This window comes from Curtobacterium sp. MCLR17_040 (assembly GCF_003234735.1).
GTDB lineage: Bacteria > Actinomycetota > Actinomycetes > Actinomycetales > Microbacteriaceae > Curtobacterium > Curtobacterium flaccumfaciens.
In genome coordinates, this window is record NZ_QKTE01000009.1 from 1 (window position 1) to 54,864 (window position 54,864).

Consider the following 54,864-nt stretch of genomic DNA (forward strand, 5'->3'; position numbering starts at 1 on the left):
CCGCCCACCCGGGGCAACGCGGCCGCCGCGGCGCCCCTGACCGACGGTGAGTGGCACCGCCTGCACCCGCTCACCCCGCTGCTCAAGGGCGGGATCTTCCTCATCGTCATCCTCGGCTACGTGCTGAACAGCCTGCGGGACCAGCTCGTCGAGTTCTTCATCCCGGGCGAGCAGCAGGAGGACGGTGACCCCGTCCGGTACGTGTACGAGCACGGCGTCGTCGGCTGGGTCCTGCTCGGCATCGTGGTGCTGCTCGTGGTGCTGATCGGGCTGTTCTACCTGTCCTGGCGCATGCACGAGTTCCGCGTCACCGGCGAGATCGTCGAGGTGCGCTCGGGCGTGCTGTTCCGGAACCACCGCAAGGCCCGGCTCGACCGGATCCAGGGCATCAACATCCAGCGGCCGCTCGTGCCCCGGGTGTTCGGCACCGCCAAGCTCGAGATCGCGCAGGCCGGCAACGACGCCAACGTGCAGCTCGCCTACCTCGGGGCCCGCGCCGCCGACGATCTGCGGCAGCGGATCCTGGTGCTCGCGTCCGGCGCGAAGGACGACGACGGCCACGGCGGTCCGTCGCGGCAGTCGCACGGGGCACTGCAGGACCGCGTCGACGAGATGTTCTCGCCGGAGCTGGACCCGGCAGCCGTGCACGCGACCCGCATCGTCAAGGTGCGTCCGGGTCGGCTCATCGCGTCGATGCTGCTGTCCGGCACGACGCTGTTCCTGCTGCTCGTCATCGCCGGCATGATCGTCAGCGTCGCGCTCACCGGTGAGTTCGCGGTGCTCTTCGGGCTGTTCCCCGCCGTCCTCGGTGCCGGCGGCTACTACGTCCGCAAGTTCTCCCGTTCGCTGCAGTACACGATCGCCGAGACCCGCGACGGCATCCGGATCGGCTTCGGGCTGGTCTCGACGTCGAACGAGACGCTGCCGCCCGGCCGCATCCACGCCGTCAGCGTCGCGCAGCCGCTGCTGTGGCGTCCGTTCGGCTGGTGGGACATCCGCATCAACCGTGCGACGAGCGCCGGCAACGGGGCGTCGAGCAACCAGCAGGTGTCCTCGATCGTGCTGCCCGTCGGTACCACGGCGGACGTCCGCGAGGTCCTCGACATCATCCTGCCCGGGCTCGTCGGCACCGTCGTCGCCGGCCCCGAGGCGTCGCAGGAAGCCCTGCGCGAGGTGGCGGCCGAAGCCGTCGACGTCGTCGACGACAGCCTCACCACCTCGGGCGACCGCGGCGGCTTCGTGCACTCCCCACGCCGTGGCGCCTGGCTCCGTCCGTTCGCGTTCCGCCGCAACGGCTACCGGTTCGTGCAGGGTGCGGTGCTGTTGCGGCTCGGTGCCGTGTGGCGCTCGCTCGTCATCGTGCCGCTGCCCCGGGTGCAGAGCGTCAAGGTCGAGCAGGGTCCCCTCGAGCGTGCCCTGCGGCTCGCAGCCGTCCACGTCCACACCGTGGCCGGTCCGGTCTCGGCCCGCGTCGGTGCGCTCGACGCGCGTGACGCGCAGCGCCTGTGGTCGGAGACGACGCAGCGTGCCGTCGAGGCGGCCGCCGTCGACACGACCCACCGCTGGCGCGAACGGGAGGCCCGTCCCGCGGCCGCCACGCACGCTGCGGCCGACACCGTGCCCGGGTCCGGAGCCCCTGCCGGACGGGCGGTGGACCACCGGCCCGGCGCCGTCCCTGCCGGCTGGGACGACGTCCCACCGACCGGAGCCGCACGATGAGGGCCGGGCGTCTCGGGGTCGGCATCGTCGGCGCCGGACGGGTCGGACCCGTCCTCGGAGCAGCCCTGGCGAACGCGGAGCACGCCGTCGTCGGGGTGACCGCCGTGTCCGACGAGGGTCGTGACCGCGCCGAGGCCATGCTGCCGGGCGCCCCGGTGCTCGCGACGCCGGACCTGGTCGAGCGGAGCGAACTCGTGCTGCTCGCGGTGCCGGACGACCAGCTCGCCTCGCTCGTGCAGGGTCTGGCGGACGCCGGGATCTGGCAGCCGGGGCAGCTCGTCGTGCACACCAGCCCGGACCACGGCGTCGGCATCCTCGCCCCGGCGATGGCGGCCGGTGCGATCCCGTTGGCGATCCACCCCGCGATGGCCTTCACGGGCACGAGCGTCGACCTGTCCCGGCTGCGCGACGCGTACTGCGCGGTGACCGCCCCGGCGCCCGTGCTGCCGATCGCGCAGGCGCTCGTGGTCGAGATGGGCGCCGAACCGTTCGTCGTCGCCGAGGCGGACCGGCCCGCCTACGCCGACGCGGTGCGGGCCGCCGTGAGCTTCTCGACCGCGATCGTCGACCAGTCGGCGGGCACCCTTTCCGGCATCGGCGTCGAACACCCGGGACGTGTCCTCGGAGCGCTCGTCCGCTCCGCCGTCGACAACGCGCTCACCGCCGCCGACGGGCAGTCGACGCTCTAGCGGTTCGGGGGCGGGACCGCGGCGCGGGTAGCATTTCCCCCGACCCCCACGACCATCGGAGCCGCACCCGCATGACCGACGAGACCGTCACCCCCGACACCGCGATCGCCGACGCCGCCGCACTGGCCGAGCAGGAGACCAGCGAGCAGCGACAGGTCCGGCTCGACAAGCGGGCGAAGCTGCTGGAGTCGGGCATCGAGGCGTACCCCGCCGAGCTCCCCATCACCACGACGATCCCGGCCGTGCGCGAGCAGTACGCGCACCTGGAGACCGGCGAGGAGACCCAGGACGTCGTGGGCATCGCGGGTCGTGTGGTGTTCTCACGCAACACCGGCAAGCTCTGCTTCGCGTCCCTGCAGTCCGGCGACGGCTCGCGCATCCAGGCGATGGTCTCCCTGGCCGAGGTGGGGGACGAGTCCCTCGCCCGCTGGAAGGAGTTCGTCGACCTCGGCGACCACGTGTTCGTGCACGGACGGGTGATCTCCTCGCGCCGCGGCGAGCTGTCGATCATGGTCGACGACTGGGCGATCGCGGCGAAGGCGATCCTGCCGCTGCCGAACCTGCACAACGAGCTCAACGAGGAGACGCGGGTCCGCCAGCGCTACCTCGACCTCATCGTCCGCGACGAGGCCCGCGCCACCGTGCGTGCCCGCGCTGCTGTGATGGCCTCGCTCCGTCAGACCTTCACCGCGCACGAGTACCTCGAGGTCGAGACCCCGATGCTGCAGACCCAGCACGGCGGCGCCTCGGCACGACCGTTCGTGACGCACTCGAACGCCTTCGACACCGAGCTGTTCCTGCGCATCGCACCCGAGCTGTTCCTCAAGCGCGCCGTCGTCGGTGGCATCGACCGGGTGTTCGAGATCAACCGCAACTTCCGGAACGAGGGTGCCGACTCGTCGCACTCGCCCGAGTTCGCGATGGTCGAGGCGTACCAGGCGTACGGCAACTACGAGCAGATGGCCGACTTGACGCAGGAGCTCGTGCAGAACGCGACCCGCGCGGTCACCGGTGGGGCGCTCGAGGTCACCCTGCCCGACGGCAGCACCTACGACCTGGGTGGCGAGTGGCCCCGCATCGACATGTACGGCTCGCTGTCCGAGGCCGCGGGGCGCGAGATCAGCCCGGAGACCCCGCTGTCCGAGCTGCAGGCGCTCGCCGAGGCCGAGGGCGTCGAGGTCGCCCACGCCACGCACGGCAAGTACGTCGAGGAGCTCTGGGAGCACTTCGTCATCGACTCGCTCGACCGCCCGACCTTCGTGATGAACTTCCCGGTCGACACCTCGCCGCTCACCCGGCAGCACCGCACCCGTCCGGGCGTCGTCGAGAAGTGGGACCTCTACGTCCGCGGCTTCGAGCTCGGCACGGCGTACTCCGAGCTCGTCGACCCGGTCGTGCAGCGGGAGCGGTTCGTCGAGCAGGCGAAGCTCGCGGCCGGCGGTGACCTCGAGGCGATGCGCGTCGACGAGGACTTCCTGCGGGCCCTGGAGCACGCGATGCCCCCGTCGGGCGGCATGGGCATGGGGATCGACCGCCTGCTCATGGCCATCACGGGCCTGGGCATCCGCGAGACGATCCTGTTCCCGCTGGTCAAGGGCGCTGGAGCTTAGGGCAGCGTGCCAGCGCTGCGCGACGCCAGCCCCGGACGAGCTTGCGAGTCCGGTCGGAACAGATAGTCGGGGTACGATGCTCGGGTGCCTGAAGGAGTCGTAAGCGGGATCGTCTTCGCCCTGACGCCGACCATCGTCGTCGGCCTGATCTTCTGGTTCGTGATGCGCGCGATCATGCGTGCTGACCGGACCGAGCGAGCCGCGTACGCCAAGGTCGAGGCCGAGGAGCGCGCCCGCTTCGAGCGTGAGCACGGTCGCCCCGCACCGGCTCCGACGTCGGCCGAGTAGCCGCCCGCGCACGATCCACTTCACCCCGTGTTCACCGCGCGGTGTGATCCTGTCGCGCATGCCCACCATCCCGGAGTCCGCCGCCGGCGTCGATGACCTCGACGACCTCGACGTGGAGGACGCCTTCGGACACCCGGCGTCCGGGGCGGCCGGGGCGTCCGTCTCGCCCGTCGGCAGTGACGACGGACCCCTCGACGACGAGGGTGACGTCGACGACCTCGACGTCTGAGCGCCGACGGACCGACACACACCGTTCACCTCGCCGACGCGTGCCGGGGTGAGCATCGTCCGCATGGCAACCACCGCACATCCCTTCACGGGCCGCAGCCTCGTCGGTGACATCGAGAGCGAGTACGACGAGTTCGACCGAGACGCAGACCTCGAGGTCTCCAAGCGCCGGGACGGGTGGCTCGAACCCTCCTGGTGACCCCCACCCATTCGGTATTCGGGGTACGACGACCAGATCGCACTGATCCGGTCGGACGTACCCCTTTTGCATGTCCGGAGTACGCAGTCGCCTGGGGTACACGATCGGAAACGCTGGTGAAACACGCCTGCAACGCCGGAAACACGGCGTTATCCGCTTGATCCAGGGCCGATTGGGGGACCAGACTGGCGGTGGGCTGTACCCCGCGGGGGACGCTTTCGATGATGAAGCACGGAGAACCCTGAGAATCGCTCCGAACGATTTGTGGGGTACACCTCCGGGCCGCTTTACTCATCAGCACCCCCCGGCAACGCCCCACGAAGCCATCACCGTCGAACGCAGGGAGAAACACCATGACGATCGCAACGGCTGCACCCAGCACCACCCGCCGCACCGCCACCAAGAAGGCATCGGCATCGAAGACCGCGACCGCCGAGTCCGCCACCACCTCCCTCGACACCGAGGTCGAGGCCGACGAGCAGCTCGCCGGTGTCCGCGGCGCCTCGGTCGACCAGGTCGGCGACTACCTCCGTCACATCGGCCGTCTCTCGCTCCTCACCGCCGAGGAAGAAGCGCAGATCGCACGCCGCATCGAGGTCGGGCTCTTCGCCGAAGAGAAGCTCGCCACCGAGAAGGGTCTCGCGAAGACCCTGCAGCGTGAACTCCGCTGGCTGGTCCGCGACGGTGAGCGCGCCAAGGAGCGCATGATCACCTCGAACCTCCGCCTCGTCGTGAGCATCGCCAAGCGGTACTCGCAGCGTGGCCTGCCCTTCATGGACGTCATCCAGGAGGGCAACCTCGGCCTGGTCCGTGCGGTCGAGAAGTTCGACTTCACGCAGGGCTACAAGTTCTCGACCTACGCCACCTGGTGGATCCGCCAGGCCATCTCGCGTGGTCTCGCCGACAAGGCACGCACGATCCGCATCCCGGTGCACACCGTCGAGCTCATCAACAAGATCTCGCGCACCGAGCGTGACCTGACCGTCGACCTCGGCCGTGCGCCGATGCCGGACGAGGTCGCCGCCGAGCTGAGCATGAGCGTCGAGGAACTCGTCGACCTCAAGGGCCGTTCGCACGAGCCGGTGTCGATCCACACCGTGGTCGGTGACTCGGACGACAGCGAACTCGGTGACTTCATCGAGGACGAGGACGCCGCGAGCCCGAACGAGCTCACCGAGACGACGCTGCTGCACCGCGACATCCGCTCCATCGTCGCCGAGCTGCCCAGCGACGAGGCGAACGTCATCCGCATGCGCTACGGCCTGGACGACGACAAGCCGATGACCCTCGACGAGATCTCGAAGATCGTGCACACGACCCGCCAGGCCGTCAGCCGGGTGGAGTCGCGCGCCAAGCTGCGCCTGTTCGCCAAGGCGGTCTCGCAGGACATGCAGCTGTACCTGACCGACTAGGTCCGTGGACTTCGGCCGGCACGTTCACCCGTGCCGGCGCGGGGAAACCGGGTCGTTCTGTGGGAAGACGATCCGGTGGGGTGATGGGACGGCCCGCTCGAGCACTGCTCGAGCGGGCCATTCACGTTCCCGGAGCCGGAGCCGGAGCCGGAGCCATAGCCATAGCCATAGCCAGGGCCAGCCCCGGCGCGGCGTCAGTCGTCGATCTCGCGCCGGAGCTTCTGCCGCAGGTCGCTCGGGATGAGCTCGACCAGCTGGTCGGGCCGCACCGGCAGGTCGAGCAGGCTGAGCTTCACGCGTCCGGTGCGCCCGTGCCGCTCGGCGTCGAGGCGCACCACGCTCCCGGCGTCCTTCCGGAGCCGCATGTCGATCTGCGCCCCGGTGGCCACCTCGCCGACCACGAGCCCGTCGACCTCGAGCGCGGCGCTCCTGGTGCCCTCGGCGATGTCGAACCGGTAGCGCTCCCGTGCGGCGAGCACCACCGAGCGGTCGATCCCGGCCATCGGCGCGACCGGCGTCACCACCGAGCCGGACAGCGCGGGGGAGAGCACCGGCCCACCGGCGGCGTAGTTGTACGCGGTGGAGCCGGCCGGGGTCGCGGCCACGATGGCGTCGGCGCGGTAGTACCCGTACCCGAGGCCCCCGACGCTGAGGTCGGCCGACACCTGCCCGGAGCCCGGCCGTCGCACGATGGTCAGGTCGTTGAACGCCAGGTAGTCGGTGCGGGCACCACCCCAGGACAACCGGGCCTCGAGCGCGTGGTGCGGCTCGAGCTGGTACTCGCCGGCGGACAACCGCTCCAGCGCGCTCTCGAGCTCGGGCGGCTCGATCTCGACCAGGAACCCGACGTTGCCGTAGTTCACGCCGAGGACGGGCACCGGGCGCTTGGCCACGAGCCGCATCGCGCCGAGCATGGTCCCGTCGCCGCCGAGGGCCACGACCAGGTCGACACGGTCGGTGAAGTCGTCGTCGTCCACCACGTCGACCCCGCCACCGATGCGCTGGGCGTCCGCCCGCCGGGCGAGCAGCTCGCCCTGGCCGGACGCGTTCCAGCGCTGCAGGGTCGTCACGGACTCCTGCACGTTCTTGGTCGGGTGGACGACGAGGCCGACGACGGGCTGCTCCATGACCGGATCGTACCGAGCGGACCTCCGATGCGGGCTGTCCCTTCGCAGCGGCATGCGATATTCTGAATACATGCAGACCGCTCAGCTCTCCGTCGCCCTCCCCTCCGTCCGGCACGGCCGCGAGATCGTGCTGCTCGCCGACCTCGAATCCCACGAGTCCGGCTTCGGCTTCGTCGACGCCGAACACCTGCTGCTGGCCGCCGTCACGCTCTGCGCCGGCATGCCCCGCTTCCGCCCCGTCCTCGACGCCCACCGGATCTCCCCGGACACCGTCCGCTCCGGCATCCGCGCCTTCGTCGGCGCCCACACCACCTGCCCGGGCGAACACGATCGGGTCGCGTGCACGCCCGCTGCGATGCGCGTGCTCGCCCGAGCCGCGACGATCGCCGGCCGTTCGGAGCGCATCCGACCGCCGCACGTCGTCCTCGCCGTGCTCGACTCGGTCGACGATCCGCTCGCAGGATCGGCGCACGACGTCCTCGACGCCCTGGGCGTCGACGCGCGCCGCTTCCGACGCGACCTGCGTCGCGCGGTGCGGCGCACCTGACCCAGCGCGACCGACAAGCGGACTGGAGGCCCGTGGCGATCCCGCCACGGGCCTCTCCCACCGGCACGGCCGCCCCGCCGCTGGCGCGTCGGTCCGGTACCGGCGGCGGGGCCCAGTCCGCTTGCCGTTCGCTCACTGCGCACAAGACGCACCCTGGTCACGCCCACGGCGAACAGGGGCAGCCCCCGGGGGGAGCGCTGGTTACTCTCGAAGTACTTGGCCGGACTCACACGAGACCGGCACAGCGTCGGCTCCGCTCATCAGGGGCCAAGGGAGAGCACATGTTCGAGAGATTCACCGACCGGGCCCGTCGTGTTGTCGTCCTCGCTCAAGAAGAAGCGAAGATGCTCAACCACAACTACATCGGCACCGAGCACATCCTCCTCGGCCTCATCCACGAGGGCGAGGGCGTCGCCGCCAAGGCGCTGGAGTCGCTGGGCATCTCGCTCGACGCCGTGCGCGAGCAGGTCCAGGACATCATCGGGCAGGGCCAGCAGCAGCCGACCGGGCACATCCCGTTCACGCCGCGCGCCAAGAAGGTGCTCGAGCTGTCCCTGCGCGAGGCGCTGCAGCTCGGCCACAACTACATCGGCACGGAGCACATCCTGCTCGGCCTGATCCGCGAGGGCGAGGGTGTCGCAGCCCAGGTCCTCGTGAAGCTCGGCGCCGACCTGAACCGGGTGCGCCAGCAGGTCATCCAGCTCCTGTCCGGCTACCAGGGCAAGGAAGCGGTCGCCGTCGGCGGCGAGCAGCAGCAGAACGCGCAGCAGGGTTCGCAGGTCCTGGACCAGTTCGGTCGGAACCTCACCCAGGCCGCGCGCGACGGCAAGCTCGACCCCGTCATCGGGCGCGAGAAGGAGATGGAGCGGGTCATGCAGATCCTCTCCCGCCGCTCCAAGAACAACCCCGTCCTGATCGGTGAGCCCGGCGTCGGCAAGACCGCCGTCGTCGAGGGCCTCGCCCAGGCGATCGTCAAGGGCGACGTGCCCGAGACGCTGAAGGACAAGCAGCTCTACTCGCTCGACCTCGGATCGCTCATCGCCGGCTCCCGCTACCGCGGTGACTTCGAGGAGCGCCTGAAGAAGGTCACGAAGGAGATCCGCACCCGCGGCGACATCATCGTCTTCATCGACGAGATCCACACGCTCGTCGGTGCCGGTGCAGCCGAGGGCGCGATCGACGCGGCCTCGATCCTCAAGCCGCTCCTCGCCCGCGGTGAGCTCCAGACCATCGGTGCCACCACGCTCGACGAGTACCGCAAGCACTTCGAGAAGGACGCCGCACTCGAGCGTCGCTTCCAGCCGGTGCAGGTCAACGAGCCGTCGCTGCCCCACGCGATCAACATCCTCAAGGGTCTGCGCGACAAGTACGAGGCGTTCCACAAGGTGTCCATCACCGACGGCGCGATCGTCGCCGCGGCGAACCTGGCGGACCGCTACGTGCAGGACCGCTTCCTGCCGGACAAGGCCATCGACCTGATCGACGAGGCCGGCGCTCGCCTGCGTCTGTCGATCCTGTCGGCACCGCCGGAGCTCCGCGAGTTCGACGAGAAGATCTCGACGGTCCGCGGGTCGAAGGAAGCCGCCATCGAGGAGCAGGACTTCGAGAAGGCCGCGAGCCTGCGCGACGAGGAGAAGAAGCTCCTCGGCGAGCGTCTCCGCCTCGAGAAGCAGTGGCGTGCGGGTGACGTCGCCGCGTCCGGCACCGTCGATGAGGGCATCATCGCCGAGGTCCTGGCCCAGGCCACGGGCATCCCGGTGTTCAAGCTCACGGAAGAAGAGACCTCGCGTCTCGTCTTCATGGAGAAGGCACTGCACGAGCGCGTCATCGGTCAGGAAGAGGCCATCTCGGCCCTGTCCAAGACCATCCGCCGTACCCGTGCCGGCCTGAAGGACCCGAACCGTCCCTCCGGCTCGTTCATCTTCGCCGGCCCCACGGGCGTCGGGAAGACCGAGCTCGCCAAGGCCCTCGCCGAGTTCCTGTTCGACGACGAGGGTGCGCTGATCTCCCTCGACATGTCGGAGTTCGGTGAGAAGCACACCGTGTCCCGCCTGTTCGGTGCCCCTCCCGGGTTCGTCGGGTTCGAGGAGGGCGGCCAGCTCACCGAGAAGGTGCGCCGCAAGCCGTTCTCAGTGGTCCTGTTCGACGAGATCGAGAAGGCCCACCCGGACATCTTCAACTCGCTGCTGCAGGTGCTCGAGGAAGGCCGTCTGACCGACGGTCAGGGCCGCGTGGTCGACTTCAAGAACACCGTCATCATCATGACCACGAACCTCGGTTCGCAGGGCATCGCCGGTGGCCCGGTGGGCTTCCAGGTCGAGGGTGACTCGGCCGTCGGCTACGACCGCATGCGCGGCAAGGTCAACGAGGAGCTCAAGAAGCACTTCAAGCCCGAGTTCTTGAACCGTGTCGACGACACGATCGTGTTCCCGCAGCTGTCGCAGCCCGAGCTGCTGCAGATCGTGGACCTGTTCGTGAAGCGTCTGGCCGACCGCCTGCTCGACCGCGACATGACCGTCGAGCTCACGCTGCCGGCCAAGGAGCAGCTCATCAAGGTCGGGTTCGACCCGTCCCTCGGTGCTCGGCCCCTGCGTCGCGCGATGCAGCACGAGGTCGAGGACCAGCTGTCCGAGCACATCCTGCAGGGTGAGCTCAACGCCGGTGACCACGTGAAGGTCGACTTCGTCGACGGTGCGTTCCACTTCGAGACCGGGCGTCAGCCGGGCCGCGAAGAGGTCCTCGCCGGTGCAGCCGCGGTCGAGGCCGCGACCGACACGCCCCAGGGCGAGATCGAGTCCTAGGACCTGCCACCCCACGGACAGGAGGCTCGGTGCCAGCTGGCACCGGGCCTCCTGTCCGTTCTCGGGTCGCGTTCAGATCCCGCATCGCCGATCTGCGCGTCCTTGCGGCCACGGACCCCCGTCCGGGGGTACTGTGATGACAACGCGCGAGACGTTCCCCCCAACTCCTCGCGCGTCGCGCTCGATCGGTTCCCCCCAACGGATCGAGACGCAGCCGGCCCCGGTCTGTTCGCAGACCGGGGCCGTTGCACGTCTGGGGACGTTGCCGGTCGGCCGTGCGGGCGTCCGCCGCGTCAGGCGGCGTCGGGCAGCTGTGCGGCGAAGTCGCGGACGGCGCGCTCCCAGCGCTCCGGGTCCTCGTTCCACTCGAGCGTGTGCGGTGCCGTGCGGAACGTGACCGTGGTGGCGCCCTGCCCCGCGGCGACGGCGGCGACGTCGTCGGCCGCGACCAGGGCGTCGGCCTCGGAGTGGATCAGCAGCGTCGGCGTCGACGAGTCCTGCCAGGTGGTCGTCGTGACGGGAGTCGGGGCACCGGCGAGCCGCGACAGCACGTTCGTGGTCGCGATGCGGGCGGCGGCGGTGCCGACGAACGCGGGCAGGTGCGCGCCGCGGACAGCCCCGCGGAGTGCCGAGGCGACGTCGAGCAGGGGTGACACGGCCACGATTCCGTCGACGTCGACGCGTGCGGCGGCGACGGAGCAGGCGAGCGCGCCGGCGGACCAACCCTGCAGCACGACGCGCTGAGCACCACGCGCTCGGGCGGCGCGGACGGCGGCGACGATGCGGTCCGCTGCCCCGGCGTCGAGGGAGCGGAGCGGCAGGTCGGTGGTGTCGACGACCTCGGACGAGGCGCCGAGCGAACGCCAGACCCCGACACCGCGCAGCACCTGGCGCGGGCCGAGGGACTGCCCGTGCACGTGGACCACGCGGGTCGTGGCGGCCTCGGGCTCGGTGCCGGGCACGTCGTCCGGTCCGTCGTACCGCAGGGCGTCCCAGCCCCACGCACCGGTCGCCACGGGGGCGGTGACGCTGCGGCGGACGGTGTCGCCGTCACTGCTTGCTCCGGTCGCCGTGCTCGCGGTGGTGATCGCGCCGACCTGCACCCGGGTACCGTCGCGCTGCAGGTCGTAGGTGCCCGGCAGGCGGGTGTCGCGGGTGGCGGTCAGCTCGACCTCGGTGTCCGTGGCGCTGCGGACCGTGGCGGTCGCCGTGTACGGCGTCGGGAACAGCAGCCGCCGTGCGACGAAGGCGCCGAGTCCGAGCGTGCCGACCACTCCTGCCGCGGTACCGAGTGCCGTGATGCGTGCGCCGGTCATGTGATCTCCCTGAGTTGTGCCGTGGTGAGCGTCGCAGCGGCCGGGACGTCCTGCCCGGCCTCGCGCGCGCGGTCTTCGATCTCGACGGAGAGTCGGTGCTGCCGACTCCGCCACTGGCGACGCTGCCACACGATCGTGAAGTAGAGCCCGGTGTTGCCCGATGCCGTCTCGAGCCGCCGGAGTTCCGGTTCGAGCACGCGGAACCGTCGTCGGGCGGCCCGCCAGTCGCGGAACTCCCGCGCGGCGTCGGGCAGGACGCCGCCGGCCGCGCCGATGGCGAGCAGGACCATCGAGCCGAGGAACACCGGGGTGTAGAGCGTCGACAGGACCCCGACCGCACCGTCCACGCCGGCGACGTGCACGGCGTCGAGGGCGATCGCGATGCCGGCGAGCAGCACGAGGCCGGCGGCACCGACGACGAAGAGCCAGTACAGGCGGCCGAGCCCGTCGCCGCTCCGGAACCCGCGCAGCACGGCGACGGCCGACCGGGCGATCACGATGGCGATGTAGGTCATCTCGACCGCGGAGTAGAGCGCGGTCGGCAGCTGGTCGCCGTAGGCCACCATGAACTGCGCCGTGGGGGTCGGCGCGTCGATGAGGCTGAACAGCACGACGAGGGCGACGAGCACGAGCACGCAGCCGATGATTCGGCTGGCGCGCAGGAGCTTGGCGGAGCGTGCGGCGGCCTCGACCGACTGCGCGAGGGCGAACATGCCGCACACCATCAGGCAGCGGCCGATCAGGTCGGCGATGTTGGGCACGTGTGTCACACCGGCGAGGAACGTCGTGACGTCGGGCTGGTTGATCGTGAGCCCGACGGCGACGCAGCTGCAGCAGACCATCAGCCAGGTGACGCTGGCCGACTGGGTGCGCACCAGGAGCAGCCGGGCGACCAGCACCGCCAGGATCAGCCAGACCGGGATCGACCCCCAGACGTGCAGCGTCACCGCGTCACCGGAAGATCCCGGGCTGGCCCTCGGGGTCGAGCAGCCCGATCCGCAGCGCGAGCTGGTCGGCGACGAGCTCGACGGCCTGTTCGTGCGGGGTGTCCAGCGAGCGGGTGAACGCCGTCCGGCCGCTGAGCAGCCCCGTGTACGCCTGGTGGTCGCAGCCGGTGTCGTCCATGAACACGTGGGCGAGTTCGTGCAGCACGCAGGCCACCCGGGAGCGCTCGGACAGCCCGGGGCGGGTCTCGAGCAGGGCGTGGTCGGTGCGCTGGATGAGCCGCGCGGACAGGTCGCCCGGCAGCTCCGTGGTGCGCACGTGGATCGGCTTGCCGAGCGCCGCCTCGGCACGGGCGGTCAGCTCCGGCAGGGACAGCCGACGGGGGAGCCCGAGGCGCTGCACGCGGCGACGGGCCTCGGTCTGCCGACGCAGGGCGTCGAAGCGGTCGCGGTACCCGCTCACGGGGTGCCGCCCGACTCGTCCAGGCGACGCAGGTGGTCTGTGAAGTCGCGGATCTCGTCCGCCGAGGCGAACTCGCCCAGACGCCGGGTGGCGAACGCCACCACCTCGCGCTTGCGGAGTTCGAGCACGAGCTCCAGCTGCGCCTGCACCCGCTCCGGCACGTCCGTGTTGCCGGCCGCGTCGGTCAGGTACTCCGCCGGGACGCCGAAGTAGGTCGCCAGGGCAGCCAGGAGTCGCTGGTCTCGGACGGCCGGACCGTTGCCGCCGAGCATGTAACCCCAGCGCGGTCGACTCATCGACGCACCCTGCGTCTCGATCTCGGCGGCGATCTCCTTGTACGGGGGTCGCTGGCCCGAGTTGGCCTCGACGACGTCCATCAGGAGCTGCAGTTTGCGCGACAGTTCCCGACGGTGTGCGTCGTCGTCGTTGTACTCGATCACGTGTCCCCACTCTCACATCTGTCTCAGACATGATAAAACTGATCCAGCGCGTCGGCCGGTGTCACCACTCTGCCAGGCTCGCGCTCGCTCGTCAGGTCGGCATTTCGATGGGGGGATGCCGAACGGGGGACGAACGAACGGGAGGCGCGGTGCCAGCTGGCACCGCGCCTCCCGTCCGTCGTGTGGTGCGGACTACGCCTGCACGTCGCCGCGCCAGCCCGGCTGGGTCGGTGCGTTCTCGACGCGCTCCTTGTAGTTCTGCAGGTCCTTCTTGACGGCGTGGCCGCCGACGCCCACGACCGAGCCGAGCTTCTCGAGGATGCCGGAGGGCTCCCAGTCGATCTGCACGGTGACACGCGTCTCGGCGTCGGAGAGCTTGTGGAAGGTGACGACACCGGCGTGGTCGGTCTCGCCGTCCTTCACGGTCCAGGCGACACGCTCGTCGGGGTGCTGCTCCGTGATGAGGGCCCGGAACTCGCGCTCCTGGCCGGCGATCTTCACGGTCCAGTCGGTGGTCTTGTCGTCCACCTGGACGATCTTCTCGACCTCGTCGAGGAAGTGCGGGAACTCCTCGAAACGGGTCCACTGGTCGTAGGCCTGGCGGACGGGGACGTTGACGTCGACGGTTTCGATGATCTGAGGCATGCACCGGACGGTAGGCCGATCGACCTGGGCGGCACTCAGCAGCGCTGTCCCCCTGCAACCCCGGTAGTGTGAGGCGGATGACAGAGCACGGCAAGCACGCGTTCCACGAGCGCGACGACCACGGGATCCTCGTGCGTCCGGCGCTCGCCTCGGACGTCCCGCACATCCAGCGGCTCATCGCCCCCTACGTCGACCGGCGCATCCTGCTCGGCAAGGAGAACGTCGCCCTGTACGGCTCGATCCAGCAGTTCCGGATCGCCGAAGGGCCCGACGGCACCCCGATCGGGTGTGGCGCGCTCGCGGTGTTCTGGGACGACATCGCCGAGGTGCGCACGCTCGCCCTCGACGAGCAGTGGATCCACAAGCGCGTCGGGCACCGGATGCTCGAAGCGCTCGAGCACGACGCCCGTGAACTCGGCGTCGCCCGGATCTTCTGCCTGACCTTCGAGGTCGACTTCTTCGCGAAGCACGGGTACCTGGAGATCGGCGAGAGCGTCGTGTCACCGGACGTCTACGCCGAACTGGTCCGCTCGTCGGACGAAGGGGTCGCGGAGTTCCTCGACCTCGCCCGGGTCAAGCCGAACACCCTCGGCAACACCCGCATGCTGAAGAACCTCTGACGCTTTCCCGTGCCGCCCGGCGGGGTGGCCGTGTGCGGCCCGCGCCGTTGTCTACCCTGTGCGCATGTCGTCGTTGCGTCACCCCGTCGGGCCCGAGAAGCCGGTCGTCTACTGGCGCCGCCGAGCGCTCGTGCTCGGGGCGCTGCTGGTCGTCGTCCTGGTCGTGGTGCTCATCGTCGTCGGGCGGGGGAGCGGGGCAACGTCGGCGGCGCCGAGTGCGTCGGCCTCTGCTGGTGCCGGGTCTGCTGCCGGCGCATCGTCGGACGGGTCTGCGGCCGGTTCCGGGTCCTCGCGGTCTGCTGCGCCGAAGCCGTCGGCATCTGCCTCGGCTTCTGCGTCGAAGCCCGCAGCTGCCGACGGGTCGACCTGCACGAAGGACCAGATCGTCCTGACCCCCGTGCTCGACAAGTCGGCCTACGGCCCCACCGAGGACCCGAAGATCGCGATGTCGATCAAGAACTCCGGCACGAACTCCTGCCACCTGGACCTCGGATCGGCGCAGCAGGTGCTGACGATCAGCTCCGGCCAGGAGCAGTACTGGTCGTCGAAGGACTGCCAGACCGGCGGCACGAACCAGGACGTCACGATCAAGTCCGGTCAGACGCTCACGACCCCGGCGATCGCCTGGGACCGCACCCGCTCGTCCACGTCGACGTGCGACTCGTCACGGCCGGCGGTCACCGCGGGAGGCGCGAGCTACCACCTGCAGGTCGCCGTCGGGAACCTCGAGTCGAAGACCTCGGTGCAGTTCATCCTGCAGTAGGCGGCGGGTGCTCGGTGCGCGGTTCGCGGTACGCGGTTCCGATCCGTTCCGGCTGTGCTGTGCCGAGCAGAGGCCCGGGGAACAGCAACAGGCCCCGTCGTCCGAAGACGACGGGGCCTGTTCAAGCTGATGTGATCAGCCGAGGACGGTGATGTTCTCCGCCTGCGGGCCCTTGCGGCCCTCGGTGATGTCGAACTCCACCTTCTGGTTCTCCTCGAGCGACTTGTAGCCGTTGCCAGCAATCGCAGAGAAGTGCGCGAAGACGTCAGCGCTGCCGTCGTCCGGGGCGATGAAGCCGAAGCCCTTTTCGTTGTTGAACCACTTGACGGTACCGGTAGATGCCATGATGGCGTTTCCTTAGCTTTCTTGCTTCCGCCAAGGTGCAGATGCACCGACGGAGACCCCGACGTACGTCGACGGGGGTAATGCGCCACGCGGGCAGGTGCCGGCGGGACGGGTTCGGGGCCAGGCCTGTCGGCCAGTGACCCTGGGGCCCGGGTTGAGGGGCAAACCACCTCGCCCGGACGTTGAGCGCCGCCGAAGCGGTTCCATCAGGCTAGCGTGCTCTGGGCCGACTGGCTACCCGTGCGTCACGGAACGACGAAAATCTGGTGGAATTGAGCTGATGGCAGACAAGGAACAGCGCTTCCGGAGCGAACAACTCGAGGAAGCCCTCGCGAAGCAGGACGTCGCTGCGGTGGCGTTCGCGCTCCGCCACGACATCGTGATCGTCCCCCGACTCGTCACCGGCAAGAAGGACATGCAGGTGCGGGTGTTCGGCCGTGAGGGGTCGGACAAGCGCATCCTGCTGCTGTTCTCGTCGGCGGACGCCTACACGGCGATGGTGCCGGACGAGAAGATCCGGCAGGTCATGGTCTACGACGGGCCGCGGCTCGAGGAGTTCCTGGCTGCCCACCTCGACATGCTCGAGGGCGTGTTCTTCGACATCGCCGGCCCGCACACGATGCAGGCCGCGCCGGCGGACCTGCTGGCCGCTTTGCGCGCGTAGCGCCTCAGAACGCGCGGTCGAGCTCGCGTTCGCGCGGCGACTGCGTCATCGAGAACGCCACACGCAGGGCTTCGCGCAGGTGCCCGGAGTCCGAGCCGAGCACGGTCGTGAACCCGAGGCGGGTGGCCTCGTTCACGCGCTGCTTCGTGCCCGTGGCCGGACGGATCTCGCCGGCGAGGCTGATCTCGCCGACGGCCGCCAGCGTGTGCGGGTACGGACGGTCTCGTGCGGCGCTCGCGAGGGCCAGTGCGATCGCCAGGTCGGCGCCGGGCTCCGTGAGCTTCATGCCGCCCACCGTGGACACGTAGACGTCGGCGTCGGAGAGCTTGAGGCCGGCGCGGCGTTCGAGCACCGCGAGCAGCATCGCGACACGGGAGGCATCGACACCGTTCACGACCCGGCGTGGCTGTGGCGCCGAACTCGGGACGATGAGCGCCTGCACCTCGACCGGCAGCGCCCGACGCCCCTCGAGTGCGACGGTGACGCAGGTGCCGGACACCGGGGTGGCGTTCTTCGACATGAAGAGGCCGCTCGGGTCGGGGACCTCGTGGATGCCGTCGCCGCCCATGTCGAAGCACCCGACCTCGTCGGTGGGGCCGAAGCGGTTCTTGAGCGCCCGGACGAAGCGCAGTGCCGTCTGCCGGTCGCCCTCGAAGTGGCAGACCACGTCGACCAGGTGCTCCAGGAGCCGCGGGCCGGCGATCGTGCCGTCCTTCGTGACGTGGCCGACGATGAGGACGGGCAGGGCGCGGTCCTTCGCGATGCGGATCAGGGTCGAGGCGACCTCGCGCACCTGGGACGTGCCACCCGCGATGCCGTCGATCGAGCTCGACGAGATGGTCTGCACGGAGTCGGCGATGAGCAGGTCGGGCTGGACCTGGTCGATCTGGCCGATGATGACGCCGAGGTCGACCTCGCTCGCCAGGTACAGGTCGTCGTGCATCGCCCCGGTGCGTTCGGCACGGAGTCGGACCTGGTCGACGGACTCTTCGGCGCTGACGTAGAGGACGCGCTTGCCCGAGGCTGCGGCTCGCGAAGCGACCTCGAGCAGCAGGGTCGACTTGCCGACGCCGGGCTCGCCGCTCAGCAGGACCGCCGCGCCTGGCACCACGCCGCCGCCGAGGACGCGGTCGAATTCGCCGATGCCGGTCTGCCAGCGCTGCACCGAGGTGCCGCGGGCTTCGGTGATCGGTCGCGCGGCCCGGGCGCCGGTGACGGCGACCGCTGACGTGCCGCGGGTGCTCGCCGACGCCGCAGAGCTGTCCTCGACGGTGCCCCAGGTCTGGCACTCACCGCACCGGCCGACCCACTTGATGCTGGTCCAGCCGCACTCGGTGCAACGGTAGAGGGACTGCGGGCGCGCCATGTCGTCGAGGCTAGGCCGTACGGCCGACATCACCGGCGCGATCGTCCGGCTCGTCTGGTCCGCTTGGTTCGTCCGACCGGTCTCGTTCGTCGGGCACTGCGATCGAACCGGTCATCCGGTGGCGCAGGCGCTCGACCGGCCCCGGACCCTGGCGCGAGGCGTGATCGAGTGCCTCGGCACCGTCGGTGTCCTGCTCGGCGCGGGCGTTCGCCACCGCCCCGGCTTCGCGACCGAGGTTCTCGGCCTCGCGCACGGACAGGTAGTGCCGGATCGCCGCCACGGTGTCGACGCGCGCGTCGACCGCGGGCTCGAAGGCGCTCGCCCAGACCTCGTAGCCGCGGTCGTTCGGGTGGAACAGGTCGCCGTAGCTGTTGAAGAAGGTGCGGCGGACCCCGACGCGCTTCGTGATGGTGTGCAGCGGCGCCACGGTCAGCCCGAACTCGTCGGCCACCCGGTGCACGATCTCGTTCGCCACCGCCACCTTGCGCTCCCGGTCCGGCACGAACATGCACGGCAGCTCGGCCACCACGGCGTGCGACGGCACCGCGCCGTAGATCGCCCGGATGTTGCGCTCGAACTTGTCCGGGTCGAAGTCGGCGATGTCGTTCGCCCCGATCGACACCGTGCAGACGTCGGGCGCGTAGTGCCGGAGCTTCGGCAGCTGGTCACGTTTCGCACCCCACGTCGTCGAACCGGAGACGCTGAGGTTCACCACCCGGACCGACATGTGGGAACGGTGCCGGATGCGCCGCGCGAGCAGCCCCACGTAGCCACGCCCGGGTGCGGTCGCACCGACGCCCTGCGCTGCCGAGTCACCGATCGCCACGTAGAGCAGCTGCCCCTCGTGCTGCTGTCGTTCCCGCCACCAGTCGGCGTGGATCGGGAGCATGTCGACGACCCGTTGCGCCGCTGCCCGTTGGCCCTTCACGCCGGCGCGGGCACCGACGGCTGCGGCACCGACGACGCCGAGGCTGCCGACGACGGAGGTGAGGAGTGCGATGAGCGTGCGGGATCTCATGCCGTGGACGGTACGCCCGCCGGTCTTGCCGGAGACGAGGAGGACCTGTGGGTGTGGGGAGAGCCCAGCAGGTGACCGCCTGTGGAGGGCGAGCCGACCCGGGGTGTCATCACGGGCCTCCCGGATCGTGTAAACTCTTTCCCGGTACCGTGTCCGAGCGGCCGAAGGATCATGTCTCGAAAACATGTGTGGGGGCAACTCCACCGTGGGTTCAAATCCCACCGGTACCGCCAACGGGCTGTTTGCGAAACTGGGTCGCCCAGTTTGCGAAACTCCTAAACACAGAAGAGCCCCCGACCTAGCGGTCGGGGGCTCTTCTGGTTCAGCCTTCGGGCGTGATGTCGGGCTTGACTGCGACGCTGCGGAACTTCTTCCGGTTGCGTCCGTAGTCGGACCATCCGTGCCGGTCGCGGCTGCGGACCTTCTTCTCGACCGGCTTCGAAACCGTGGCGGGCAGTTCGACGTTGGGGCGGATGGGGGTGAGGTTAGAGCGACGCTTCGCCTTCTCCGCCTTGCGGAGCTGGGCGCGCGCGTAGTCGGCGATGCGCTTGTAGTTCAGGGCGGCGGCTTTGAACGCGAACACGTACTGGTTTGCGGCGAGGCCGCGCATCCGTCGCTCAGTGTTCAGGTCGACGCGGAAGTCGGACTTGAGCTTGTCGTTGACCGATTCGACGACGTTCCGGTCCGTCCGGTAGACGTCGAGCCATGTGTCGCTGCCGTAGCGGTACTTCTGCTGTTCGGTGAGGAACTCGTTCGGGTCGACGGTGATGGAGTCCTGGCAGCAGACCGCGGTCTCGGCCCAGCGCTTCGGTAGGTTCTTCTTGAGGACCTGGCCGGGCTCCCGCTTCCCGCGGAATGCTCGTGCGTGTGCTTCGCGGATGTCGCATGCGACGGTGGCGGACGGTCCGAGCGCGGGGCAGCTGAGTCGGATTTTCCCGTTCGGTTTCACGTCCTTGAGGTGCAGCGCGAACTTCCATCGCTCGGCGAGGTTGTCGCGCCACTGCCGTTCGCTGATGTTGCCCTTGGCCTTGTCGTAGTCGACTGTGGCGTCGAGGTGTTCGGGAGCTGTCGCTGGGCAGTAGTAGTCACCTTCGACGAACTTCGCTCCGCCGACGCCGTTGGTGATGCCCTTCTGTTCCGCGCGGTAGTCCTGCACGTTCGGGATGCCTCGTTCGCGCAGCCCCTTGTGGAAGCCGCCGGACATGGCGTGGTTGTAACCCATGTCGAAGGTGAGCCGGGTGATGTCGTAGCCGCGCGACTGGATGGAGTCGAGCAGTTCGAGGGTGTCTTCGCCGACGCGCTTGTTGGGGGTGGCGACGCTGATGGCGCGGATGAGCAGCGGGGGTGCGTCGCTGTGGTCGGCGGTCGGGTCCGCACGAGTGTCGATGAGGATGTTGGCTAGGTAGACGTTCTCCCACTGGGAGGCGATGAACACGTCCGCACCGGAGGGGTCCTTGATTGCTGCGCCCTTCTCCTTCGGGTAGAGACCTGCTTCCAGCTCGAGGGTGGGGCGGTCCAGTTCGGCTCCGGTGGTCGGGTGGTAGCGGCGGATTTCCTTCCCGGTTTTCTTGTCGCGCTTCCACCGGCGTCGTTGGCTGCCGGCTCGGAGGGACGTCTGGTCGACGGAGACGGAGATGCTGGTTCGCTGGTGTTCCTCGGGCTGCATGCTGATGACGATGTCGAGGAGCATGTTGCCGAACTCCTGCCCCCGGGCACGCTTTGCGGCGACGTCGGTTTCGTCGCGGCTGTCGAGAATCGCTTCTCGTTCGTCGACGAGCATGAGGCGTTTGGGCGCGGGCCATCCGTCGATGAGCTTTATGATGCGGTGCAGCGCCCGGTAGGCGACGTGGTACCAGTCGCGGTCGGCTCGGTTGTAGAGGTGTGCGATACCGAGCGTTTCCTTGGCGTCGTCGTCGAGTCGGGTTTCGAGGAGGTGCCCGAGCGTGGTGGGGTTCAGCGGCTGCCCTTCAAGGACGAGCAGCATCGAGAGGGTGAGGGTGACGGCGTCGCTGAACAGTGGCTTCCGTCCGCCGGGTTTCTTGTCGGCGTTGTCTTCGGTGCGCCAGAGGTCGCAGCGTCCGGGCAGTGGGGAGGCGAGCATCCGGGCGAGCCATGCGGCGGCCCACCAGCCGGGAATCATCGCGTGGCTGCCGCTTCCTGCGCGGGCTTCCTGCGCGGTGAGTTTGCCCCAGACGAGTTCGTCGAAGCGGTTTGTGGCGTCGTCGTCGTTGTTGCTAGCTGCGGTAGTCATCGGTTGGTTTCTCCTGTGGTGAGGTAGGGCAGGTATCGGGTGAGGGATGCGGCGCTGGTGAAGCCGGACTGCCGAAGGAAGTCGGCGACGGGCAGGGTGCCGAGTGCGCGGATGACCCAGGTCTCGCGGAGCTGGGTGAGGTTCGGGGCGGGGTGCGGGCCTCGGAGGAGCTCGCCCAGGACTTTGGTGAAGCTCCCGGCCGTTGTCGTTCCTTTGAGGACGGCGGCATCGGACGTAGGGGGCTCGTCGAGGAGGTCATCGAAGTACCAGGTCCAGTCGTCGTGGACATCGACCGTGCGGCGGTTCTCGCTGCCGACGGTCACCTGGACCCGGGCGCCTGTTCGTTGGATGTCCGAGTGTCGGAGGGTGAACATTTCGTGGGTGCGGAGGCCTGCGCCGCCGGCGAGTCCGACGGCGATGCGCGCGTCGCGTCGTTTCGTTGCGGTCTTCCTGACTGAAATCCAGCCGTCGATGTCGCCGAGTTCGCGGTTGGAGTACGTCCGGACCGTGTGCCCTCTGTCGGAGGTGGTTGGGCGGGACTTATCGGGGAGTCCCCCGATGACGTTGGCGATTCGGTACAGGCGCGACGCGTAGGTCCGTTTCGATGAGGCAGTGCGCGCGATGGCGTTGATGTATCGGCGAATCATCATCGGGTAGAACAGGTCGTCGCGGTCGAGGGACGCGTGGGCTTCGCTGACAGCCCAGAGCACGTAGTGCGTCAGCGTGGACATGAGGTCTCCCGCGACCTGGGCGGTGCGCGGTCGGTAGTCGAGGACGCAGGCCGCGACGAACTGTCGGATGACTTGCCATTGGGCCGGGTTCGCCCGCTGTGGGAAGTACTGCATGACTGCCTCCACGATGTCCGGCGTGTTGTGTTCATTGTTAGGAACACAGTGTGCTATCGCGGCGGCGGTTTCGGAAGAGGCGGGGAGTATCGGTTTCACGTCGGGAGCTATGCGCGGGCAGCGCGAGGAGCTGCGGATCTGACGCGTTTGATCTGGGATTTCGGATCCCCCTGGAACCCGAAAGTCCAGATCAGGGATCAGTTCGACGCCGACTGGATCCAGCGGAAACTCATGGCGGCATACGGTGCATCCCGGGCATGTCGCCTGGATGTCCGCGCATATGCACTTCCGGGATGGCACCGGGTCACCCCAGGATGGAGAACACCATGGCAACGACGAAGCGCAACTGGTTCGAAGTGGACCGCGCCGACGGAACGACGGTCGCAGAGCTCGCGGACGACCTCACCGTCTTCCTCGGCACGAAGGACACGATGACGATCAATGGCCCCGGGGGAGCCGCCCTAACCGTCGATATGGAGGACGCCGCCGACCTCGCAGCCGCGCTCACCGAAGCGGTACGTATCCTCGCCGACCGCGGACTGATCCTCGAGCCGCGCGCGCTGCGGTAGCTGCTGGTTGGCTCCGCCGCCTCGATCCCTTCTCCTGCGCCGTTCTACGACGTGGGTGGCGAGGCGGCGGAGCCGGTCACGGCGTCGAGTCCTCCACGAAGGGCAGGATCCGGTCGAGCGCCTCCGCTGATCGCAGTCCAGCGATGCGCAGCAGTGCCTTCACTGGTGTTCCCGCCTCGAGGTGGTGCACGAGCCATGTGGCGCGCATCCGCCGCGCCTGCAAGGGCATGTGCGGCCCGTTCCGGGAGACGAAGTCGGTGATGAGGTTGATGTTGCCGCCGCGTTGCGCAGAGCGGAACGCCCACCCGTCTTCGCCGACGAACGCTAGACGTTCCCCGAGTTCGGGAGCCCAGTCGGGTAAGACCGGAACGATGCGCTCGTCTGCCCCCGCCACATCGACGTAGGTTGCGGCCCCGATGGTGCGGATGCTGCTGGAGCGGAGTGCGATGATCTCGGCGCCGGTGAGGCCGGCGCCGAGCCCGAGCGCAAGAAGTGCTCGCGCTGAGGTTCGTCGTTCCTCGGAGGGTTGCGCGAGCGCCCACCCATCGAGTTCCGCGACCTGTTTCGTCGTGTACGGGCGGGATGCTTCCGCTTTCCCGAGTGCTCGAGTCCGAACGGCGGCACCCTCGCCGAGGAGTGCTTCGGAGACACGGCGTAGGCGGGCGCGCATGCTGTTACGGCTGGCGCGGTTGTACGAGTTGAGGTGGAACTGCACGAACCGTTCGACCGTGAATGGGTCGAGCACTTCATCGTCTTCAAGGGGCATGTGGACCTGATGGGCGGTCAACGCCAATCGGGCGACGACGGGGTAGAGGTCTCGTGCGGCGTAGGTGACGAGGGGTTCTGCGCGGGCGACGACGTCGTGGACGTACGGTCCGATGGTCGCCCACTCGGCGTCGGCCATCTGCGGCCGGTACGGACTGCTGCTGGAACCGCGCGTCATTGCGTGAAAACCTCGTCATCGGAGCTCAATTGTCTTTCCGCGCGAGCGGACGGCGAGTGCGCTTTGGCCCTGCGTCGGGGATCGCGTGCGTGTGACGTGCCTTCGGTAGTGGTGGCGCCCTCTACGCTGAATGCATGGGTCGACCGATGCGTGCGCTGCCAGTGGAGCTCGCTGACGCACCGTGGCCGAGCGTTCGGTCCCGTGACCCGTTCGGTGAAGTCGCCCGCCAGTTCGTCCTCAATCTCCGCGACGCGATGGCGGGACGCAGTCTCCGCGCGGTCGCCGCTGACGCAGGCATTGGCCATGTCACTCTCCAGCGGGTCCTGGCGGGTCAGGCGTGGCCAGACCTGCAGACGATTGCCCGGCTTGAGGCGGGACTGGACGCGGAGCTGTGGCCACGTCGCGGGGCCTCCGAAACTCGCGGTTGAATTCCTCGGTGCGGGCGAAGAACTCCGCCCAGTCTGCGGGTCTCTTTCGTGCAGGCGCCGGCGGGTACCAGGAGCCTTCCGTCACCGCTGCGAGGAGTTGCATCGATGTCCACCTGTCGGGGTCGTCCTCACCACGGTCGGGCGGTGCGGGATGAGTTTCGATGCCGCACTGTTCGTCGAATGCATTGCGATCCGCCACGTAGCTCAGCACGAGGCGACGGAGGGCTCGCTCCTGCACCGCGTCCATGCCGCTGGAGGTGACCACCACTTCTCGCGTGATGAGGTCAAGTCGTGCGCCCGCTTCCGCGCCCTCGGAGGACGCAAAGATGCTCAGGCTCGAGCTACGTTCGAAAGCCTCAACGTGGACGCCGTCTGGGGGCAGCAGGGACGTCGGCCAGCCCAGACGTGGCACGTCGACATCAGCAACCAGACTGAGAAAGTCCGCCAACGCGTCCGGGGTGGTCATAAGTAGGAACGTAGCCCGCGAGGGTGGTTCCTGTCCAGCCTCCAACGGCTGGCGAGCCCCCGCATGATTCGGGAAGAAGCGGTCGGGCTGCGACGAGCGAACGGTCGTCCGCGAGCATGGTCTGCAAGTGGACCGCAGGTGCAGTTGCGCACTGCCGGGCTCGCCGGCATCCCCGACGACGGCAGTGTCGGCGCAGTGCCGTTGAACGCCTCCGTGAGCGACACCATCAGGTCGCGAGGGCAAGACCGATGCGGTTTCGACGACGACGTTGTGTTCGCTGGGCGCCGCCATAGGGGAGCGTCGCGCGCTCCTTGAACCGGTCGTCGCGGAGGACGGCGGTGATCTGGTCGAGCTCGGCTGGGTGTTCGTCCATGGCGTTGCGGGCGCCGGTCGGCGGGGCGGCAAGCCTCGACTGCTGACGATCGAAGATCACGCGGTCATAACTCTTGCCTGAGCAACCGTTAAGGCCGAGGTGGAACTACCCGTTGTGAACGGGGCTTTTGAGTTCTGCCCCCGTGCGGGTGTCACGCAGGCGTGCACAGCGTTCTCTTATGCTGCGCAAGCCGACAGCAACCCGTGCTGTCAATCACGTAGGGGGTCTCGTGCGCACACTGCTGCACGCTCCGCGCTCGAGAAGGCGCAGCATCGCTGCTGCCGCCCTCGGCGCGCTCGCACTTGTTGGATCACTGCTCGTCGCCACGCCGGCGCAGGCACTCAACGACACCGGTACTGGCGGTGTGTTCACGCCCGCGACTGGCCGCATCCTGGACACCGCGAAGGGCACCGGCGGGTTCAGCACGCCGATGGAGGCGGGGAAGTACCGCACCATCAAGGTGGCAGGCCTTGCTGGCGTCCCGGATGACGGCTCCGTGGGTGCAGTGTCGTTGAACGCCACTGTTGGCACTGCGCCGGGGTACGGCACCTTGTTCGGCCGGCCCGACGCGGACACGTCGCGGACGTCGATGCTGATCTACAACGGCAACACTGGGGAGTACGTCTCGAACACCGCCACCGTCGCGGTTGGTGCGGACGGCACGATCCAGATCATGGCTGAGACTTCGGCGCGGGTGATCCTGGACGTGCAGGGCTACTACACCGCAAACACGAACGGTACGGCCGCCGGCGGGTTCGTTCCGGTCGCGGGCAAGCGGTTCGTCGACACCCGTTCCGGGCTCGGTGCGCCGAAGGCGACGATCGCTCCCGGGAAGAGCGTCGACGTGCAGGTCGCCGGCACGAACGGTGTCCCGGCTGATGCGTCGGGAGCGGTGGTGAACCTGATCGCAATCAACTCCACCAGTTCCGACGGCAACCTCACCCCATATGCCACGGGCAGTGCGAAGCCGCAGAACTCGCTCCACTACACGCCATCGACGACGACCTCGATTCAGGCGCAGGTGGGCCTGTCGACTGACGGGAAGATGACGATCGCGAACGCGTCGTCCACGGTCAACCTCGTCATCGACTTGCAGGGCTACTTCACCGCTGCCGGCCAGACCGGTGCGAGCTTCACCCCTGGCACGGGCCGCGCGTACGACTCCCGTGCTACGGGCAACACGATCTTGGCGAAGAATGAGACGCGGTCCATCCAGATCGCCGGCGCCGCCGGCGTCCCGGTCATGGGTTCGGGGATCACCGCGGTCGTGTTGACGCTCGTCGTCGCCCATGGAGGCAGCGACGGACGTGCCGCTGTGTGGGCGGACGGCGCGGCGAAGCCCGACACCACGGCGATCAACTTCCAGACGGACGAGATCCGCACCAACACGGTCACCGTCCCCCTCGGTGCGAACGGCAGGATCAGCCTCAACAACATTGCAGACGCCACCAACTACGTCATCGACGTGCAGGGGTGGTACATCGATCCCCGAAGCCCGAGCATTGACTGCGGCACGTACACCCCCGGATCATGGACGGCTGTCACGCCCGACTCCGTGACCTGCTCCGTCACAGCCGCGCCCGCGGCATCCTCTGGTCAGCAACTGATCGTTGACGGAGGGGACGTTGAGTCCGAACCTGTCCAGCTTTCGGAAACGCGAGCGACAAACTCCAAGCTCTCCTTTGTGCCGTCGGGCGGGCCGAATGACATCACTGCCACGGTTGTTGACCAGAGCGGTGAAGCTGTCACGCAGAAGTCAGTTTCGCTCGGTTTCGGCGACTGGTCGGCATCGGAGTTGTCAACATTCCCAGCCGATGGACGGCATGTTGCAGGGGATATCCTGCTGGCCATATCCCCTTCCGGCAACACCGCGTTCGGGAACGAGATCCAAACTACGTTCTCAATTGCGTCCGATCCCGAAATGAGTGCTGTAGTTTGGACGAATACAGTCCAAGATAGTGAAACGCCTGTGCCGGAAGGACTCTTGACGGACGGACAGAACTACTACTGGCAAGCTACTGTTGTGAGTCAGAAGGCGTGGGATGGGCCCGCTGCTACGAAAGACTCTCCTGTTTCTACGATCACGGCAGACAGTAATGCCATCGCCGTGGAGCCGGATGACGTATCTTCGGATGAAGATCGCATGCAATTGCGGGCCGGTCCAATCGTCGCCCACTGGACATCTCTCGCGGTGACAGACAAGAAGCTCCTTGATAACCGGTATACCAACTGGTCCGATATCATCGGAGGGTGCAAGGCCCCGAGGGGGACCAAGTGCACGGCAACCATGGAGGGTACGGCAAAGGTGGAAGTGCAGACCGCTTTTGGCATCACTCGTGGAGCGGTTTCCGGTTCACTGGGAATCACGAAGTCGACCACCGTGACCTACGGAACGAAGTCGACCTCACGGGCATTCGAGAAAGACGGGATGCTGTACACGTGCGCCCCCATGGGTAAGCGGTTCAAGTACAAGGTTCAGCAGACTCAGCACTACTCACTCTTCGGATCGACGTCATCCAAGAGTGGTTGGAAATATGCATTCGAACCTATTCGTAACCTTTTCGAATGTCGATTCGAGAAGTGAGCAACTGCTTTTATATGGTCTAGGCCGCCAGGGCAGAACGCAAATTAAATTGAAAGGCGCTCGTGTCGGTCTCCGTGAGGGCGACACGAGCGCCTCCTCGACTGAAAGGCGACGAGCTGTGAGCGGGTCATTCAATGAGAGTTAAGGCTGTTGGTGCCCTCGTGCTTGCGGTTGCGTCGCTTACGCTCGCATCATGTGCGCTTGGGAGCAGTGCCGACGGTGACGGGAAAATTACGCAGTGGATTAATGAGAAAAAGGCCGTCGATGAAGGCGGCTCAGGAGTGGTTCTATTCGCTCGGGTTGATAAAGACCAAAAATCGGGCGGAAGCAAGATTTCTACGTCTTTCGAGAAGCCGCGCAACGTCAACGAACTCCGGTTCTCGTGTTTCGGTGAGGGCGAGATGGATGGGTTGCTGCGCCTCAAGTATGAGGATGGGGGCTCCTCAGAGGTGCCGTTTGATGATCTCTTCTGTCGCGATGCGGAGGAGTCGTTGAGGGTTCCCGCGGCTGATGAAGGCGTGATCTTTGTCGAATTTTCTGTGAGTAACAGCACCTTCGATAGCGCCTGGAGTGTGACGGTTGATTGATGAGTAGGCCGCTGTCAGTAGGCGTGGCCTACTACCGGGCGACTGACGGTCGCCGCGGGCGTGGGCGCGAACGACGATAGCCCGCTCTACACGGCAACCGAGGCCGCAATGAATGGCCGGGTGAAGTTCCACGCCCATGCCCAGGAGGCGAATATCGACTGGGACTCAGCGGCTACAGCGGCTGGCGCTCTGGCGAAGATCTGACCGCCGGCGCTCGGCATCGGGTGCGACGTATCGCGGACTGTTGCCGCTGCCGTCGCGTTCACCGAGCTACCGTCACGCGCAGGGGTCTCACCAGCTCCTGCGCGGGCCGGAGTTGAGACGAACCTCCTCCGGCCCGTCCACACACCGAAGTGGGGCTCGTACCGACCGTTCGACGAACGATCCCTTTTCGGAACGAGCGGCGCGATACGCTCCAGTCATCCTTCCGGTGGACGGACGACCGCAGTTCCAGGTGACACGACGACGTTCACAACAGATGCTGACGGCAACGCGTCCGTTGACGGGCTGCGCGTCGGCGACTACTGGAACGTCGAAACGGCAGCCCCGACCGGGTACCAGTCGGCACCCAGCCCGATCAGAGCCGCGGTCGTGCAGAGCTCCATCGACGATGCCCTGGTCCTCCGGGTCGCCAACACGCAGGTGCCTGTCTGGATGCTGCCCCTCACCGGTGGCGGCGGAGCGGCACTGTTCACCGCGGCGGGTACCGGGTTCCTCGCAATCGCGGCCGGCGCGGCATTCCTCGTGCGCAGGAGGATGAAGGCAAGGCGGCCGTAGGGCGGCTCGACCAGCTGATGCAGTCAACGAACGAAGCCCCAGGGGGGCCGTCGACGACGCGGCGGCGGATCGCCAGGGCGCCACTGGCGATCGCCGTCGTCGGTCTCGTCGGCATCCTACTGCTGCTCTACCCGACAGCGGCGACCTGGGTATCGCACTACCAGGAGAGCGCGAAGCTCGGCCGCTACGTGCAGACGATCGAGAAGATCGGACCCAGCAACCGCAAGCAGGAGCTTGCGGATGCTGCCCGATACAACGCCGCTCTCGGGAAGGGGGTGCCGGTCGATGCGAACGTCGATGTCCCACACTCACGCCAACCGACGAGCGCAGTCCGGGGGTACGGTCAGCAGCTTGCCGCGGATGACAACGGGCTGATGGCGCGCCTCCGGATCCGGTCGATCGGCGCGGATCTGCCGATCTACCATGGGACTTCGGACGCCGTCCTGGCTGAGGGGATCGGTCACCTCGAGGGAACGGCGCTGCCGGTGGGCGGGCAAGGCACCCACGCGGTGCTGACCGGACACCGGGGCTTAGCGTCGGCGGAGCTCTTCACACGGCTCAACGAAGTCCGACCTGGTGATCGGTTCTCGATCGATGTGTTCGGGCGGACCCTCACCTACCGTGTCACAACGACGCTCGTGATCAAACCGACGGACACACGAACCTTGCTGCCGACTCCCGGCAAGGATCTGGTCACCCTGGTGACCTGCACGCCGCTCGGCGTGAACAGCCATCGCATTTTGGTGACGGGAACCCGGATCCTCCCGACGCCCCCGACCGACGTTGCTTCGGCGACGCATCCCCCAAGCACGCCCGGGTTGCCAGGCTGGATCGGCGCGCTGCTCGGAGCCGTTCTACTGATGACCTTCTACGTCTGGATGTCCTCCAGAGCACGAGGCCCGTCCGCGGTCTGCGACCTTGCGACCCCTGTGCGCGCCCCGAGCTGAGCTGCCGGTCCGGTGGACGAGGTGTTGCACGTGGTTGTCCACCTCCCTACGGCACCGAGCTCCTGAATGAGCGCGACGGCCGTCAGCTTGGCAGGTTCCATCGGAGGTCGTACCCGGTGTCGGCGAGGAACCAGAGCCGGTTGCGAACTTCGTTCAGCGCTTTCGTGTCGTCGTCGGTGCGGGTGTCGGCGCGGAGGAGTGTGTTGGCGGTGATGATGTCGTCGCTGCGGTCCCGGTAGCCGGCGGCGGTCGCGGTGGGGACGATGGTGGGGTCGGCCGCGATGACGAGCTCGGTACTCGCCCACTGCTCGTCCTCGCCGACGATGCTGCTGACGTCCGCGGGGATGATGAAGCTGGCGGGGGCGGCGCCGTCCGGTACGAACTCGATGTTGGCCATGTCCAACTCGCCCAAGCCTGAACGCGACGAGTCGGTACGGCGTCGGGCGTTTCGTGATCGCTGGGTAGCCGGGCCGGTCTGAGATGCTGCGGCCGGAGATGCAGCACTCTGTTCCGTCGCGTGCGGATGCCGCCACGTCCGGTCTTCAGCGGTCGCGATCTCCACGAGCGCCTGTTGAGCCACGTCGTACGAGCGGCCGGGTCGTGGAGGGGCCGGATGGGTCACGCAACCACCCGCGACACGCCGATGAGTGTGCGCTCACACCTGTGGAACGGGCCGTCCACAAGGTGTGGAGGAGCGTCGGAGGCGACGTCCAGATCCGCGAAATTACGGGGTACACATACCTGTCCACAGTGTGGAGGACGTTGTGGAGAACTACACGGCTGTAACACTTTCTCTTGTGGTCGGCCCGGCTGTCGGCCACTAGATGTAGTGTCGATCATGTGAGGTGTTCCACAGCCCCACAATAAACAAACCCCCGACCGGGTCATCCGGTCGAGGGTTGTCGCAACACGATGTGCGCCGAAGTTTCGAAGCCAGGAGCGTTCACCGTGTCCCATGAACCAGATCGGAGCCACCATATGGTCACCCTTACCGGTTGAGCCTCACTGTACCCACGAGGACGCATCCTGCGTCGCGCGTCGCGCGAAGTTGCGGGTTTCGCCGCCCCAGCTTGGGCGTGTCGAATCACGCCGCCGGACGTCCTCGCGCCGGCTCCATCTGTCGAGCCGACGATCACAGTCGCACCCGTCGTGACTGATCTTCCTTCGCCGCCGATCCCGGTGGCCTACTTCGCAGGAATCACCCTGCCGACAATGGAAGGAGCGGGCACAGTGTCCCTCCGATTCTCGATTCAGCCCACCCAGAACGCGCAATGGTCCTGGTGGCTTTACGCCAGCAACGGCGAGATGGTCGCCTGGGCGGGTGAGACGTTCGTGTCGTCCACAAACGCTCAGCGCGCCGCTTCGTCGTTCAAGACCGGCGCGCTCACCGCCCGGTACGACGTGTACCTCGATGGTGCCGGCAAGTGGCGATGGCGCGCATGGCGCTCCAGCGACAAGGTCGCTGCATCCGGTGAAGCGTTCGAGTCGCACTCCAACGCGCAACGGGCCGCAACCAACGTGCAGATGAACGCGGGTACCGCCACCGGCGTGTAGCCACTTCACCCCTCACCGGTGGTCGGCGGGTGCGCCCACCCGCCGACCGCCATCACTACCTGCGCCGCCCTCGTGCGGCACAAGCAGGAAGAAGAACATCGTGACCAACAGCAACGACCGACACGTCGTGAAGAACCCCAACGGCGGATGGGACGTCAAGGCAGGCGGTGCAGCACGCGCCTCCGCACACACCAACACGCAGGCCGACGCAATCGACCGCGGCCGGCAGATCATCGGCAACGCCGGCGGCGGCGAGCTCAACATCCACAGCCGAGATGGACAAATCCGCGCGAAGGACACCATCGTCCCCGGTAACGACCCGCGAAGCAGCCGCGGCTAACCAACTCAGCACATCGGACGGGTTCACAGGTTGTGAACCCGTCCGATGCCTTCAGTGCCCAGTCGGGCACCCTGCGGTGTCGCTGTCAGTGATGAGTCCGCCAGTGTGCACAACGCAGTCGGTTCAGTTCGCTGACAGGAAGTCCGGTTCGATGCACGCACACCGGTGGCGGGTCTTCTTTAGCTCGGCAGGTTCCACCGAAGGTCGTAGCCGGTGTCGGCGAGGAACTGCAGGCTGCCGCGCACTTCCTCTAACGCCCGGTTGTCGTCGACGTTGCGGGTGTCGGCGCGGAGGAGGGTGTTGGCGGTGATGATGATGTCGTCGGTTCGGTCGGTGTAGCCGGCGGCGGTTGCGGTGGTGAAAGATGGTGGGGTCGGCCGGGATGACGAGCTCGGTGCTCGCCCACTGCTCGTCTTCGTCGGCGATGCTGCTGACGTCCGCGGGGATGATGAAGCTGGCGGCGGTCGGGCCCTCTGACTCGAAGCCCAGGCCGGTCATGTCGACCTCGTCACGGCTGAACGCGACGAGTCGGTAAGGCGTGGGGCGTTTCGTGATCGCTGGGTAGCCAGGTCGGTCGGAGATGCTACGGCCGGAGTTGATGCAGCCCGCGGCGATGAGCCGCTCCGCTTGCTCCGGCAACGGCAGGTCGGAGCGCCATCGGGTGCGGATGCCGCCGGGCCCCGGGTAGCAGGCGATCGCGAAGTCGATGAGTCCACCGATCTTCCGTGACTCCCATCCGATGTCGGTGCGGTGCACGCGTTTACCGAGGCGTGCGAGCGCGTCGTCGATCTGCCCGGGAGTGAGGCCCGACCGCACCAGGCCCTCGAAGGTGGACCCGTTGACTGCGAGCATCCGTGCGACGGCGAACGTGATGTAGATGGGTGCGGCGTCTTTCCACCGGTCGTGGACGCCGAGGACCTGTTTCCCGTCGACCCAGACCCGTCGTCGGTCGACGTCAACGAGCAACACGGTCGCGGTTTGTTCTGCGAGTGCGATCTGCGTTACCGTCTGCGGCGCCAACAGCAGTAGTTCCGCGGCGGCGTCCGGCTCGTCGCGTGGTCGCTGCGTCAACGATGGAAAGCGGGCTCTGCGGCCGTCGGCGAGGCGGAGCGTGTCGTGGGACTCGACGAACGCGTGCAGGCCGGCGAGTTTGAGGACGGCGAGGGCGTCGGTGAGGTCCGCGGTGTCCCCGAGTCCGTAGGGGAGGGTGATTTGCGGTCGTCCGGCGTAGGCGTCGGCGACCCATTGCAGTGCGGGGCCCATCAGCGGCGCTCTTCGGGGGTGTCTGGGCGGATGAGGGCGATGAGCCAGCGGGCTTCGGTGAGGAACGGCTCCCAGCCGTCGCGGGTGTCGCCGTGTGCTGGTTCGCAGTGGTAGCCGCCGTCGCTGTCGGTGCTGGTGACGATGATTTGCCGGAGCTCGGGGTCCGGTGGGTCGCGGAAGTACATGTGTCCGTGGGTGCCGGCCATGTCGAACGCGACGGTGAGGAGGAACAGCTCGGGTCGGGTGGTCACCACCGCCACCGCCGTCCGCGGAACAAGGCGATGACGGTGGCGCGTGGCCTGCCTTGCTGCATCCAGGCCAACGGTGTCAGGGGCACGTCGTCGACGCTGAGGAATTGACGGGGTGTGGTCATGAACTCGGTCATCGCTGCCGCGTCGAGGAGCCGCTGCGGTGCCGCGGCGAAGAGGACGTCCAGGCCCGGCAGGAGACTGGATGGGTCGCCGAACTCGGGCAGGGCAGGTCGGATGAGTTGCCAGTCGGGGATGCGTTCTTCGCCGTCGAGGTCGAAGCTGGTCAGCCGGTTCGACCCAAACAGTTCACCGACCTCGTCGATGCTGATCTGCAGCGCGGCGGCGGCTTCCGCTTCGGTGAGGGTCGTGTCCAGCAGGTGCCGGCGGATGCGAGCTCGCGTGGCCTGCCACCACTCCTCGGGCACGTCAGCAGGAGCGGCACCGGGTGCGCGTGGGATTTGTCGGCCTTTGTCGGCGTACGCGCTGAGCTGCTCGCGGGTGACTTCCCCGCGGGCGTACATCCACAATTGCCCTTGCCGGGGCATGTCGTCCGGGAACCCCTCCAAGTAGCCGGAGTGGATGACGGCGCGGACCGCTTTCTCCCGCTTCGCGATTTCGGAGGCGGGGATGAGGAGGGTCTGGACGATGCGGTTAGCTTCCCGTGTTGCGGGGACGGTCAGATCGGTGAGGCGCCGCCGGTTCCGGTCGACGAGTTCGTAGCCGGGTTCCTTGTCGCTGTGTTCGATCATGATCCGCGCCATCGACGCGTCCGGGTTCTCGGTGTCCTCGAGGAGGACATGCCCCCACAGGATCCGGTCGTTCGAGAGGTGCAGGGAAACCAGACGCATCATCAGCGGTACCTCCAAGAAGTCGGGACAGGAGCGCGAGGGTTAGGGCTGGGAAGTCGGCGCGGTGCGGCCGATGCGTTCGGGTGTGTAGCGAAGGATGAACCGCATGATGCGGTCCGCTTCCGCCATCGCTGGGACCGATGGGTACTGGGCGTCCGGGTCGATGTTGGTGAGCCGGAACCATGGCGCCGCGTCGGTGTGGTCGATCAGCACCGTGTCGGGCTTGTCGTCAGGGTGGTCGAGGTTGGTGAACATGACGGCGCCGAAGAAGCGTGCGTCGTCGTACGCCAACGTCAGGGACAGCAGCTGCAGCGTCATCGGTGGACTCTCGTCAGCTGCCGCTGGGGTGCCAGCGGAGGTCGTGGGCGAGGTCGGTTTGGAAGTGCAGCAGCTGCCGCAGCGCGTTCACCGCCTCTGTGTTCGCGGTCACCCAGCTGTCTTCGTACATGACGTGCGCGGTGATGAAGTCGTCTGTGCAGCACCCCTCGGCCGCGGTCAGGATGGTGGTGTCCTGCGGAATGACGACTCTGACGGTTGCGTCGTTCACGGTGACCGGTTCGTAGCCGAGCGCTTGCATGTCGGGGTGCTGGGCGAAGAACGCAGTCAGGCGGTTCGGCGGGACGAAGACGCCGGACTGCTGCGCGGCCCACCGGTCCGACATCACCCCGCCAAGCCCGATCAGCTCGTCTGCTTGAGCGTCGATGCTGACGTCGCGGCGCCAGCAGGTGCGGATCCCGCCGGGACCCGGATACGCCGCCAACGCCCAGTCGCACAGTGCGTGCCGGTCGGCTGCTTCCCACCCGACTGGTGTGTGGACGATGTGCGCACCGAGCACGGGCATCACGGCTTGGATGTCATCCGCCGGGATGCCGACGCGGTCCGCGATGGCGTGCGTGCCGCCTCCGTGCAAGACGATCGTCCGGGCGCTGGCGAACACGGTCTGCCATCCAGGCGTCGCGTCGCGCTGCATCGAGCTGCCGTGCACTTGCCGGCCGTTCGCCCAGACACGTTGCCGCTTCCCGTTCACGACTACGAGGTCGGGGTACCGCCGCGCCAACGACAGGACGCCACCTTCTGACCCGCCGGGCAGGATGATGAGGTCCTCGGTTCGTTCGGCCGGAGTGCCGTCGTCGTTAATCGTGGCTGTCGGGTCCGGCGTGGACAGAAACCCGGACCGGCCGTCATCGAACCGCAGCCGGTCAAACGCCTCGACACGAGCAGGCATGCCGGCCACAGCCAGGGCGGTGAGGGTGGCGGTGATATCGATCGTCCACCCAAGCCCGAATGGCAACGACAGGATCGTCTGCTGATGCCGGATGTCCTGCACCCACTGCCGACCCGCCATCACGCGCACCTCATCAGAGAGCATGTGGCCACGTGGGCCGGCACCGGTTCCGCCGACGGCCTCTCCCGATCAGGCATCGTGAGCCAACCGTGCGTCGTCCTCCGCCAGCCGCTCTAACCCCAGACCCGCTGCAGCGAGGATGGCGTCCTCGCTCTCCTCGGTGGCTACCCATGACCCGATCTGAGCGTTGATGGCGACGAGCGCTCCAATGCGGCTCCGGGCGTCGAGGACGACCGCGTCGACCTCTGCTTCGGTGCAGTCGCCGCTGAGTTCCGGTTTCGACGGATGCAGGGCGGGAAACTCAAGCCGCTGTACCGGCGGGTGCCATTGGACGCCGATTCGGAGCACCCGTTCGTCGACGTCGTTTCGGTAGAACAGCGCGCCGAACGGATGTCCCATGTCGAGGGTGAGGTCGGCGCCGTAGAGCGTCCACCCTGCGGCTGCGTACGTGGGGTCCCACTGCTGGACGACGAGCGCACCGACGCCCATCTGCAGGCCGGGAATGACGGCTTGGTCGGCGTCAACGTGCACGTACAACGCATGAAGGTCAGCGGGCACCTCTTTGCGGAGGGTGGTGAACGGGATCCGCGCCAGGTGATGCGCCGCGTGCGGCTGCCGCGTGCCTTGCCCGCCCGCACCGGCATTCTCGTTGCTCACGCCAGCAGCGGCTGCGTCGTCCTGGCGGTCTTTCCCGTTGGTCATCGTGTGCCTCTCTCCGCAGGTACGCCGTCGCTGCCCTGGCCGGTGTCGTCGTGACGGTGCAGCGTTTCGAGTGATGGGCGGAACAGCGCGAACGGGATACCGCCTCGTGTGATGATCTCGTCCCGCCCGTCCATCACCTCGAGGAACCATCGGACGGGCTCCGCGACGAACTCGTCGACGGAGACCCACAGGTCCGGCGCTTCGCCCACCATGCGTTCATAGTAAGGAACGAGTGGCCCGCTGTCGACACTTCATGGCGACGAGATCGTTGACTCCGGTCACGCATCCGGGCTTGCATCCTGCGGTGCGCGACTCTGTGCGGGCCCCGGCGGGAAGCGGTAGGTGCGCCGCCGCGGCCGCAGCTATGCGCTGAACCGCCGCGAGGGTGGTCATCGACGGGGCCGCGGCTCGTCGTCAGATCGCAAAACGCCGACGCTTTGCGGTGCGAGAGAGGTCGAGGCCCGGCTTCTGCTTGCCGGTCGCTTGCCCGAGCCCGCCGAAGGTCAAGTCGACCGTAACCGCGCGGTTCCGGGGAAGTAGCGGGGATCTAGGGGCCCCTCCTTACTTACTTACCTTTACTACTACTTATATATAAGTAAGAAGGTATAGATAGACGGGCTGTCTATAAACGTGTCTATCCCTATAGTCGTCCTCCACCCGTCTGAGCGTGAGATCGCAAGTCGGCGCGTGATCCGACAGACGCCTCCGCACCTACATGCGGCGCAGCCTCCGGGCCTTCGGCGACGGCCCGCTTCCATCGGAGCGCTCAAACCATCTGCCGCCCGCGCATACGGATGACAGCGCCGCACCGGGCGGTGCGGGAGGAGCACCATGCAGCACCGCACTTGGTTTACCAGCGACCGCACCGGCGGGACCGCGATCGCAATCGTGATGGACGAGATCCCCGTCACCCTCCAACCCAGCGGCATGGTCGACGTTGAAGGACTGCTTGGGGCGTCGATGACCGTCGACTTCGACGACGCCGTGGTCCTCGTCGCCGCGCTGTCCGAGGCGGTCGAGATCCTCCGCTCTCGAGGGACGTCGGAACGGCCGGACGTCCTCGTCTGGCTGCACGAACACGCCAGCTGACGGCCGCGATCACACCGGCAGCGACGGATTACACGACAGGGCGGCACTTCCGCGCATAGGGGAGGTGACCGAAAGGACCCCCATGTCGCCTGACACCCTCACTGCTCGAGCGAACGCGTTCGTCGCTGCTTCAACTGAGAAGCACGGCGGGAGATACGACTACTCCGAGGTGCTCGCCGAGTACGTCAACGCTCACACGAAAGTCACCATCCGCTGCCCCGAGCATGGGCAGTTCACGCAGGAGCCGAACGAGCACCGCCGCGGTCAGCGGTGCCCGGACTGCTCAGGCCGTCGGAACTCCCGCCCGTCCGTCCGCCGAGACATGTTCATCTCCCGTGCGCGACAGCTTCACGGCGACCGATACGACTACGCGCGGGTTCGATACGTGGACCAGCACACGTCGGTCACCATCGTGTGCGAGCTCCACGGCCCGTTCCCGCAGCGGCCGATGAACCACCTGTCCAGCCACACCCCGAGCAACTGCCCCGACTGCGCAGACGACATCCGACCGGGGAGCCTCAAGGCTGCGTGGATGAACAGGCCGGAGCCGAAGCGTGACATCGAAACGGGGGAGTTCAAGAGGGCGGCGTGACATGGCCCGTACGAACGACTTCCGCCGCATCCGAGCAGGTGTGATAGCCACAGAGGCGGCAGGGGGCACAAGGCGTGCGGCCACAAACGGCCAGGCGGATGCCATCGATGGCGGGGCTGCTCGGCATGCTGGCAGCATGAGTCAGTTCGCCGCAGACGATTCCGGCGGAGAGGCGACGCCGCCGACCGCGTCGTTTCAACTGGCTTCAACGCTGCGCCGGTCGAGCCGCCTGAATCGTTCCGCTCGGGGTCGATGCACACGTGCTTGGCGGGGCGATTGCCCGAGCCGGAAATCTTCTTTGCAAGAAGGGTTGCGCTCAGCAACACACGTCACTACCGTCGAAGGAGGGGGGAACAGGTCGTTCTACGGCGTGGCCTCCTTTGGAGCACGCGACGCCGTCGTGTGCGTTACTCGAAATGGGGAACATCATGAGCAATGACGCAAAGGTCCTGGAGATCAAGACCAACGATGTCGAGACGATCGCACTTCCGGTGTACGTGCCGACTATCGAGGAGACGTTCAAGGCCAGCGGTGCGCACCGTCAGGCCGTGAGCGCAGCTTAAGTTCCACGATGCACTCCGGAGATGACACCCTGCGACCGCTTCGTGATGATCTCCGGGTCCCTGATGCCGAGGCCGACCTATATCTGGTCGGCCTCGGTATTGGCGGATTCGACCAGCGGACCGTCGAAGTCGACCGGCTGCTTCGCGGAGCCGCAGCGATCTACCACCTGACGGCCTTCCACGAGGAACTCCAAGCTCTCTCGCTGGGCAACGTCGAGGACCTCTCGTCCCTGTACTTCTCGGGGCGGAACGCGGCATCGACTTACGAAGACATGACGGCCTACCTCCGCGAGCAGACGCGAACGGTCCGTGAGTACGGGTACGTCTGCTTTCTAACCTACGGGCATCCCCTCTACCTTGTGGACACGTCCTGGTCGTTACTGCAAGACGACGGGGGCTTTCGTGTGAAAGCGATCGCTGCAACGTCATTCATTGACCGGCTGCTGTGTGACCTGGACTACCGCTTCGACTATGGGGTTCAGATCTACGAGGCGAACGTGTTTCTCGCGCAGATGCCGGCAGTAGAACCGTCGACTCCTCTCATTCTCTCGCAGGTAGGCGAGGTCGGTAGCGATGAGATCGCCGAACGAGGCCGCAAGCTCGAATGGCTGACCCCATTGTTCGAACAGGTCGGCAATCGCTTCCCACCCGATAGACAGTGCGACCTCATCTTTTCCCCGTATCGCTCAGACATGGCACCGAACGTCGTGACTGCCCGAGTCGATGAGTTGATGACGCTTGCGTCCTCCGTGCACACTGGATCGACGCTGCTGGTGCATGGTGCCTGAGCGGACCAGCGAGCGAGAGCTGTGGTTCGACTTCTGGGGCGCGGTGACTCACGTCGTCGTCCCGACCGAAAATGACGAACGGCATCTGGCTTACTACTTCCAGGACTACGTCACGAAGCCGGCAGATCGCAGCGACGTGCGCGTCGACCTGAGCACGCTTAACGCTGGCGACGACTACATGACAGCCGCGGCGGATCGACGGTCGGTTCGATTGACAACACCGGACGGGCACGCAGAGTACCTCTGCGGCGATGAGACCGTCTACGCGCCGACTCCACTTCCGCCATTCACGGTCGAGCCGCTCAGCGGAACCGTCACGACGGTCCACGCCGCCGCGGCGACGCCACCTCACCAGTTGAACAGCGCCGCTTTGATCCACGGGCCGTCAACCTCGGGGAAATCGTCCCTCCTAATCGCGTTGATGCGCCGCGGATGGGGGTTCCTCAGCGACGACACCGTGCCGATCGACGCGGCGGGACGTGCGCTGCCATTCACACGCCCGATAGGGATCCGGCAGAGGACCGCCGAGCGCCTCGGCATCAGCATCGCTGAACACGCTGATGCGCCCCGCTACGCCACCAGCCTCGGCACAACCCTCTCCATCCACCCTGCTGAACTTGGCTGGCAGATTGCGCAACGGGCAGCGGTGCGATGGGTCGTGACGCTGCAGCCGTCAGGGTCGTTCAACGCCGGGACCGCCGCCAACGGCAACCTTCGCATCGAGCTCGACATCGAACAGCACGAAACCGAGGCAATTCGAGCAATCGAGGAGTTCTGCCGTGGTTGAGCAAAGCGTGACAGCCACCGTCACGTTGTCGTTCTGGGGTGCGACCGTCGAGGTGGCCTGCACGCCAGCGGATGCCCTCGACGTGGAGTTTTTCTACGGCGCGTATCTGACGCCGAGCACGGATGACCCGGACATCTCTGTGACCATCGAATGCACGACGTGGCCGACGCGGGGGTTCTTCACGAGCTCCCTCGCCCGAGACCTGCTCGAGAAGCGCATCACCGTGGAGGACCACAGGGACCCAAGCCGGTCGGCGCAACGAACGTACCGTGACTGGTCCGACTTGGTCTCACCGTTCCCGCCGTTCGCATCCGCGGCGTTGACAGCACGGACCGCAACATTCCCGGGCGCACTCGTCCGATCCCAGGACGGCGACGTGACCGCCATCATCGGCGAGCACTATGTCGGGAAGACCTCCACTGCTCTCGCATGGTGCAGGGACCACGGTGCCGCGCTGATCAGCGATAGCCTCATCGTCCTCGACGTCCCGGCCGGAGTCGCACTCACGTTCGAAAGCCCGCTGGGATTCCGTCGTCAGGGCCTTGAGGAGATCATCCCGACCCTCGACACGATCGACCACCGGCTGACGGTTTCGGAGGACACCGGCTTGGTCGCACTCGTGAGACCCGAAGATGTACTAGGGGTGAGGAACTCAGCTGGCGGACCGATCGATCATTTCGTTCTGCTCACAGAGACGGACGAACTCTCCGCGTCGTGGTCCAGCGTGGCACCGCGTCGCCTCGGCTGGTTCACCGGGGCTGATCCCGATTCCATTGCGGCGCTGCTACCGGAAGCGGTACTGCACGTCAGCACGCCGAAGGCGTCGACCCCAACTCAGCGCGCGGCAATCATCGCCGACGCAATCCGACAGGAGAAACGTGCCTGAGCCCATCGTGGCCGCGACCGGCCTGGTCAAGAAGTTCCCCAAGCGAGCGCGCCCGGCGCTCGACGGTGTCGACCTCACCGTCTACCCTGGCGACATCGTCGCTGTTGTCGGACACAACGGCGCCGGGAAGTCGACGCTGTTTGACCTGATCGGCGGGCTCGCCCGACCTACTTCCGGAACAGTCGCAATCAACATCGACCGGGCAGACATCGGTTGGTGCCCGCAGCGGGAGATCGTCGACTGGTCGCTGACCGTTCGACAGAACATCGCCCTCGGCCTCGAGTTGCGCAGGCCAGCGCTCCGACGGCAGTCGCGGGCTGCCGTCGATTCAGTCGCAGAAGCGCTCGGGCTCCAGTCGCACCTCGACAAGACTGCCGAGACGCTCTCGGGCGGCGAGCTACGGCGCACTCAAATCGGTCGCGCGATGGCCGGGGCGCCTGAGCTGATGATTTTGGATGAACCAACAACCGGTCTGGACCCGGAAGGCATCGAAGTGGTCTTCCGACACCTCGACGAACGACGTCAGCAAGGCGCGGCCGCGCTGATCAGTACGCACGAAACGTCACGCTTCTCACGGCACTGCACCCGAGTAGTCGCGATCAATGAGGGACAGGTGCTCGCCGACCTGCCGGCTGACGCGTATCTCGCCCTCGCACCGCAGCCCACAGAAGACCTCTGGGACGTGTACAAGCAGTTGAAGGATTCCACCCGCTGATGCGCCCGCTCATCCTGGCCAAGTTCCATTTCGCATCCCTTTGGAACTGGCGTACGTCCTACCTTGCTCGGTTCATCGAGCCCGTTGCTTACCTTCTGTTTCTCTCGACCGGCCTCCGCGCGTCACTCGAAGAGCGAACCGGCCCGTACAGCGAGTTCGTCCTCGCAGGCATGGTCTGCCTCCTCGCATTTCGGGCTGCGACCGCGAGCATGAGTGACGTCGCCAACGACAGGAAGTGGGGCGTATTCGCCATCTACACACTTCAGGGCGGGGCGACGATCGGATATATGACGAGCATCGTGATCTTCGCGTGTTCAGTGTTCCTCGGCCAATTCGTTCTCCTGCTGCTGTGCTCGCTCCTGGCATTTGCAGGGTCGCTTCCCAGTGCAGGAATGATGCTTGCTCAGGCTGGACTTGGGATCCTCCTCGTGATCGGATGGTGCGGTTTTGGAGCAGCGCTCGGCGGCAGGGTTGACTCGTACGCGACCCGCGACTTCGTTGTCACCATCACGTCGCTACCCGTTATCCTCGCTGCGCCGTTGTTCTATCCAATCGACGGCGGTTGGCTCAGAGCAGTCGCAGCCTTCAACCCGCTGACTTATCAAGTGCACGTCTTGCGGGATCCGACCGCTGTTTGGGCAGTCGTGCTCGTGGCCTGGGCTCTGATCGGTCTCTTGGTCGCGGTACTCAGCCTTCGCCGCGCGGAGCGCCTGAGCCGCGAACGATAACCGGCCATCCGCGCCCATCGACGGAACGTACAACGATCTGTCGGTGACCGCGGGAGGAGGCTGGAGTTCAGCGCGACACGGCGCACAGGTGCCACATCACAGCAGCAGCAGCATTGAGGGTCTTTCCGCTTATGCACTTCCGGAAGCCGAGCCGAGTCGATCAGATTCCGCACCTTTTAACGGCGCAGCTGCTCGGGTCTTGGCGCCGGGAGAGAGACCGGTTGAGTTGCGCCTCGCTCGAACTGAACGACCGGGTCACCGTGGGGGACGGCGACCCGGTCTGAGGCAAGTGTGTGGCAAGCCCCGGGGAAAACGTAGCGGTGGCGGTCAGTTCGCCGCGGCGTACGCGTCGCGGACCTGCTGACTGATACGGCCTCGGGCAGCAACCTCATACCCGTTCGCGGCAGCCCATTCGCGGATCTTCGCCAACTCGTCGGGATTGCTGCGGCCCTTCGCCGCGGGAGACGCGGATGCGCTGCGGGTGCTGCGGCCGGAGACCTTGCGAGCTGCGGCGATGTAGTCAGAGAAGGCTTCGCGGAGGTTATCGGCGTTGTCGTCGGTGAGATCGATCTCGTAGTTGCCGCCATCGAAGGCGAACTGAATAGTGCGTCCCCTGCCGTTTTCGATGACCTCACCGGTGAGGTCATCGATGAGGTGGGTGGTGACCTTCTGTGCCATGTGCTGCTCCATATCGTGGGGATTGCGTCCCAGCGTGGCATATAGGGGCGTGGAGATCGTAGTTGCGGCAAAGCGCGCCGGGCACCGTTTCGACGTTTCAGGCCAGTGAGAAACCTTGTCGGCTCCCAAAACGGCTCTAGCCCGCGGAGTGCACTCGCGGGACCCCTGCGACGAGATTCCCCAGCTGTGGCCTCGCGGTGTCACTGGTTATGCCGGTGACTTGGCAGGGTAGGGCCACCCCTCCTTGGATTGGACACTCCGACAGGTGTGGCTGTGCGCCGCGGTCGGCCAACCGGCTCTGAGGGACGCTGCGCGTCAGGTCTGCTCGCGGCTGTTCGTTCGACGGGCCTGACGTCGCGGCTTCGTCACGGGGGTTGAGGTCGGGGCCGTCAGGTCCGGCATGCCGTAGATCTCGTCGAGGTCGATTCGAGACAGCTCTCTGCTCACCTCGTAATGGAGGTCTCGGACCCTCCGCTTGAGGGTAAGTAGGATCGTCTCGCAGTTGTCGCTGAGGTACCGAGGCAGGTCCCCGGATGCGAAAATTTGTTCGTGGTGCACCTGCCCGGTACGGGTGACTCTCCTGGGCATGAACGCCGAGTCGGTTATGTAGGCGATGACGTCGGCGTCTTCATACCCGTTCACCGCATGTGCGACATGTTTGTTGCGTAGCGCGAGAAAGAACTCGTGCATGCGTACCCCGTTCTCACTGAGCGCGTCGATGGGTACTCGCGCGGAATGACGGGTCCCGCCGTTGAACGTGCGTCCGTATGTCGTCAGGGCTGCGACCCAGAGGGCAAGCCTTACATCCAGCCTGTCTTCGATCGGCGACCGCGCGAGCTGCGTCCGGAAAGCGTCCGCGTACGTCTTTGCCAGCTCGAGGTCCCGCCGGTAGCTCACCAGGTCGCGGAGCTCGGCACTGGACGGCGTGTCCACCTTCACGACCCGGTATCCGGACGGCGCGGCGGCCACACCGCTGCCGACGACCGCAGCCGAGCGCTGTCGGAACCAACTCGCGTCGGACCGAGCGTCGGTGTTCTCGAGATCCATATCGCTGAGGCTATTGCCGTCCACGCTCAGCCGGTGCGACCACCCTCCTGCAGTGCATCCGCCTCGGGAGCACACGACAGACGCGTCCTTCCGCGCATAGCGATCTCGACACCGCATCCGCAGAGAAGGGCAACCCGCGTTGGACGACTCCCGTTCCGAGATGATTGACCACGAGCTCCGTGAGGCGCTTCGACGTTTCCGAGACCATGCCATCACAATCGAAGAACTCGGCCGCGTCGAGCGGGAGCACCTACGCGAGCGTGCGCCCCTCGCGGCTGGCGGGCGCGCCAGATCCGGCGATCTCGGCATCGACCGCGAGGGCGACGCCTGGCGGTTCGGTAGGCGTCTGTGGACCTGTCTGACGCCCGTCGATACCGTCCGTGTCCTCCGTGTCGTCCGCACGACGCAGCACGACCTCGTCAACGACTATGGGCCGGTGAAGCAGATCGGCAGCCGGAACCGCTGGGACTACGTCACCATCCGTGGGCGTGGCCGACTCAACGGCTCTGGACCTCGGCGATGACACGCTCGACCACCGCGGCGGGGTCCTCGTGTTCCCAGAACCGGAGTACCGTCCACCCTGATGCCTGCAACGCCACCGTGGTGTCGGCATCGCGTTCCCGGTTCCGGGCGAGCTTCGGTCCCCAATAGTCGGTATTGGTCTTCGGTGTCGTGCCGTGGGCGGGACACCCGTGCCAGAAGCACCCGTCGATGAACACGGCTACCCGCTGCCGTGTGAAGACGACGTCGGCGCGGGTGCGCATCGGCGGCTGTAGGCGGAAGTCGACTCGGAACCGCGCACCGCGTCGGTGCAGCGCTCGTCGGATAGCGAGTTCGGGGGCGGTATTCCGAGCACGGTTCCCGCGCATCGACTTCGCGACGCCCGCCGCGGTCGCTGCCGGCGCCGGCGGAACCTGACCTGTTTCGTCGCCCATGTGGAGAACCTATGGTACGGTCTGCGGAAATAGACAGTTCCCTGCTCGTGCCGAATCAGGACAGAGCGGGTCTCCGTGCGGTTCGACCGTCCGGGCGCCCGAGTTCCCAGATGACGGTTCGAATGGCGGGACGTGTGGACGAACCTGCGTGCAGGGTCAGCTCGCACTCCTACCTCGGACAAGCACGGGCCCGATGGATGAGGAGTCCACCGTGGCACGCACGATCGCACCGACCACCGCTCGAAGCGCAGCGAACACGCTTCCGCCGCTGACCGACCCGCTGACGACGCCTCGCGCGACGCGTCTGACCGGTCGTAAGCTCCGCCCGCAGCCGTTCCGCCCAGAGGCGGGCCAGCCCAACGAAGCCGACGGGGTGCCGCTCAGCCGTCTCGGCCGTCGGTTCCGCGAGGTGTTCGCGGCGGCACACGATATCGACGAATCCGACGTGGACCTCGGTCTCGTGCGGCTCGTGGAATCGCTCAGCGCCGACAACGACCACAACGTGAACGGGCTCGCCGCACCGCAGGTCAAGCGGACCGAGCACGGCACGTTGACGCAGGTGCGGTTCATGGCGAACACGCCGATGTTGATGCCCTGGCTTGCGAACGGCCGGTCGCTGCGTCGGATGGGAAACGAGCTGCGTGGCTCCACCCGGATCGTTACCGAGGCGTCGGACCACAGCACGCTCGCGCTGCCGGTGATGGAGGTCTCTGGGCCGGACGCGGTCCTGGAGCTCATCGCCGCGCAGCGCCGGGTGCTCGGCCTTGAGAGCTACTCGTCGGCACGTCCGCTGAAGCGGGACCGTATCGACAGCATCGTGCAGTTCGGTGTGCTCGACCCGCCGGACGTGGTCCTCACCCAGCTCGTCTCGCCGTCCGCCGGCACCGCTTGGGTGCCGCAGGCTGCCGAGGGCGCGCAGCGGTACTTCTCCGCCATGCTTGCGATGGAAGCGCTCGCGAACCGGAACGTCGCCCGGGTGGCGTCTCGGCGCTGGTACGACCGCGGGACGCCGCGTCTCCGCGACCTGGAGCCCAACGACCTCCGAGCGCAGGAGGAGGCACTGCTGTACTCCTCGACCGCGGCGGCGGGGTACTTCCCGCCTCCGGCCGACCAGGCCGCATGGATGGAGCGTGCCGATGGGATCCCGGGAGCCGTCGCTTTCCAGCTCCTGCGCACGACGGAGATCAACCTGGTCATCGCGGTGCACCCGGACCCCGTCGTCACCGCAGACTTCCCGAACCCGGCGGCGGAGACCATCCAGGAGATGATCCGCGGTTACCACATGCCCGGCAAGGCCAAGGACGCGTGGGAAGACGCCGACCTCAACGGCCTGATCGCCATCGGAGCGATCGACGACTTCGCCGGCGCGCACCGGATCACCTCGGATGAGCGGGCGGCGTGGTTCGGCGAGGAGTTCCTGCCGTGGGCTGGTCCCGCTGCCGCAGATGACGGCACGCCGGGGAACCGTCTCGTCGCGATCACGAAGATGCTCGCCGCGCTGACCGCGCAAGACGGCCTCGAACCGGTCGACGGCGAGAAGGCGTCGCACGACATCGTCAACCGGTACGCGAAGCTCAACGGCCGACGGCATCACGCCGACGACCGCGCGAAGGTGGCTGCCGCCCAGGCGATCGTCGCACTCGACATGCTGCAGAGTTCCTGGGCCAACACGCTGCAGGCGGCACTGTTCGGCCTGTTCCACAGCGGATGGTTCTGGCGCACGTCCGCGCATGAAGGGCACTGGCCGCGGCTGATCACGACACCCGTCGACGAACTCGCCGCCGCCGCCCGCCGTGCCCGCGAGGCGCACGCGGACGACCCCGAGTACGACGCCAGCGCGGAGCAGCGTGCACTGGCCGCACTCGGCGGTGTCGCCCTGATGCTGAACCCCGCGCTCATCGCCGAGCGGAAGGCCCTCAGCCGGACGGGTCTCGGCGGTGGTGGGAAGGCGACGAACGTGCGGGCGAGCGACCCGGCGGTCTTGCTGCGCAACATGGCGCGCGACGCTGCCGGGATCGACGAGCTCGAGGACGCGATCCTCGCCCTTACCGGATCGGCGAACCCCACCATGCCGACCGACCGTCGCGACGACCAGCCGTTGACCGACGCCTACTTGCGGGGCCGGTGGCTCGGCGGCGAGGACGAGTCGGAGGAGAGCCCATTCAACGAGTTCAGCCGACGCATCGGACTGCTCCGCGACGCGATCCTCGAAAGCCAGGAGACAGCGAAGGCGTTGCGCGCGGCGAAGGCCGGGCACATGCTGGGTCTCGAGGAGCCGTCGGAGGAGGAAGCCGCGGACCGCGACGACGCGCACCTGTGGGACGAACTGCTGTATGAGGCGATCGGTGTGGTCCCGGAGACCGCCGACGACGCGATCGCAGCGCTGCAGGACCTCAGCGACTTCTTCCACACCGGTAAGGCGTACGCCCGGGCTGCGTCCAGGTCGTCGCGGTGAACGCGACTGGTCGCCTCCGCCGAGAGGGCGATGTGCTCGTCCTGACGGCTCCGGCGGAGATGCCGCGTCCGTCGTGGCTGACGCTCGGTCAGCAGCTGATCGCGTTCGTCGACGGTGCACACGACCCGGCCGAAATGAGGGTAGTGCGGATACCGGTCGGAGCAGCAGCGGGGCTTCGTGATGTGCTGGCCGACTATCCGGGGTCGTCCTGGGTATGGGAGTGGACTGAGGACGCCGCCGCTGCCGCAGGACGCGCGGAAGCGTTCGCCGACGACCTCCGGGATCTGATCGGCGCCGGTACCAATGTCGACGCCGTGGAGCTCGCCGCGGACCTCCTCGCGGCGGGTTTCACCCGGAAGCTGCTCCCCGCGCAGGAAGACGCGGTGGGTCGCATGCTCCGTGCGCAGAGCAGCGGGAACTTCAGCGTCCCAGGCAGCGGGAAGACGACGATGACCTACGCCGTGTACGCGTTGATGCGCGGACGGGCTGACGTGGACCGGATGCTCGTCGTCGCCCCGCAGTCGGCGTACGAGGCGTGGGCCGATGAGGCCGACGCCTGCTTCGCCGAACCGCCGGCGGTGGAGATCGCGGCCCGGGCGCCGCGACGCGGCACGGAGGTCGCCGTCGTGAACTACGAGCGTCTCGCCGACGGGGCAACCCGAGCGTCGATCGACGGCTGGGCGACCGGGCATCGGCTCCTCGTCGTCTTCGACGAAGCGCACCGGGCGAAGCGGGGTGCCACGGGGCTGCATGGGATGGCGGCGCGCGACGTCGCCGATCTGGCTGCGCGACGCATCGTCCTGACCGGCACCCCGATGCCCAACGGGCCGGCCGATTTCGAAGCGATCCTCGACCTCGCGTGGCCGGGGCACGGCGCGTCCCTCGCCGCTGACCCGGCATCTGCGGACCGGCTCTGGGTGCGGATCACAAAAGACGATCTCGGACTCGAGCCGGTCGAGATCCATGTGGAGACCATCGACCTCGACCCTGTGCACAGGAGGGTCTACGAAGCTGCGCTGGGCCGTCTGCTCGAAAGCGACGACAGCGCCCGCGCGCCGGCGACGACTCAGCTGATCGCCGCCGCATCGAACCCGACGCTCCTGCTCGCCGATGCCGAAGAGCTCACGTGGTCCGGTCCGATCCTGACCGGCTCGTTGCGTGACGTCGTGGAAGCAGCTGCCGCGTCGAGCAGGCCGGCGAAGCTTCTGGTAGCCGCCCGTCACGCACATGAGCATGCTGCACGCGGCGCGAAACTGCTCATCTGGACGAATTTCCTCGGCAACGTCCGCGAGCTCAAGCGGCTCCTCGAGCCGCTCTCGCCTGCGGTGATCACGGGCGCCACCCCCGTGTCGGAACCTGCCGCGCCGACGGACCGGGCACGCGAACTGCTGCGTTTCCGGGAAGACCCACGATGCAGCGTCCTCATCGCGACACCGCAGACGCTCGGCGAGGGAGTGAGCCTGCACCGTGTATGCCAGTCGCAGCTGTACGTCGACCGGACGTTCAACGCCGGTTTATACCTGCAAGCGCTGGACCGCACCCACCGGGTCGGCATGCCTGCCGAAACGACGGCGAAGGCTACGATCCTCATCGCCAACGACACCGTCGACGAACGCATCGACGACGCGCTGCGTCGAAAGATCAAGCAGATGGACGCATCTCTGAGCGACCCGGGCCTCCACCATCTCAGCGGCGTCGCCGAACCGAACGGCGTCGCCGTGTCCGACGGCGAAGCCCGGGCGTTAGTGGAGCATCTGCTGCGCCGACGCAACGACGTGTCGTAGCGTGTGCCCGGCTCGAGTTCGTGGCGGAAACGTCGTACCGTTAGAGGATGCCCCGGTCACGCATCCCCTCCTTGACGAAGAAGACCCGGCCATCGCTGCCGAAGGACGCGCCGGCGATCCGCGTGGTCGACTTGTTCGCCGGGTGCGGCGGCCTGACCTTGGGGGTCCGACAGGCTGCTGCCGCAGCACGGCTGCGAGTCGAAGTGCCGTTGGCGATCGATTTCGAACCCGCGGCCGTCTCCGTGTACCGGAAAAACTTCCCCGACGCGCACGTCGTCGAAGGCGCTGTCGAAGAGACGTTCGACGGTGCCCTCGGGGCGCCGCTGACAGCGACGGAGTCGGCGCTGCGCCGAGAGGTGCAGCAGACGCATCTGCTGATGGGAGGACCGCCCTGTCAGGGGCACAGCAACCTCAACAACAAGACTCGACGCCGGGACCCGAAGAACGTCCTCTACGCGCGAATGGGCCGCGCGGCTGAGGTACTCACCCCGAATTTCGTGCTCATCGAGAACGTACCCTCCGTACGGTTCGACACGGACCAGGTCGTCCAGACCACCGTCGGCCATCTCGAGCAGATCGGCTACCGCGTCGAGACCGCGACGATCGCGCTGCACCCCCTCGGCGTCGCGCAGACCCGTCGGCGGCACGTCGTACTCGCCTCACGGGTACCGGATGTCGACCCGGCGGAGCTGCTCGCAGCGCTCGTCGACCGTGAGCCCGATGGACGGCACGATCTGCGGTGGGCGATCGGCGACCTCGCGACGCTGGCGCAGCGTGTCGGCTACGACGTCGCGCCCACCCCCTCGGACGAGAACCTGGCACGCATGCGGTACCTCCTCGACGCGGATGTGTATGACCTGCCGAATGACCGCCGCCCTATCTGCCATCAGGACAAGCACAGCTACAAGTCGATGTACGGGCGGCTGTCCTGGGATGAACCGGCTCAGACGATCACCAGCGGCTTCGGCAGTATCGGGCAGGGACGGTACATGCATCCGGACCAGCCTCGGGCGCTGACCGCACATGAGGCCGCCCGCATCCAGGGCTTCCCCGACTACTTCAGTTTCGACACCGTGTCCCGCCGTTCGGATATCGCGACCATGATCGGTAACGCGGTGCCGCCGGCGTTGACCCGCGAGCTCGTCGCCGAGCTCATTCCCGGATTCGACATCGCCATGCCGAAGGCCGACGACCCGGCTGCGGAGTCCGACGCCCTGGGAGGCGGTCAGATGTCGAACGAATCAGCGGTGCCGATTCACTGACTGGCGAGGCCAAGGCCGCACCGGCCACGCATGTTGGGCGTGCATGCGGCGACCGGACACCGACGCCGCCGGAACCGTGCTGCGGCCCTCGCGGCGAGGTGTTCAGGAGAGACGGTGTGCTGCCCGATCATCGAGTCAGGGAGACACGACCCGATGATCGAGCCACGTCAGTAGTCCCGCAGCGGAGTGGACGACCGCCGTACCGTAATGGTCGTCGAGATGTGCGGCTCGGGCGAGGGACGCCCAATGCTTGTCTGCCCATACCGCGTCACAGACCGGGACCGCCTGCGCCAACGCGAGCACGTCAGCTCGATCGTGTTGACGGAACCGGTAGGTGCCGTTCCGGTGCGCAAGGAACAGCAACACGGTGAACACCGCGAGGCTCGGGGTGCCGTTGAGCACGCCGATCATCTCCGGTATCGACCGCCGACCGTTCGAGAGCTCTTGCGTCCCCCGGTCCGAGGTGTGGTCCGCCACTGCTTCGAACGTCTGCGCGACCAGCGCCCGGTACAACGTCGTCGGACCGGACTCGTCTGCAGCCCTGCGGCGCAGCATCTCCTGCCATTCGGCGAACCCGTCGCCGAGTCGGTGCTCGGGTCTGAGGTCGATCCCGTCGAAGTCGAACGCGCCGCTGAAACCCGCGAGGTTCCACCATTCCCAATGCTGAGGGTCGACTCTTGCACGGACCGCGAGGAGATCATCTGAGGGTGCGAGCTCTGCACCCTCATCGTCGTCTTCGGACGCGATGCGTTCGACGATACGCAACCTCCCGAGGGGACTCGAGAACGCGTGGTCGACCCCGATCCCGAGAGCCGAAGGCACCTCGCGGGTGAGACCGAGCGACCGGCTGAGGTCTGCAGCCGCGAGCCGGTGGACGGGAGCGAGGGACACATATCCGGTCAATTCCGCCATCACCGCGGCGAGATCAGAACGGCTCGAAGCCGCTGCCCGATGCCACAACTCAAGGTAGTTGAGACTTCCCAACGCGATGTGCAGCGACCCATCGGCCTTTGCCGCACGCAACGCGTCGAGCACGACGACGAAGGAGGGTTCCTTGCCGGAGGCCGCACGGGCCAGCCGCACCCACGCGGATTGGTCCAGGTACAGCACCGCACGTCCGCTCAGATTCTGAGCGGATTCGATCCGTGGTGGTCCATCGATACCCATGGACCCATCCTCCGCCGATCCCACCGTCGGGCGCACGTTCCTCCGCACGGCAGACAGTGCCCGTCCGCGCCGTTGGCAGATTCCAGGTCCGCGCGATGCGCTCCCGTGTCGCCCGTGCTGCGGCGAGTTTTGCGGACGACGAGCCTTCTGCAGGCGGACGTGCGGCGTGAATCGCTGACGGGGGCTCCAGAAGGAAAGCCACCCATCCCTTCCTCGCAGCCGCCCGACGAGAGTGGAGCGTCGAGGCGCCAAAGCCCGCCTCGATGGCGCACTCGATCACGTCGACCTCTGAGGCACACTCGATGAGCGGAAGGCGGGCTCGCCGCCGAGGCCGGCGCAATGGGACACGTGCGGGGTCGCGTGAGCACCCCTGGTGTGCTGTTGGGCCTGCCCGGGCCGACACGCCGCCGGCGCGGACACGGTGCTACGCCCCACGAACTCGCCGCGGTAGAATGCGGTTAGACATCCGGCCCAGCACCGGACGGCTTGTCAGGGAGCCGCAGTGTCGCAGGGTCCTGGCATAGTGAGGGCAATAGGATCGCGCTGACAGCGCAGGCCGCTGGACGAGAAGGAGTGTCATGACGCTACTAGCCGCAGAAGGTGTTCAGAAGCTCGTCGACGTTCGTCGAGCCGAGCAGTCAGCGCTCGATCAAGCACAGCAGCGGGCTATCGACGTAGTCGGCCGCACCGATCAGGGGATTCTCGAGGGGGACCTCGTTCGGGCGCTCATGACGGAGCTGCGGGTGACGAAGTCTGTCGCTTCCTCGGCGACCGACTACCTGCGGGCCATCGGCGTCGTCCAGAAAGACTGGGTCACCGGGTTTCTAACGCACACCGCCCACTGAAGCAGCAGTGATGGCAGCGGGGGAGCCGACCGTGGGCCCGATGCGGGACCGGAACGCACGACAGCACGACAAAGACGAGCGTGCAGCCGAACTTTGGCGAACTCCGGCGCAAACAGACGCCGATCGAGTATGGTATTCACCCGAATTCCGTCGACTAGAGGGTGTGACCCAGGTGGTCCCGCCCCAAGAAGACTACGTTTTCCACGACAGGCTCACACATAGCGTCAAAGTTGCACAGGTCGCAGCCACCCTCGCTCGCTTCGCCCTCTGGCAAGCGAAGTATGACGAACCGACGCGGATGGACCTCGATGGTCTGAAAATCGAGGAGTGGATAGATCCGGATTACTGCTACGTGGCGGGGCTAGCTCACGACATCGGCCACCCTCCATTCGGTCACGCCGGAGAGTCTGCACTGCAGATTCTCACTGAGGAAGTCGGCGGCAAGACAAAGGAGCGGTCGTTCGAGGGGAACGCCCAGTCCACTCGAATCGTCGCCAATCTGAGCTTTCGGAAACCCCAACACGATGGCTTGAATCTCACTCTTCGGTCGCTGGCTGCTATCGCCAAGTATCCCTGGGAGCGCGGAGGGCATCCGCGTCACATCGACAAGCTGAAGAAAAAGTGGAGCTTCTACCCTGAAGAGCGAGAGGTCCTCGACGCCCTAGAAAGCGCGGGCTTCGTACGCACTGTCAGCGGCAAAACACCCGCGGATGCTGCGGGGGAGCCAGTCGTTGAGGCGGTGTATCGGTGGCCTGAGGCGGAGATCATGGACTGGGCGGACGACATCTCGTACGCGGTCCACGACCTCGAGGACTTTTACCGTTCGGGGAGGATTCCCCTCCATCGCCTTACGACTGCGCTTTCAGCCGCACCTAAAGTCTTTGCGGACACGGACGGCTGGTTGACGACGTCGTTCGACTTCGCCGGCGACGACGAAGAGGTCAAGGGCGCGCTCCGCTTCGCGCGCGGAAAAATGTTGAAGATCCTCGACGAGGATGGACAATCGCTCGCGGCGCGCGTTCCCGCGGCGTTCGCACAGTTGAATGCGGTCATCGTCAATAAGATGCCGACGAACAGATTCGACGGATCGCGAAGCGCGCACATCGACCTCCAAAAGTTCGCTTCGGAAACGATCTCCTACCTCAGCTCCCGCACGAGCGTGAAAGCGATCGATGTCGAGGGGGATCCACGTGTCATGTTCCGAGTTGACGCCGAAGCGCGGCTCGTGGCCGAGTTCTTCAAGGCAATCAACCATTACTACGTGATTGAGTCCTCGGCCCTAGCGACGATGCAGTTCGGGCAGACGAGCGGCCTGCGCCGGACCGTCGATGCCCTCCTGAAGATGGCCGTAGCTTGGCTGGACGACGGTGGGAGCCAGCGCACGCTCCCCGCTCGCCTCGGAGAGTACCTAAAGGCGAGCGCGGAGACGTTGCAGGGTATGGACGAAACGGAGCAACGCGGCGCGATCACAGTGGCGATTGTCGACTACCTGTGCGGGCTTCGTGATCTGCAGGCAACAATCCTCGACTCACGTCTGTCGGGCGACCGAAGCTCGCTGACGTTCTCCGGCTCGTGGCTTGACGCCTGACCTAACGCCAGTCACTCGAGCCCGTCATGGAGCGAGCGCGAGCGGGCCCTGCGGCGGCGTGGTCTAGTCTTGCTTGGCCTCCGCGCCAGGTGGCTTGCACTGTCCCGCCGAACAAGCGGAGGGTCGCCGTGTAGCCGACGAATGCTAGGCAGCCCGACGCGCAGCCAGTCGAGAGTGGGCTGCGAAGGACGGCTGCTACGGCTCAAGAAGTGGCAGCGTCCACGCCGTCAGCGGAGACCTTCCCAGCCTCGGACGCCGACACTGACACGACGAACGGCCCGCAACTCCGGATGAGGTTGCGGGCCGTTCGCTGTCGCAGGAGTTCGTAGGTGGCTGCTCAGGCATGCCTGAGCCTGCCGCGCCGTTCCGCTGCGCGTGAAGTGCGCGGGCCGGGGCGGAAGCGGTTCGCTACCGCAGAGCTGTCTCAGTCGCGGTCCCTACCGACTTCAAGGTGGACGGGATCGGCTTGGTGATGGACGAGCCGCTGAGCTTTCGCACCTGACCGCTTTCGACCTCGAGCCGACCAGTGGGGCCCGCGACGGTGTGGAAGACGCCGGGGATTGAGGCGACACACTTTGATGACGTGGTCCAGTTGGTGTGCGACCTAGTTGGCGTGACGTGGCGGATCCGCGGGGTGGCGTTCTACGTGTTGAACCGGTCTTGGTCGGGGGTGGCGCT

Annotated in this window: 59 protein-coding genes, 1 tRNA gene and 1 pseudogene; 36 read left to right on the forward strand and 25 right to left on the reverse strand. The window is 67.1% G+C overall.

Annotated features, from left to right (window positions below; all coding sequences use genetic code 11):
* From DEJ01_RS09640 to DEJ01_RS09665, 7 genes are all read left to right on the forward strand, one after another.
* Positions 1-1,719 (forward strand): PH domain-containing protein (locus DEJ01_RS09640; RefSeq protein ID WP_111092826.1); only part of this gene is annotated, 1,719 nt, incomplete at its 5' end.
* Positions 1,716-2,408, forward strand: coding sequence for a Rossmann-like and DUF2520 domain-containing protein (locus DEJ01_RS09645; protein ID WP_164941150.1), 693 nt, complete (start codon positions 1,716-1,718; stop codon positions 2,406-2,408). The genes DEJ01_RS09640 and DEJ01_RS09645, both read left to right, overlap by 4 nt.
* A gap of 71 nt (positions 2,409-2,479) precedes the next feature.
* Complete coding sequence (gene lysS, locus DEJ01_RS09650; protein ID WP_111092827.1) at positions 2,480-4,018, forward strand: lysine--tRNA ligase; 1,539 nt, start codon at positions 2,480-2,482, stop codon at positions 4,016-4,018.
* A gap of 84 nt (positions 4,019-4,102) precedes the next feature.
* On the forward strand, positions 4,103-4,306 hold the full coding sequence (locus DEJ01_RS09655; RefSeq protein WP_071245264.1) for a hypothetical protein: 204 nt from the start codon (positions 4,103-4,105) through the stop codon (positions 4,304-4,306).
* 58 nt (positions 4,307-4,364) lie between these two features.
* The gene (locus tag DEJ01_RS18130) at positions 4,365-4,535 is read left to right on the forward strand and encodes a hypothetical protein (protein WP_181438405.1); all 171 of its coding nucleotides are present in this window, start codon (positions 4,365-4,367) and stop codon (positions 4,533-4,535) included.
* A gap of 63 nt (positions 4,536-4,598) precedes the next feature.
* The gene (locus tag DEJ01_RS18385) at positions 4,599-4,733 is read left to right on the forward strand and encodes a hypothetical protein (RefSeq protein WP_258320880.1); all 135 of its coding nucleotides are present in this window, start codon (positions 4,599-4,601) and stop codon (positions 4,731-4,733) included.
* Between the two features lie 353 nt (positions 4,734-5,086).
* Entirely contained in the window at positions 5,087-6,145 is a 1,059-nt protein-coding gene (locus DEJ01_RS09665; RefSeq protein WP_111028721.1) for a sigma-70 family RNA polymerase sigma factor, read from the forward strand.
* Positions 6,146-6,339: 194 nt separating this feature from the next.
* On the opposite strand, the gene DEJ01_RS09670 is transcribed toward DEJ01_RS09665, so the two are convergent.
* Complete coding sequence (locus DEJ01_RS09670) at positions 6,340-7,272, reverse strand: NAD(+)/NADH kinase (RefSeq protein ID WP_071404515.1); 933 nt, start codon at positions 7,270-7,272, stop codon at positions 6,340-6,342.
* Positions 7,273-7,342: 70 nt separating this feature from the next.
* Here DEJ01_RS09670 and DEJ01_RS09675 point away from each other — a divergent pair, with 70 nt between their 5' ends.
* Entirely contained in the window at positions 7,343-7,819 is a 477-nt protein-coding gene (locus tag DEJ01_RS09675; RefSeq protein WP_181438406.1) for a Clp protease N-terminal domain-containing protein, read from the forward strand.
* 281 nt (positions 7,820-8,100) lie between these two features.
* Positions 8,101-10,620: an ATP-dependent Clp protease ATP-binding subunit gene (locus DEJ01_RS09680; RefSeq protein ID WP_027467068.1), complete on the forward strand. Its 2,520-nt coding sequence runs from the start codon at positions 8,101-8,103 to the stop codon at positions 10,618-10,620.
* Between the two features lie 293 nt (positions 10,621-10,913).
* On the opposite strand, the gene DEJ01_RS09685 is transcribed toward DEJ01_RS09680, so the two are convergent.
* The 5 genes from DEJ01_RS09685 to DEJ01_RS09705 form a co-directional block, all read right to left on the reverse strand.
* The gene (locus DEJ01_RS09685) at positions 10,914-11,936 is read right to left on the reverse strand and encodes a hypothetical protein (protein ID WP_111092830.1); all 1,023 of its coding nucleotides are present in this window, start codon (positions 11,934-11,936) and stop codon (positions 10,914-10,916) included.
* On the reverse strand, positions 11,933-12,883 hold the full coding sequence (locus tag DEJ01_RS09690) for a hypothetical protein (protein ID WP_111092831.1): 951 nt from the start codon (positions 12,881-12,883) through the stop codon (positions 11,933-11,935). The genes DEJ01_RS09685 and DEJ01_RS09690 overlap by 4 nt, the downstream gene beginning before the upstream one ends.
* A 4-nt stretch (positions 12,884-12,887) precedes the next feature.
* Positions 12,888-13,343, reverse strand: coding sequence for a hypothetical protein (locus DEJ01_RS09695; protein ID WP_111024020.1), 456 nt, complete (start codon positions 13,341-13,343; stop codon positions 12,888-12,890).
* Complete coding sequence (locus tag DEJ01_RS09700) at positions 13,340-13,783, reverse strand: hypothetical protein (protein ID WP_111054751.1); 444 nt, start codon at positions 13,781-13,783, stop codon at positions 13,340-13,342. Before DEJ01_RS09700 ends, DEJ01_RS09695 begins: the two co-directional genes overlap by 4 nt.
* A 192-nt stretch (positions 13,784-13,975) precedes the next feature.
* Positions 13,976-14,428, reverse strand: a complete 453-nt coding sequence (locus tag DEJ01_RS09705) for an SRPBCC family protein (RefSeq protein ID WP_071245255.1) — start codon at positions 14,426-14,428, stop codon at positions 13,976-13,978.
* A 77-nt stretch (positions 14,429-14,505) separates the two neighbouring features.
* On the opposite strand from DEJ01_RS09705, the gene DEJ01_RS09710 reads away from it, so the two are divergent.
* A complete protein-coding gene (locus DEJ01_RS09710) occupies positions 14,506-15,048 on the forward strand; it encodes an amino-acid N-acetyltransferase (protein WP_071245253.1) in 543 nt (180 codons plus the stop codon).
* 64 nt (positions 15,049-15,112) lie between these two features.
* Positions 15,113-15,811: a hypothetical protein gene (locus DEJ01_RS09715; RefSeq protein WP_111039680.1), complete on the forward strand. Its 699-nt coding sequence runs from the start codon at positions 15,113-15,115 to the stop codon at positions 15,809-15,811.
* 135 nt (positions 15,812-15,946) lie between these two features.
* Here DEJ01_RS09715 and DEJ01_RS09720 read toward each other — a convergent pair whose 3' ends face one another.
* Entirely contained in the window at positions 15,947-16,156 is a 210-nt protein-coding gene (locus DEJ01_RS09720) for a cold-shock protein (RefSeq protein ID WP_017887662.1), read from the reverse strand.
* 280 nt (positions 16,157-16,436) lie between these two features.
* On the opposite strand from DEJ01_RS09720, the gene DEJ01_RS09725 reads away from it, so the two are divergent.
* Positions 16,437-16,820, forward strand: a complete 384-nt coding sequence (locus tag DEJ01_RS09725) for an SseB family protein (RefSeq protein WP_017887661.1) — start codon at positions 16,437-16,439, stop codon at positions 16,818-16,820.
* Positions 16,821-16,824: 4 nt separating this feature from the next.
* Here DEJ01_RS09725 and radA read toward each other — a convergent pair whose 3' ends face one another.
* Together radA and DEJ01_RS09735 are read right to left on the reverse strand one after the other, a co-directional pair.
* Positions 16,825-18,186, reverse strand: coding sequence for a DNA repair protein RadA (gene radA / locus DEJ01_RS09730; RefSeq protein WP_027467076.1), 1,362 nt, complete (start codon positions 18,184-18,186; stop codon positions 16,825-16,827).
* Positions 18,187-18,196: 10 nt separating this feature from the next.
* Positions 18,197-19,204 (reverse strand): SGNH/GDSL hydrolase family protein, encoded by a 1,008-nt coding sequence (locus DEJ01_RS09735; RefSeq protein WP_111028716.1) that lies wholly within the window; start codon positions 19,202-19,204, stop codon positions 18,197-18,199.
* 143 nt (positions 19,205-19,347) lie between these two features.
* On the opposite strand from DEJ01_RS09735, the gene DEJ01_RS09740 reads away from it, so the two are divergent.
* A tRNA-Ser gene (locus DEJ01_RS09740) sits at positions 19,348-19,437 on the forward strand.
* Positions 19,438-19,526: 89 nt separating this feature from the next.
* Here the strand turns inward: DEJ01_RS09740 and DEJ01_RS09745 are convergent.
* Together DEJ01_RS09745 and DEJ01_RS09750 are read right to left on the reverse strand one after the other, a co-directional pair.
* Positions 19,527-21,455, reverse strand: coding sequence for a hypothetical protein (locus DEJ01_RS09745; RefSeq protein ID WP_146247579.1), 1,929 nt, complete (start codon positions 21,453-21,455; stop codon positions 19,527-19,529).
* The gene (locus DEJ01_RS09750) at positions 21,452-22,300 is read right to left on the reverse strand and encodes a hypothetical protein (protein ID WP_146247580.1); all 849 of its coding nucleotides are present in this window, start codon (positions 22,298-22,300) and stop codon (positions 21,452-21,454) included. Before DEJ01_RS09750 ends, DEJ01_RS09745 begins: the two co-directional genes overlap by 4 nt.
* A gap of 326 nt (positions 22,301-22,626) precedes the next feature.
* Here DEJ01_RS09750 and DEJ01_RS09755 point away from each other — a divergent pair, with 326 nt between their 5' ends.
* Positions 22,627-22,869 (forward strand): hypothetical protein, encoded by a 243-nt coding sequence (locus tag DEJ01_RS09755; protein ID WP_111092834.1) that lies wholly within the window; start codon positions 22,627-22,629, stop codon positions 22,867-22,869.
* 76 nt (positions 22,870-22,945) lie between these two features.
* Here DEJ01_RS09755 and DEJ01_RS09760 read toward each other — a convergent pair whose 3' ends face one another.
* The gene (locus tag DEJ01_RS09760; protein WP_111092835.1) at positions 22,946-23,773 is read right to left on the reverse strand and encodes a hypothetical protein; all 828 of its coding nucleotides are present in this window, start codon (positions 23,771-23,773) and stop codon (positions 22,946-22,948) included.
* Positions 23,774-24,066: 293 nt separating this feature from the next.
* Between DEJ01_RS09760 and DEJ01_RS18560 the strand changes: the two genes are divergently transcribed.
* Entirely contained in the window at positions 24,067-24,240 is a 174-nt protein-coding gene (locus tag DEJ01_RS18560) for a helix-turn-helix domain-containing protein (protein ID WP_375342381.1), read from the forward strand.
* Between the two features lie 692 nt (positions 24,241-24,932).
* Here DEJ01_RS18560 and DEJ01_RS09770 read toward each other — a convergent pair.
* Positions 24,933-25,139 carry a hypothetical protein gene (locus DEJ01_RS09770; protein WP_111092837.1) on the reverse strand — a complete coding sequence of 69 codons (207 nt, stop codon included), beginning with the start codon at positions 25,137-25,139 and terminating at the stop codon, positions 24,933-24,935.
* Between the two features lie 169 nt (positions 25,140-25,308).
* On the opposite strand from DEJ01_RS09770, the gene DEJ01_RS09775 reads away from it, so the two are divergent.
* From DEJ01_RS09775 to DEJ01_RS09790, 5 genes and pseudogenes are all read left to right on the forward strand, one after another.
* Positions 25,309-27,663 (forward strand): hypothetical protein, encoded by a 2,355-nt coding sequence (locus DEJ01_RS09775; RefSeq protein ID WP_146247581.1) that lies wholly within the window; start codon positions 25,309-25,311, stop codon positions 27,661-27,663.
* Positions 27,664-27,797: 134 nt separating this feature from the next.
* Positions 27,798-28,250 (forward strand): hypothetical protein, encoded by a 453-nt coding sequence (locus DEJ01_RS17910; RefSeq protein ID WP_146247582.1) that lies wholly within the window; start codon positions 27,798-27,800, stop codon positions 28,248-28,250.
* Positions 28,251-28,658: 408 nt separating this feature from the next.
* Positions 28,659-28,838: pseudogene (locus DEJ01_RS18565) on the forward strand (prealbumin-like fold domain-containing protein); the annotation flags it as partial.
* Positions 28,839-28,841: 3 nt separating this feature from the next.
* Positions 28,842-29,027: an LPXTG cell wall anchor domain-containing protein gene (locus DEJ01_RS18395; protein WP_111092840.1), complete on the forward strand. Its 186-nt coding sequence runs from the start codon at positions 28,842-28,844 to the stop codon at positions 29,025-29,027.
* 17 nt (positions 29,028-29,044) lie between these two features.
* A complete protein-coding gene (locus DEJ01_RS09790) occupies positions 29,045-29,974 on the forward strand; it encodes a class C sortase (protein ID WP_111092841.1) in 930 nt (309 codons plus the stop codon).
* A gap of 82 nt (positions 29,975-30,056) precedes the next feature.
* Here DEJ01_RS09790 and DEJ01_RS09795 read toward each other — a convergent pair whose 3' ends face one another.
* Complete coding sequence (locus DEJ01_RS09795) at positions 30,057-30,371, reverse strand: hypothetical protein (RefSeq protein ID WP_111092842.1); 315 nt, start codon at positions 30,369-30,371, stop codon at positions 30,057-30,059.
* Between the two features lie 752 nt (positions 30,372-31,123).
* Between DEJ01_RS09795 and DEJ01_RS09800 the strand changes: the two genes are divergently transcribed.
* Together DEJ01_RS09800 and DEJ01_RS09805 are read left to right on the forward strand one after the other, a co-directional pair.
* Positions 31,124-31,528 carry a DUF1508 domain-containing protein gene (locus DEJ01_RS09800; RefSeq protein ID WP_220038676.1) on the forward strand — a complete coding sequence of 135 codons (405 nt, stop codon included), beginning with the start codon at positions 31,124-31,126 and terminating at the stop codon, positions 31,526-31,528.
* Positions 31,529-31,628: 100 nt separating this feature from the next.
* On the forward strand, positions 31,629-31,868 hold the full coding sequence (locus DEJ01_RS09805; RefSeq protein WP_181438407.1) for a DUF2188 domain-containing protein: 240 nt from the start codon (positions 31,629-31,631) through the stop codon (positions 31,866-31,868).
* A gap of 123 nt (positions 31,869-31,991) precedes the next feature.
* Here DEJ01_RS09805 and DEJ01_RS09810 read toward each other — a convergent pair whose 3' ends face one another.
* The 7 genes from DEJ01_RS09810 to DEJ01_RS09840 are packed head-to-tail and all read right to left on the reverse strand — an operon-like array spanning position 31,992 to position 36,489.
* Positions 31,992-33,131: a hypothetical protein gene (locus DEJ01_RS09810; RefSeq protein WP_111092844.1), complete on the reverse strand. Its 1,140-nt coding sequence runs from the start codon at positions 33,129-33,131 to the stop codon at positions 31,992-31,994.
* Entirely contained in the window at positions 33,131-33,382 is a 252-nt protein-coding gene (locus tag DEJ01_RS09815) for a hypothetical protein (RefSeq protein ID WP_146247583.1), read from the reverse strand. Before DEJ01_RS09815 ends, DEJ01_RS09810 begins: the two co-directional genes overlap by 1 nt.
* Positions 33,379-34,233: a hypothetical protein gene (locus tag DEJ01_RS09820; RefSeq protein ID WP_111092846.1), complete on the reverse strand. Its 855-nt coding sequence runs from the start codon at positions 34,231-34,233 to the stop codon at positions 33,379-33,381. The genes DEJ01_RS09815 and DEJ01_RS09820 overlap by 4 nt, the downstream gene beginning before the upstream one ends.
* Positions 34,234-34,272: 39 nt before the next feature.
* Entirely contained in the window at positions 34,273-34,548 is a 276-nt protein-coding gene (locus DEJ01_RS09825; RefSeq protein WP_111092847.1) for a hypothetical protein, read from the reverse strand.
* A 13-nt stretch (positions 34,549-34,561) separates the two neighbouring features.
* Positions 34,562-35,599, reverse strand: coding sequence for a hypothetical protein (locus DEJ01_RS09830; RefSeq protein WP_111092848.1), 1,038 nt, complete (start codon positions 35,597-35,599; stop codon positions 34,562-34,564).
* A 45-nt stretch (positions 35,600-35,644) separates the two neighbouring features.
* Positions 35,645-36,277, reverse strand: a complete 633-nt coding sequence (locus DEJ01_RS09835) for a hypothetical protein (RefSeq protein WP_111092849.1) — start codon at positions 36,275-36,277, stop codon at positions 35,645-35,647.
* On the reverse strand, positions 36,274-36,489 hold the full coding sequence (locus DEJ01_RS09840) for a hypothetical protein (protein WP_111092850.1): 216 nt from the start codon (positions 36,487-36,489) through the stop codon (positions 36,274-36,276). The genes DEJ01_RS09835 and DEJ01_RS09840 overlap by 4 nt, the downstream gene beginning before the upstream one ends.
* A gap of 619 nt (positions 36,490-37,108) precedes the next feature.
* Between DEJ01_RS09840 and DEJ01_RS09845 the strand changes: the two genes are divergently transcribed.
* From DEJ01_RS09845 to DEJ01_RS09870, 8 genes are all read left to right on the forward strand, one after another.
* Positions 37,109-37,366, forward strand: coding sequence for a hypothetical protein (locus DEJ01_RS09845; RefSeq protein WP_111092851.1), 258 nt, complete (start codon positions 37,109-37,111; stop codon positions 37,364-37,366).
* An 82-nt stretch (positions 37,367-37,448) separates the two neighbouring features.
* On the forward strand, positions 37,449-37,958 hold the full coding sequence (locus tag DEJ01_RS09850) for a hypothetical protein (protein ID WP_111092852.1): 510 nt from the start codon (positions 37,449-37,451) through the stop codon (positions 37,956-37,958).
* Positions 37,959-38,386: 428 nt separating this feature from the next.
* Positions 38,387-38,521 carry a hypothetical protein gene (locus tag DEJ01_RS18400; protein ID WP_258375676.1) on the forward strand — a complete coding sequence of 45 codons (135 nt, stop codon included), beginning with the start codon at positions 38,387-38,389 and terminating at the stop codon, positions 38,519-38,521.
* A gap of 8 nt (positions 38,522-38,529) precedes the next feature.
* On the forward strand, positions 38,530-39,309 hold the full coding sequence (locus DEJ01_RS09855) for an SAM-dependent methyltransferase (protein ID WP_111092853.1): 780 nt from the start codon (positions 38,530-38,532) through the stop codon (positions 39,307-39,309).
* The gene (locus DEJ01_RS09860; protein WP_111092854.1) at positions 39,299-40,096 is read left to right on the forward strand and encodes a hypothetical protein; all 798 of its coding nucleotides are present in this window, start codon (positions 39,299-39,301) and stop codon (positions 40,094-40,096) included. Before DEJ01_RS09855 ends, DEJ01_RS09860 begins: the two co-directional genes overlap by 11 nt.
* Positions 40,089-40,982 (forward strand): hypothetical protein, encoded by an 894-nt coding sequence (locus tag DEJ01_RS18140; protein ID WP_181438408.1) that lies wholly within the window; start codon positions 40,089-40,091, stop codon positions 40,980-40,982. Before DEJ01_RS09860 ends, DEJ01_RS18140 begins: the two co-directional genes overlap by 8 nt.
* Positions 40,975-41,697 (forward strand): ABC transporter ATP-binding protein, encoded by a 723-nt coding sequence (locus DEJ01_RS09865; RefSeq protein ID WP_181438409.1) that lies wholly within the window; start codon positions 40,975-40,977, stop codon positions 41,695-41,697. The genes DEJ01_RS18140 and DEJ01_RS09865 overlap by 8 nt, the downstream gene beginning before the upstream one ends.
* Positions 41,697-42,425, forward strand: a complete 729-nt coding sequence (locus tag DEJ01_RS09870; RefSeq protein WP_111092856.1) for an ABC transporter permease — start codon at positions 41,697-41,699, stop codon at positions 42,423-42,425. Before DEJ01_RS09865 ends, DEJ01_RS09870 begins: the two co-directional genes overlap by 1 nt.
* A gap of 327 nt (positions 42,426-42,752) precedes the next feature.
* Here the strand turns inward: DEJ01_RS09870 and DEJ01_RS09875 are convergent, their stop codons facing one another.
* The gene (locus DEJ01_RS09875) at positions 42,753-43,103 is read right to left on the reverse strand and encodes an Lsr2 family protein (RefSeq protein ID WP_111092916.1); all 351 of its coding nucleotides are present in this window, start codon (positions 43,101-43,103) and stop codon (positions 42,753-42,755) included.
* A gap of 315 nt (positions 43,104-43,418) precedes the next feature.
* The gene (locus tag DEJ01_RS09880) at positions 43,419-44,150 is read right to left on the reverse strand and encodes a hypothetical protein (protein WP_146247584.1); all 732 of its coding nucleotides are present in this window, start codon (positions 44,148-44,150) and stop codon (positions 43,419-43,421) included.
* 160 nt (positions 44,151-44,310) lie between these two features.
* On the opposite strand from DEJ01_RS09880, the gene DEJ01_RS09885 reads away from it, so the two are divergent.
* A complete protein-coding gene (locus DEJ01_RS09885) occupies positions 44,311-44,673 on the forward strand; it encodes a hypothetical protein (RefSeq protein WP_111092858.1) in 363 nt (120 codons plus the stop codon).
* Here DEJ01_RS09885 and DEJ01_RS09890 read toward each other — a convergent pair.
* Entirely contained in the window at positions 44,648-45,085 is a 438-nt protein-coding gene (locus DEJ01_RS09890; RefSeq protein ID WP_111092859.1) for a very short patch repair endonuclease, read from the reverse strand. The two genes, DEJ01_RS09885 and DEJ01_RS09890, sit on opposite strands and share 26 nt — an antisense overlap.
* A 211-nt stretch (positions 45,086-45,296) precedes the next feature.
* Here DEJ01_RS09890 and DEJ01_RS09895 point away from each other — a divergent pair, with 211 nt between their 5' ends.
* The 3 genes from DEJ01_RS09895 to DEJ01_RS09905 all read left to right on the forward strand — a co-directional run bounded on the left by DEJ01_RS09895 (position 45,297) and on the right by DEJ01_RS09905 (position 50,586).
* Positions 45,297-47,540 carry a hypothetical protein gene (locus DEJ01_RS09895; protein WP_146247585.1) on the forward strand — a complete coding sequence of 748 codons (2,244 nt, stop codon included), beginning with the start codon at positions 45,297-45,299 and terminating at the stop codon, positions 47,538-47,540.
* 32 nt (positions 47,541-47,572) lie between these two features.
* The gene (locus DEJ01_RS09900; protein ID WP_146247586.1) at positions 47,573-49,324 is read left to right on the forward strand and encodes a DEAD/DEAH box helicase; all 1,752 of its coding nucleotides are present in this window, start codon (positions 47,573-47,575) and stop codon (positions 49,322-49,324) included.
* A 71-nt stretch (positions 49,325-49,395) separates the two neighbouring features.
* Positions 49,396-50,586: a DNA cytosine methyltransferase gene (locus tag DEJ01_RS09905; protein WP_181438410.1), complete on the forward strand. Its 1,191-nt coding sequence runs from the start codon at positions 49,396-49,398 to the stop codon at positions 50,584-50,586.
* A gap of 135 nt (positions 50,587-50,721) precedes the next feature.
* Here DEJ01_RS09905 and DEJ01_RS09910 read toward each other — a convergent pair whose 3' ends face one another.
* A complete protein-coding gene (locus DEJ01_RS09910) occupies positions 50,722-51,753 on the reverse strand; it encodes a hypothetical protein (RefSeq protein ID WP_146247587.1) in 1,032 nt (343 codons plus the stop codon).
* A gap of 578 nt (positions 51,754-52,331) precedes the next feature.
* Here DEJ01_RS09910 and DEJ01_RS09915 point away from each other — a divergent pair.
* On the forward strand, positions 52,332-52,598 hold the full coding sequence (locus DEJ01_RS09915; protein ID WP_111092864.1) for a hypothetical protein: 267 nt from the start codon (positions 52,332-52,334) through the stop codon (positions 52,596-52,598).
* A gap of 40 nt (positions 52,599-52,638) precedes the next feature.
* The gene (dgt, locus tag DEJ01_RS09920; RefSeq protein ID WP_181438411.1) at positions 52,639-54,186 is read left to right on the forward strand and encodes a dGTP triphosphohydrolase; all 1,548 of its coding nucleotides are present in this window, start codon (positions 52,639-52,641) and stop codon (positions 54,184-54,186) included.
* Positions 54,187-54,864 lie beyond the last annotated feature (678 nt).

Bases quoted from the DNA above. Each gene is read 5' to 3' on its own strand.
- DEJ01_RS09760 (WP_111092835.1), bottom strand. From the start codon at position 23,773: ATGGCCGACGCCGAGTGGGCGACCATCGGACCGTACGTCCACGACGTC.
- DEJ01_RS09835 (WP_111092849.1), bottom strand. From the start codon at position 36,277: ATGACCAACGGGAAAGACCGCCAGGACGACGCAGCCGCTGCTGGCGTG.
- DEJ01_RS09830 (WP_111092848.1), bottom strand. From the start codon at position 35,599: ATGCTCTCTGATGAGGTGCGCGTGATGGCGGGTCGGCAGTGGGTGCAG.
- DEJ01_RS09685 (WP_111092830.1), bottom strand. From the start codon at position 11,936: ATGACCGGCGCACGCATCACGGCACTCGGTACCGCGGCAGGAGTGGTC.
- DEJ01_RS09675 (WP_181438406.1), top strand. From the start codon at position 7,343: ATGCAGACCGCTCAGCTCTCCGTCGCCCTCCCCTCCGTCCGGCACGGC.
- DEJ01_RS09710 (WP_071245253.1), top strand. From the start codon at position 14,506: ATGACAGAGCACGGCAAGCACGCGTTCCACGAGCGCGACGACCACGGG.
- DEJ01_RS09735 (WP_111028716.1), bottom strand. From the start codon at position 19,204: ATGAGATCCCGCACGCTCATCGCACTCCTCACCTCCGTCGTCGGCAGC.
- dgt (WP_181438411.1), top strand. From the start codon at position 52,639: ATGCGGGACCGGAACGCACGACAGCACGACAAAGACGAGCGTGCAGCC.
- DEJ01_RS18130 (WP_181438405.1), top strand. From the start codon at position 4,365: ATGCCCACCATCCCGGAGTCCGCCGCCGGCGTCGATGACCTCGACGAC.
- DEJ01_RS18385 (WP_258320880.1), top strand. From the start codon at position 4,599: ATGGCAACCACCGCACATCCCTTCACGGGCCGCAGCCTCGTCGGTGAC.
- DEJ01_RS09790 (WP_111092841.1), top strand. From the start codon at position 29,045: ATGCAGTCAACGAACGAAGCCCCAGGGGGGCCGTCGACGACGCGGCGG.
- DEJ01_RS09890 (WP_111092859.1), bottom strand. From the start codon at position 45,085: ATGGGCGACGAAACAGGTCAGGTTCCGCCGGCGCCGGCAGCGACCGCG.
- DEJ01_RS09810 (WP_111092844.1), bottom strand. From the start codon at position 33,131: ATGGGCCCCGCACTGCAATGGGTCGCCGACGCCTACGCCGGACGACCG.
- DEJ01_RS09680 (WP_027467068.1), top strand. From the start codon at position 8,101: ATGTTCGAGAGATTCACCGACCGGGCCCGTCGTGTTGTCGTCCTCGCT.
- lysS (WP_111092827.1), top strand. From the start codon at position 2,480: ATGACCGACGAGACCGTCACCCCCGACACCGCGATCGCCGACGCCGCC.
- DEJ01_RS09720 (WP_017887662.1), bottom strand. From the start codon at position 16,156: ATGGCATCTACCGGTACCGTCAAGTGGTTCAACAACGAAAAGGGCTTC.
- DEJ01_RS09665 (WP_111028721.1), top strand. From the start codon at position 5,087: ATGACGATCGCAACGGCTGCACCCAGCACCACCCGCCGCACCGCCACC.
- DEJ01_RS09670 (WP_071404515.1), bottom strand. From the start codon at position 7,272: ATGGAGCAGCCCGTCGTCGGCCTCGTCGTCCACCCGACCAAGAACGTG.
- DEJ01_RS09840 (WP_111092850.1), bottom strand. From the start codon at position 36,489: ATGGTGGGCGAAGCGCCGGACCTGTGGGTCTCCGTCGACGAGTTCGTC.
- DEJ01_RS17910 (WP_146247582.1), top strand. From the start codon at position 27,798: ATGAGAGTTAAGGCTGTTGGTGCCCTCGTGCTTGCGGTTGCGTCGCTT.
- DEJ01_RS09860 (WP_111092854.1), top strand. From the start codon at position 39,299: ATGGTGCCTGAGCGGACCAGCGAGCGAGAGCTGTGGTTCGACTTCTGG.
- DEJ01_RS09885 (WP_111092858.1), top strand. From the start codon at position 44,311: ATGATTGACCACGAGCTCCGTGAGGCGCTTCGACGTTTCCGAGACCAT.
- DEJ01_RS09725 (WP_017887661.1), top strand. From the start codon at position 16,437: ATGGCAGACAAGGAACAGCGCTTCCGGAGCGAACAACTCGAGGAAGCC.
- DEJ01_RS09795 (WP_111092842.1), bottom strand. From the start codon at position 30,371: ATGGCCAACATCGAGTTCGTACCGGACGGCGCCGCCCCCGCCAGCTTC.
- DEJ01_RS09910 (WP_146247587.1), bottom strand. From the start codon at position 51,753: ATGGGTATCGATGGACCACCACGGATCGAATCCGCTCAGAATCTGAGC.
- DEJ01_RS18560 (WP_375342381.1), top strand. From the start codon at position 24,067: ATGGCGGGACGCAGTCTCCGCGCGGTCGCCGCTGACGCAGGCATTGGC.
- DEJ01_RS09870 (WP_111092856.1), top strand. From the start codon at position 41,697: ATGCGCCCGCTCATCCTGGCCAAGTTCCATTTCGCATCCCTTTGGAAC.
- DEJ01_RS09875 (WP_111092916.1), bottom strand. From the start codon at position 43,103: ATGGCACAGAAGGTCACCACCCACCTCATCGATGACCTCACCGGTGAG.
- DEJ01_RS09915 (WP_111092864.1), top strand. From the start codon at position 52,332: ATGACGCTACTAGCCGCAGAAGGTGTTCAGAAGCTCGTCGACGTTCGT.
- DEJ01_RS09750 (WP_146247580.1), bottom strand. From the start codon at position 22,300: ATGCAGTACTTCCCACAGCGGGCGAACCCGGCCCAATGGCAAGTCATC.
- DEJ01_RS09845 (WP_111092851.1), top strand. From the start codon at position 37,109: ATGCAGCACCGCACTTGGTTTACCAGCGACCGCACCGGCGGGACCGCG.
- radA (WP_027467076.1), bottom strand. From the start codon at position 18,186: ATGGCGCGCCCGCAGTCCCTCTACCGTTGCACCGAGTGCGGCTGGACC.
- DEJ01_RS09645 (WP_164941150.1), top strand. From the start codon at position 1,716: ATGAGGGCCGGGCGTCTCGGGGTCGGCATCGTCGGCGCCGGACGGGTC.
- DEJ01_RS09855 (WP_111092853.1), top strand. From the start codon at position 38,530: ATGCACTCCGGAGATGACACCCTGCGACCGCTTCGTGATGATCTCCGG.
- DEJ01_RS09715 (WP_111039680.1), top strand. From the start codon at position 15,113: ATGTCGTCGTTGCGTCACCCCGTCGGGCCCGAGAAGCCGGTCGTCTAC.
- DEJ01_RS09850 (WP_111092852.1), top strand. From the start codon at position 37,449: ATGTCGCCTGACACCCTCACTGCTCGAGCGAACGCGTTCGTCGCTGCT.
- DEJ01_RS09880 (WP_146247584.1), bottom strand. From the start codon at position 44,150: ATGGATCTCGAGAACACCGACGCTCGGTCCGACGCGAGTTGGTTCCGA.
- DEJ01_RS09745 (WP_146247579.1), bottom strand. From the start codon at position 21,455: ATGACTACCGCAGCTAGCAACAACGACGACGACGCCACAAACCGCTTC.
- DEJ01_RS09825 (WP_111092847.1), bottom strand. From the start codon at position 34,548: ATGACGCTGCAGCTGCTGTCCCTGACGTTGGCGTACGACGACGCACGC.
- DEJ01_RS09705 (WP_071245255.1), bottom strand. From the start codon at position 14,428: ATGCCTCAGATCATCGAAACCGTCGACGTCAACGTCCCCGTCCGCCAG.
- DEJ01_RS18400 (WP_258375676.1), top strand. From the start codon at position 38,387: ATGAGCAATGACGCAAAGGTCCTGGAGATCAAGACCAACGATGTCGAG.
- DEJ01_RS09820 (WP_111092846.1), bottom strand. From the start codon at position 34,233: ATGATGCGTCTGGTTTCCCTGCACCTCTCGAACGACCGGATCCTGTGG.
- DEJ01_RS09755 (WP_111092834.1), top strand. From the start codon at position 22,627: ATGGCAACGACGAAGCGCAACTGGTTCGAAGTGGACCGCGCCGACGGA.